This window comes from Ensifer sp. ZNC0028 (assembly GCF_000799055.1).
Lineage (GTDB): Bacteria > Pseudomonadota > Alphaproteobacteria > Rhizobiales > Rhizobiaceae > Ensifer.
Map to the genome: position 1 here is coordinate 1 of NZ_JTLA01000090.1, position 56,385 is coordinate 56,385.

52 protein-coding genes, 2 tRNA genes and 1 pseudogene (1 of these 55 only partly in view) are annotated in these 56,385 nt (G+C 61.5%); 26 read left to right on the forward strand and 29 right to left on the reverse strand.

Annotated features, from left to right (window positions below; all coding sequences use genetic code 11):
• Positions 1-245: 245 nt before the first annotated feature.
• Both L981_RS20460 and L981_RS20465 read right to left on the reverse strand, forming a co-directional pair.
• On the reverse strand, positions 246-761 hold the full coding sequence (locus tag L981_RS20460; RefSeq protein ID WP_052201905.1) for a hypothetical protein: 516 nt from the start codon (positions 759-761) through the stop codon (positions 246-248).
• 13 nt (positions 762-774) lie between these two features.
• Positions 775-1,686: a P63C domain-containing protein gene (locus L981_RS20465; protein WP_043620267.1), complete on the reverse strand. Its 912-nt coding sequence runs from the start codon at positions 1,684-1,686 to the stop codon at positions 775-777.
• 305 nt (positions 1,687-1,991) lie between these two features.
• On the opposite strand from L981_RS20465, the gene L981_RS20470 reads away from it, so the two are divergent.
• Positions 1,992-2,225, forward strand: coding sequence for a hypothetical protein (locus tag L981_RS20470; protein ID WP_043620270.1), 234 nt, complete (start codon positions 1,992-1,994; stop codon positions 2,223-2,225).
• 44 nt (positions 2,226-2,269) lie between these two features.
• On the opposite strand, the gene L981_RS34625 is transcribed toward L981_RS20470, so the two are convergent.
• The 4 genes and pseudogenes from L981_RS34625 to L981_RS33370 all read right to left on the reverse strand — a co-directional run bounded on the left by L981_RS34625 (position 2,270) and on the right by L981_RS33370 (position 4,655).
• The gene (locus L981_RS34625; RefSeq protein WP_156134173.1) at positions 2,270-2,821 is read right to left on the reverse strand and encodes a hypothetical protein; all 552 of its coding nucleotides are present in this window, start codon (positions 2,819-2,821) and stop codon (positions 2,270-2,272) included.
• Between the two features lie 68 nt (positions 2,822-2,889).
• A pseudogene (locus tag L981_RS35635) lies at positions 2,890-3,081 on the reverse strand (thermonuclease family protein); the annotation flags it as partial.
• A gap of 123 nt (positions 3,082-3,204) precedes the next feature.
• The gene (locus L981_RS20485) at positions 3,205-3,798 is read right to left on the reverse strand and encodes a hypothetical protein (protein WP_043620276.1); all 594 of its coding nucleotides are present in this window, start codon (positions 3,796-3,798) and stop codon (positions 3,205-3,207) included.
• Positions 3,795-4,655 (reverse strand): hypothetical protein, encoded by an 861-nt coding sequence (locus tag L981_RS33370; protein WP_052201906.1) that lies wholly within the window; start codon positions 4,653-4,655, stop codon positions 3,795-3,797. The genes L981_RS20485 and L981_RS33370 overlap by 4 nt, the downstream gene beginning before the upstream one ends.
• Before the next feature lie 431 nt (positions 4,656-5,086).
• Here L981_RS33370 and L981_RS20500 point away from each other — a divergent pair, with 431 nt between their 5' ends.
• Entirely contained in the window at positions 5,087-5,761 is a 675-nt protein-coding gene (locus L981_RS20500; protein ID WP_043620279.1) for a serine protease, read from the forward strand.
• Between the two features lie 55 nt (positions 5,762-5,816).
• Here the strand turns inward: L981_RS20500 and L981_RS20505 are convergent, their stop codons facing one another.
• From L981_RS20505 to L981_RS20515, 3 genes are all read right to left on the reverse strand, one after another.
• Positions 5,817-6,521, reverse strand: coding sequence for an Abi-alpha family protein (locus tag L981_RS20505; protein WP_043620282.1), 705 nt, complete (start codon positions 6,519-6,521; stop codon positions 5,817-5,819).
• 223 nt (positions 6,522-6,744) lie between these two features.
• Positions 6,745-7,257 (reverse strand): hypothetical protein, encoded by a 513-nt coding sequence (locus L981_RS20510; protein ID WP_043620285.1) that lies wholly within the window; start codon positions 7,255-7,257, stop codon positions 6,745-6,747.
• A gap of 472 nt (positions 7,258-7,729) precedes the next feature.
• Positions 7,730-7,805 (reverse strand) — tRNA-Lys (locus L981_RS20515).
• A 191-nt stretch (positions 7,806-7,996) separates the two neighbouring features.
• Here L981_RS20515 and L981_RS20520 point away from each other — a divergent pair.
• Together L981_RS20520 and L981_RS20525 are read left to right on the forward strand one after the other, a co-directional pair.
• The gene (locus L981_RS20520) at positions 7,997-8,743 is read left to right on the forward strand and encodes a cytochrome c biogenesis CcdA family protein (protein WP_043620288.1); all 747 of its coding nucleotides are present in this window, start codon (positions 7,997-7,999) and stop codon (positions 8,741-8,743) included.
• 116 nt (positions 8,744-8,859) lie between these two features.
• The gene (locus tag L981_RS20525) at positions 8,860-9,822 is read left to right on the forward strand and encodes an AEC family transporter (protein WP_043620290.1); all 963 of its coding nucleotides are present in this window, start codon (positions 8,860-8,862) and stop codon (positions 9,820-9,822) included.
• Here L981_RS20525 and L981_RS20530 read toward each other — a convergent pair.
• On the reverse strand, positions 9,790-11,001 hold the full coding sequence (locus L981_RS20530; RefSeq protein ID WP_043620292.1) for a UbiH/UbiF family hydroxylase: 1,212 nt from the start codon (positions 10,999-11,001) through the stop codon (positions 9,790-9,792). The two genes, L981_RS20525 and L981_RS20530, sit on opposite strands and share 33 nt — an antisense overlap.
• A 273-nt stretch (positions 11,002-11,274) precedes the next feature.
• Here L981_RS20530 and pcsA point away from each other — a divergent pair, with 273 nt between their 5' ends.
• The 8 genes from pcsA (at position 11,275) to L981_RS20570 (ending at position 20,186) form a co-directional block, all read left to right on the forward strand.
• The gene (gene pcsA / locus L981_RS20535) at positions 11,275-12,000 is read left to right on the forward strand and encodes a phosphatidylcholine synthase (protein ID WP_034790952.1); all 726 of its coding nucleotides are present in this window, start codon (positions 11,275-11,277) and stop codon (positions 11,998-12,000) included.
• Positions 12,001-12,009: 9 nt separating this feature from the next.
• Positions 12,010-12,981, forward strand: a complete 972-nt coding sequence (locus L981_RS20540; protein WP_043620295.1) for a quinone oxidoreductase — start codon at positions 12,010-12,012, stop codon at positions 12,979-12,981.
• A 48-nt stretch (positions 12,982-13,029) separates the two neighbouring features.
• A complete protein-coding gene (locus L981_RS20545; RefSeq protein ID WP_043620298.1) occupies positions 13,030-14,604 on the forward strand; it encodes an ABC transporter ATP-binding protein in 1,575 nt (524 codons plus the stop codon).
• Positions 14,594-15,688: an ABC transporter permease gene (locus L981_RS20550; protein ID WP_043620301.1), complete on the forward strand. Its 1,095-nt coding sequence runs from the start codon at positions 14,594-14,596 to the stop codon at positions 15,686-15,688. The genes L981_RS20545 and L981_RS20550 overlap by 11 nt, the downstream gene beginning before the upstream one ends.
• Entirely contained in the window at positions 15,688-16,608 is a 921-nt protein-coding gene (locus tag L981_RS20555; protein ID WP_043620304.1) for an ABC transporter permease, read from the forward strand. The genes L981_RS20550 and L981_RS20555 overlap by 1 nt, the downstream gene beginning before the upstream one ends.
• A gap of 49 nt (positions 16,609-16,657) precedes the next feature.
• Positions 16,658-17,728, forward strand: a complete 1,071-nt coding sequence (locus L981_RS20560) for a BMP family ABC transporter substrate-binding protein (protein WP_043620503.1) — start codon at positions 16,658-16,660, stop codon at positions 17,726-17,728.
• 219 nt (positions 17,729-17,947) lie between these two features.
• A complete protein-coding gene (locus L981_RS20565) occupies positions 17,948-18,727 on the forward strand; it encodes a FadR/GntR family transcriptional regulator (RefSeq protein ID WP_052201907.1) in 780 nt (259 codons plus the stop codon).
• Positions 18,728-18,893: 166 nt separating this feature from the next.
• On the forward strand, positions 18,894-20,186 hold the full coding sequence (locus L981_RS20570) for a hemolysin family protein (protein WP_043620310.1): 1,293 nt from the start codon (positions 18,894-18,896) through the stop codon (positions 20,184-20,186).
• 164 nt (positions 20,187-20,350) lie between these two features.
• Here the strand turns inward: L981_RS20570 and glp are convergent, their stop codons facing one another.
• The 5 genes from glp to L981_RS20595 are packed head-to-tail and all read right to left on the reverse strand — an operon-like array spanning position 20,351 to position 25,805.
• Positions 20,351-21,562, reverse strand: a complete 1,212-nt coding sequence (glp, locus tag L981_RS20575; RefSeq protein ID WP_043620312.1) for a gephyrin-like molybdotransferase Glp — start codon at positions 21,560-21,562, stop codon at positions 20,351-20,353.
• 4 nt (positions 21,563-21,566) lie between these two features.
• Complete coding sequence (gene moaC, locus L981_RS20580; protein ID WP_043620313.1) at positions 21,567-22,055, reverse strand: cyclic pyranopterin monophosphate synthase MoaC; 489 nt, start codon at positions 22,053-22,055, stop codon at positions 21,567-21,569.
• Positions 22,055-22,870 carry an indole-3-glycerol phosphate synthase TrpC gene (gene trpC, locus L981_RS20585; protein ID WP_043620315.1) on the reverse strand — a complete coding sequence of 272 codons (816 nt, stop codon included), beginning with the start codon at positions 22,868-22,870 and terminating at the stop codon, positions 22,055-22,057. The genes moaC and trpC overlap by 1 nt, the downstream gene beginning before the upstream one ends.
• A gap of 14 nt (positions 22,871-22,884) precedes the next feature.
• A complete protein-coding gene (trpD, locus tag L981_RS20590) occupies positions 22,885-23,898 on the reverse strand; it encodes an anthranilate phosphoribosyltransferase (protein ID WP_043620318.1) in 1,014 nt (337 codons plus the stop codon).
• 17 nt (positions 23,899-23,915) lie between these two features.
• Positions 23,916-25,805: a peptidylprolyl isomerase gene (locus L981_RS20595; protein ID WP_043620320.1), complete on the reverse strand. Its 1,890-nt coding sequence runs from the start codon at positions 25,803-25,805 to the stop codon at positions 23,916-23,918.
• 349 nt (positions 25,806-26,154) lie between these two features.
• On the opposite strand from L981_RS20595, the gene L981_RS20600 reads away from it, so the two are divergent.
• Positions 26,155-27,801, forward strand: a complete 1,647-nt coding sequence (locus L981_RS20600; RefSeq protein WP_043620323.1) for a Na/Pi cotransporter family protein — start codon at positions 26,155-26,157, stop codon at positions 27,799-27,801.
• Between the two features lie 13 nt (positions 27,802-27,814).
• On the opposite strand, the gene L981_RS20605 is transcribed toward L981_RS20600, so the two are convergent.
• A complete protein-coding gene (locus L981_RS20605; protein ID WP_043620327.1) occupies positions 27,815-29,575 on the reverse strand; it encodes a hypothetical protein in 1,761 nt (586 codons plus the stop codon).
• Positions 29,576-29,817: 242 nt separating this feature from the next.
• Between L981_RS20605 and glmU the strand changes: the two genes are divergently transcribed.
• The 4 genes from glmU to L981_RS20625 all read left to right on the forward strand — a co-directional run bounded on the left by glmU (position 29,818) and on the right by L981_RS20625 (position 34,462).
• Positions 29,818-31,188, forward strand: coding sequence for a bifunctional UDP-N-acetylglucosamine diphosphorylase/glucosamine-1-phosphate N-acetyltransferase GlmU (glmU, locus tag L981_RS20610; protein WP_043620329.1), 1,371 nt, complete (start codon positions 29,818-29,820; stop codon positions 31,186-31,188).
• Between the two features lie 242 nt (positions 31,189-31,430).
• Entirely contained in the window at positions 31,431-33,257 is a 1,827-nt protein-coding gene (gene glmS / locus L981_RS20615) for a glutamine--fructose-6-phosphate transaminase (isomerizing) (protein ID WP_043620331.1), read from the forward strand.
• Positions 33,257-33,754 (forward strand): GNAT family N-acetyltransferase, encoded by a 498-nt coding sequence (locus L981_RS20620; RefSeq protein WP_043620505.1) that lies wholly within the window; start codon positions 33,257-33,259, stop codon positions 33,752-33,754. The genes glmS and L981_RS20620 overlap by 1 nt, the downstream gene beginning before the upstream one ends.
• 18 nt (positions 33,755-33,772) lie before the next feature.
• Positions 33,773-34,462, forward strand: coding sequence for a DUF502 domain-containing protein (locus L981_RS20625; protein ID WP_043620334.1), 690 nt, complete (start codon positions 33,773-33,775; stop codon positions 34,460-34,462).
• A 43-nt stretch (positions 34,463-34,505) separates the two neighbouring features.
• Here the strand turns inward: L981_RS20625 and recG are convergent, their stop codons facing one another.
• Positions 34,506-36,611 (reverse strand): ATP-dependent DNA helicase RecG, encoded by a 2,106-nt coding sequence (gene recG, locus L981_RS20630; protein ID WP_043620337.1) that lies wholly within the window; start codon positions 36,609-36,611, stop codon positions 34,506-34,508.
• 154 nt (positions 36,612-36,765) lie between these two features.
• On the opposite strand from recG, the gene L981_RS20635 reads away from it, so the two are divergent.
• The gene (locus L981_RS20635) at positions 36,766-37,071 is read left to right on the forward strand and encodes a succinate dehydrogenase assembly factor 2 (protein WP_043620340.1); all 306 of its coding nucleotides are present in this window, start codon (positions 36,766-36,768) and stop codon (positions 37,069-37,071) included.
• A gap of 7 nt (positions 37,072-37,078) precedes the next feature.
• The gene (gene mfd, locus L981_RS20640; RefSeq protein WP_043620507.1) at positions 37,079-40,582 is read left to right on the forward strand and encodes a transcription-repair coupling factor; all 3,504 of its coding nucleotides are present in this window, start codon (positions 37,079-37,081) and stop codon (positions 40,580-40,582) included.
• A gap of 78 nt (positions 40,583-40,660) precedes the next feature.
• Here mfd and L981_RS20645 read toward each other — a convergent pair whose 3' ends face one another.
• Positions 40,661-41,323, reverse strand: a complete 663-nt coding sequence (locus L981_RS20645) for a DsbA family oxidoreductase (protein WP_043620343.1) — start codon at positions 41,321-41,323, stop codon at positions 40,661-40,663.
• A 90-nt stretch (positions 41,324-41,413) separates the two neighbouring features.
• Positions 41,414-43,228: an extracellular solute-binding protein gene (locus tag L981_RS20650; protein WP_082006102.1), complete on the reverse strand. Its 1,815-nt coding sequence runs from the start codon at positions 43,226-43,228 to the stop codon at positions 41,414-41,416.
• A 272-nt stretch (positions 43,229-43,500) separates the two neighbouring features.
• On the opposite strand from L981_RS20650, the gene L981_RS20655 reads away from it, so the two are divergent.
• Positions 43,501-44,130, forward strand: a complete 630-nt coding sequence (locus L981_RS20655; protein ID WP_043620346.1) for an invasion associated locus B family protein — start codon at positions 43,501-43,503, stop codon at positions 44,128-44,130.
• 79 nt (positions 44,131-44,209) lie between these two features.
• Here the strand turns inward: L981_RS20655 and hspQ are convergent, their stop codons facing one another.
• From hspQ to L981_RS20670, 3 genes are all read right to left on the reverse strand, one after another.
• Entirely contained in the window at positions 44,210-44,539 is a 330-nt protein-coding gene (gene hspQ / locus L981_RS20660) for a heat shock protein HspQ (RefSeq protein ID WP_034791060.1), read from the reverse strand.
• A gap of 284 nt (positions 44,540-44,823) precedes the next feature.
• Positions 44,824-46,233 (reverse strand): type I glutamate--ammonia ligase, encoded by a 1,410-nt coding sequence (gene glnA, locus L981_RS20665; RefSeq protein ID WP_034791062.1) that lies wholly within the window; start codon positions 46,231-46,233, stop codon positions 44,824-44,826.
• Between the two features lie 65 nt (positions 46,234-46,298).
• Positions 46,299-46,637: a P-II family nitrogen regulator gene (locus L981_RS20670; protein ID WP_003528058.1), complete on the reverse strand. Its 339-nt coding sequence runs from the start codon at positions 46,635-46,637 to the stop codon at positions 46,299-46,301.
• Positions 46,638-46,981: 344 nt separating this feature from the next.
• On the opposite strand from L981_RS20670, the gene L981_RS20675 reads away from it, so the two are divergent.
• On the forward strand, positions 46,982-48,457 hold the full coding sequence (locus L981_RS20675) for a bifunctional ADP-dependent NAD(P)H-hydrate dehydratase/NAD(P)H-hydrate epimerase (RefSeq protein WP_043620353.1): 1,476 nt from the start codon (positions 46,982-46,984) through the stop codon (positions 48,455-48,457).
• A 69-nt stretch (positions 48,458-48,526) separates the two neighbouring features.
• Here L981_RS20675 and gpt read toward each other — a convergent pair whose 3' ends face one another.
• Both gpt and L981_RS20685 read right to left on the reverse strand, forming a co-directional pair.
• Positions 48,527-49,024 (reverse strand): xanthine phosphoribosyltransferase, encoded by a 498-nt coding sequence (gene gpt, locus L981_RS20680; protein ID WP_043620356.1) that lies wholly within the window; start codon positions 49,022-49,024, stop codon positions 48,527-48,529.
• 129 nt (positions 49,025-49,153) lie between these two features.
• The gene (locus tag L981_RS20685) at positions 49,154-49,909 is read right to left on the reverse strand and encodes a competence/damage-inducible protein A (protein WP_043620358.1); all 756 of its coding nucleotides are present in this window, start codon (positions 49,907-49,909) and stop codon (positions 49,154-49,156) included.
• Between the two features lie 164 nt (positions 49,910-50,073).
• Between L981_RS20685 and wrbA the strand changes: the two genes are divergently transcribed.
• The 3 genes from wrbA (at position 50,074) to L981_RS20700 (ending at position 51,445) form a co-directional block, all read left to right on the forward strand.
• The gene (gene wrbA, locus L981_RS20690; protein ID WP_043620361.1) at positions 50,074-50,673 is read left to right on the forward strand and encodes an NAD(P)H:quinone oxidoreductase; all 600 of its coding nucleotides are present in this window, start codon (positions 50,074-50,076) and stop codon (positions 50,671-50,673) included.
• A 229-nt stretch (positions 50,674-50,902) separates the two neighbouring features.
• A complete protein-coding gene (locus L981_RS20695; protein WP_043620362.1) occupies positions 50,903-51,145 on the forward strand; it encodes a DUF2188 domain-containing protein in 243 nt (80 codons plus the stop codon).
• Positions 51,146-51,226: 81 nt separating this feature from the next.
• Positions 51,227-51,445 carry a hypothetical protein gene (locus L981_RS20700; RefSeq protein WP_034791089.1) on the forward strand — a complete coding sequence of 73 codons (219 nt, stop codon included), beginning with the start codon at positions 51,227-51,229 and terminating at the stop codon, positions 51,443-51,445.
• Between the two features lie 84 nt (positions 51,446-51,529).
• On the opposite strand, the gene L981_RS20705 is transcribed toward L981_RS20700, so the two are convergent.
• From L981_RS20705 to L981_RS20725, 5 genes are all read right to left on the reverse strand, one after another.
• Positions 51,530-51,614: transfer RNA gene (locus L981_RS20705), tRNA-Leu, on the reverse strand.
• A 71-nt stretch (positions 51,615-51,685) separates the two neighbouring features.
• Complete coding sequence (locus L981_RS20710) at positions 51,686-51,946, reverse strand: hypothetical protein (protein WP_043620365.1); 261 nt, start codon at positions 51,944-51,946, stop codon at positions 51,686-51,688.
• 104 nt (positions 51,947-52,050) lie between these two features.
• Entirely contained in the window at positions 52,051-52,761 is a 711-nt protein-coding gene (locus tag L981_RS20715) for an HAD family hydrolase (RefSeq protein ID WP_043620368.1), read from the reverse strand.
• A gap of 4 nt (positions 52,762-52,765) precedes the next feature.
• A complete protein-coding gene (locus L981_RS20720) occupies positions 52,766-53,314 on the reverse strand; it encodes a hypothetical protein (RefSeq protein ID WP_371258901.1) in 549 nt (182 codons plus the stop codon).
• Positions 53,315-53,437: 123 nt separating this feature from the next.
• Positions 53,438-54,892 (reverse strand): TrkH family potassium uptake protein, encoded by a 1,455-nt coding sequence (locus L981_RS20725; RefSeq protein WP_043620375.1) that lies wholly within the window; start codon positions 54,890-54,892, stop codon positions 53,438-53,440.
• 155 nt (positions 54,893-55,047) lie between these two features.
• On the opposite strand from L981_RS20725, the gene ilvA reads away from it, so the two are divergent.
• Positions 55,048-56,295: a threonine ammonia-lyase gene (ilvA, locus tag L981_RS20730; RefSeq protein ID WP_043620378.1), complete on the forward strand. Its 1,248-nt coding sequence runs from the start codon at positions 55,048-55,050 to the stop codon at positions 56,293-56,295.
• A gap of 76 nt (positions 56,296-56,371) precedes the next feature.
• Positions 56,372-56,385, forward strand: the beginning of a protein-coding gene (locus tag L981_RS20735; protein WP_043620382.1) for an HlyU family transcriptional regulator. Its footprint extends 307 nt past the window's final position; the window shows 14 of its 321 coding nt (coding positions 1-14); its start codon is at positions 56,372-56,374; its stop codon lies off the right edge, out of view.

Consider the following 56,385-nt stretch of genomic DNA (forward strand, 5'->3'; position numbering starts at 1 on the left):
CAGCCTTCAGCCTAACTCAGCAAGGCGGCCGTCACCGGAGGGGTACGCATGGCCGTGGGCTGGGCGAGGCAGCACCGGGGGGGGTGTCAAAATGTTGAAAAAGGTGCGGTTGCGAGGGACCGGCGGGGTCCCGTTCTGCGCGCATCTGCAAAATGAAATATTAGGTCGGAAAGAGACTGATACGAAACGACAACCGCTCTGCGGCTATTGGCGCTAGGCGTGCAGGTTAGAAGGGGCGCCTTGCCCTACTTCTGTGAAAGCAACGACTTCACCGCTGCCGCCTGGGTGGCGGCGGCCCGTAACGCTGCATTCAAAGTTACTACCAAGGTCACGAACTGTTCTATCGGAGTGGCATCTCGAAGCTTTGCGCTGGGTGTTCGATCCTCGGATGCCATGCGCTTCCAAGAACGTTGAATTATATCTTTGTCGACCTGATCGAACGATGCGTAGAAGTTGTTGACGTCCTGATCCGACAGCTTTGCGTCCAGTTGGTGGGCGAACCGGTTCCGTAACGTGGCGAGAGTCCGTAGTGGCTTCTTGATGCGCGGTTGAAAACCCAGGGCCACCGCAAGGGAAACCTTCTGCACATAGCTAAGCCCAATGTCGGCAAGTGCGTCTGAATCCTGCATAGCATGGCGGAAAAGATCGTCTAGCGCAGCCTCAATTACAATGCCCGCGTTGATGACGACGCGGAGCTCGTCATCGCCCAGAAGTGCTGCGTAGACTTCAGAGTCCGTTAGGGCCTGGTGAGCTTTGGTCATTTGAATGCACGGCTCAAAGATCGAGGTCGAACTGGGTTCCCCGTTGCGGGAAAGCCATGTTCAAGTTTCGCTCGAAAGCGTCCCACGTGCGCGATACCTTCATAATCGCAATGAGTTGCAGTAAATGATCTCTCAAGTCGGGTTGCCCGATATCCTCAGATAGAAACTGGTGATGCTTCCACTGTCGATATCCGGCCCCTGGCTTTGTCGGGTTCCTTGTCTTCAGTTCCTCAAGCACCCCTGCCGGAAGCAATTCATACACGATGCTGTTTGTTATCTTGCCGATATAGGGCGTCCTGGCCTTGCTAGATGACCACTTCCATCCTTTAAGGCGGTAAATCTGCTTATAGAACTCATCTGGGAACCGCTTCGCCCAAGCAAGCCTCTCTTCGGATAGGTAGGCCTCCAACAACCGATGAAGTGCGTCACGTTCGCGTTCCGCTTGGAACCCAGTAGCTTCATCGACGAGAGCCACGATGCCGACGTGCGCCAAGCCACGCATCAAGATTTCAGCTTGCTGGGCCCTGATCAGCTGCTGAGTTTGCAGAGCGCCGGCCTCTCGGGCCTTGAGCCAAACGTCGCAGACAAGCGGCAACACCGTTGCATCGTACGCCTGTACCGTCTTGCGGCCATCCTTGTACTGAATTGGTAAAAGGGGGCCATTCATCAACTCATTGGAAATGAACGGTTTTAGCTGGGATGGGGCAATAAATATCGGGAGAGGGGCCCCATGACCTTCCGCGGCCTTTTTCAATCTCTTGGACGCGCCGCTTCGCGAACCTAAGGCCTGGGTAATGCCGTGTTCTGAAATGACGCGCTTGCCGTCCGGAAGGACCGCGCAAGGGATTTCCGCGTCACCAATCTTCAGAATGCCTTTGTGTGTCGCTTTAGGCAGCTTCGGTGCCTCATCACTGGATTTCAGCATTTTCGAACTACGACCCCTTCGAAACTTGGGAACGATTCAAGGTTGCGAATCGCCGGAAGTCTCTATTTAGCCGTTAACTAGAGGATCGGCGCAAGCGAGATCAGCGAACGCGCGAGAATCAGTCACCCAAAAGGAACTACACGCACCTAATCAAGGCCTCCTCCGTAATTGGGGAGGGCTTTTTTTGATTGTGCCGATTGCTCGTTCTACTTTTTTGGACGCGAACGAAGGGGCTTCGCAGCAACTTCCCGGCGTCAAGCCTTTCTGGTACCCGTGCGTTATCGATACGAGGAACGAACGATATCATGTGGATCTCTAAGCTCGCCAGAATCGTCTCGGTGATTATTCTGATCCTTAGCCTCTTCCAAGTTGCGATGGGGTTTATGATCGCCACGGAAGTCATCGGACCATATGAGGTCGCCCTAGCTCAGTTTTTGCCGGGGAGGGCGTCAACGGGGGAAGCTATCAATGCTGGCACCTACGGATTATTGGTGGCTCTCGGGCTCGGGACTCTTGCCGAGATAGCGCTGAAGAAGTGATGCCAGTTACTCAGTGCGTCACCACCTCATGCAGGTTTTTCGCATCATTCTTGGACGATGGTATTGGCGAGCTTGCCGGTTATAGTGGAAAGCACCATCGTGAATGATTGCATCTTAAACGCCCCATCGTACCGTCCATTTGAGAGACCAGCCAGGAGCTGATAGTGCGCAACACCTGTATTTGAGTAGCATTGGGTTGATTTCAACCAAAGGTATAGCTCGATGTCCTTGGTGCCACCTATAGCAATCAGCAATTTTTCAAAGATTCCTATACAATTTGTCGACAACTCGGCGAGTTGCTTTTGAGCATATGCAGGGGAGTTGATGGCCCGGCCGATCCGAGTTGTGTCCGTCGTATCTAGTTCTCGGAGTAGCCATTCAGTTTCAGCAGGAGAATTGCGGGGAATGCGACTGTCGAAACTCTTCCAATATGCCAATGAAGCTTGAGCTAGTTGCTTGCGTTGTTCTGCAGGCATTCTCTGAAATTCTGAGAGGTGAAGAGCGGCAAAAACTGCCTTCTCAAATTCATCGGTGCTTGCCGCCACCGGTTGCGACATGCTCACAGTTAGAACGAACGCAAGCGCAAATCGAGACATTCTCCCCCCTGTAAGTCGTAGAGACTCTGCCGAGCTCTTCTGTGCGCCAGTTTGACAACACTTTTTCATCAGCATAACGCTCCGCTTTTCGCACGCTCAGCACGCGCCATACAAGGTAGCTGGAACTTGCCACGCCAGATGCCGATGCCTAACGCCCGAGCGCTGTCCTGCTCAGCAGCATAGGCGCCCTTGCTGTACCGCGCCCAATCGACGGCGAACCCGTTCGCAACCAGCCAGCGATTGACCTCCATGCCATCGGCACTAGGGGCTGGGCGGCGGGCATGGCTTTTCCTTCTCCGCTTGCGCGAAGCGTATGCGCGTTTTATCAGAATGTCGGCCGCAACGCTGTGAATGTTCTTATTATGTTCCAGATTCGTGGGGTGTTAAGGTGATGCGGAGCTAGTTTCCCAAATGACCTTGCCAGGTCCGTTCGAGCCTGGAAACTGAAACCCCATCTGTGCGACGCTATCGATTACGTCGCAAATCATATGTGCGGTGGCTTTGCGAGTTTGGGCGAGAAACGAAACGTCAACCCACTCCTCGAATGTTTCCAGCTTATTGGAAACGAACTTGGGCTTTGACGCACCATCGCTGTTGGGTGCTCCCCAAGATCCATGGCAAAGGACATTTCTAAGACGCGCGGCCTCTTTGAGGTTTGCGATAAGCGACTCGCTACGGGAAGGTGTGCCGTTCTGGTGCGCTCGAAGAGCTGCTTCGTAGGAAGTGATAAGCCCACCCAATGGGTCACTAATGGCTCGCTCAAGTACCTTTAGCCATTTTTCATAGGCCTTTTGGATCTCGTCCTCTGGATACTCTCTGGTGGCGGTCAGCGCGAAGATTGCCTTTCCCAAGGTTTCTTCCAGAAAGCCAAACGTCGCGACGGTTCTTCCAAGCTCTTCCCAGAATTCGGAGGCATGTAGATGGGTTGGGAAATCTGAAGGCACTTTTGCGCGGTCTGTCTGGAACCGTTGAGTCATTTCATCTCCTGCTCATTCATGCCGGTCGCAGAAACCGCACGTCCGATTAGATCGAGTTGATCTCTGATCTGCTGGAGCCATGTACGATCACTCGGGTAGTTGGCCATCGCAGACTTTATTTCAACGACTTGGCGATTGAGCTCATCAAGCTCCATTGCTTCTGCCTTTACCCGACTGGGAGTTGGGAGTGATTTACTCGCCCTCCAACATGCTTCCGCCGCCTCAACAACTCGCGCCAGATCGTAAGGGTAGACAGCGGTTAAGGGCATCGGTGTGTTTGACTGCCCGCGGCGGTTTCTGAGTGCCGTTCTTAGTGCGGAAACCGTGTCGGCTATCGAGCGCTGATCATCAGGGAAATCTCGTGGTGAGATGAGTCTAAACTGCTCGGAAGTTGAGGAAAGGAACGTGAATGCCTTCGCGTACTGCCGCAAGCGGGTCGCTAAGAGCGCGACATGTGCGTCAAAAACAGCCTCAATCTGCCGGTCAGACCGGTCTTGTTCGAGCATGCCGGTTTGCTTTTCAATGAAGCCAGCATGCTTGCGTGCTTCCGCCGCCTGAGCAGACATTACATTGCGACTTTCCTTCATCTCTTCCCGCGTCAACTCAAGTTCTTGGCGCTGCGCCCGGAGTTCAGCCGATTGCAGCAGCACCGCCAAAACAAGCCAAAGAAAAGCCAATGGCGCGGATGTTCCCGCCAGGAAGTCTCCCCATTCGTTGATGCTGGTGACTGGTTTGAGGTAGGCGACGACAGCGGTGCCTACCACCCATACTACGCTAACTAGAACGGCAACCAGGCGCACGCACTTTATAGAGGTGGGAAGTGATAGTGATGTAGAATCTCGGTCGTCGCTACTCATTTACACCCCTTCGCCTTCAGCGAAGATTCGATGGCAGTGATTTTGCCCTTTGACACAGCAACCTGGCCTTCTTTGTCGCCACCGAATGTGCTCGACATCGGAACGCCAATCAAGAACACGCCCATTGCGTCGCCGGTCGCTGAGTCGAGCTGCTGCTTGGACAGGCTTGCCAGGCGTGACGGCCAGCAAACGAACTTGCATAATTTCCCTCAGTCTTAACTAAATCAGCCCGAGTGCAGGTAAGCACGCCGGCGCCACCGAAGGGAAGGGCGCACTATGCAGGGTTGATTTTTTGGCGACGCAATCCACGGTTATTTTTGGTCGAAAAGAGGTCGCCGTGCCATTATTTCAGGTGGGTGGCACGCAGTTTTAACTACTTCTACGGGTGTTTGTGCTCTGAACGCACGAGAAGTAAAGTTGAGAGGTCTTTCGTGCAGCAATTCTACCCACCGACCAAAGAAATTATCGAGCGAGTCCTCATGATCCGATCTGGACAAGTAGGCGCAGCCTTCTTGGTTGACGTGGGACGTAGGCAATACCTTGTGACAGCAGCGCATGTGGTCGGAGCGGACTACTCCGGCCTCATAGAGGTCAAGATGGATGAGCAGTGGGTGAAGTACCCGGCTGTGCTGCTTGCCATCGACCGGAAGCACGATACGGCAATTCTCACTCTTCCAGACGCCCACAAGCGGGGACCAGTCGAACTTGGCGATGCCGGAATAATCTTTGGACAGTTCGTCTTCTTCCTAGGCTTCCCCTTCATGGACTATTCAATCATGCCTGTTGTGAATGAGGGGCGTATGCCTATGCCCTACGTCAAATGGGGCGCTATCGCCAGGATGCCCGATCCGAACACTCAATTCCTGGCCCTCGATGCGACGAACAACGTCGGATTCTCGGGCGGTCCCGTAGTGTTCAATTTGGGCAACGGCCGGCAGAGTATTTGCGGAATGACCGTAGCAATAAAGGGAGAGCTTATTCCAGTGCGAGACAAAGAGGATAACGTAGTTGGGTATTCTGAGCATAATGCCGGCATAAGCCTCGCAGTAAGCTCCGTCGTTATTCTTCGCCTGATTGAAAGCAATCCAAACGGCGCTCGCCTGTAGAGCGCATCCCCCTGCCGATATTCAAAAAGTCACTATCGGTTATGCTTATTTTAGCTCAAATAACAGGCAAGCACGCTGTCATTAGCGCGCGACCATAGTCGGTGACGCGTACTTGCCTATATGTGGTTCCGCCATCCCAAAGTGCGGCTCCATCAATGCAGCCGAGTGTCTCAAGTGACGCCAGGGCGAGCACTACAGAGGACGGTGGATCCGGAACATTCGTGTCCTGCGGGGCGGGCGCCGCCAAAAAAACGTCAGGAAGCCGAGTCGCGTACATCATCCCGGATTCGGTGAGCGCAGATGCTGGCGCATCGATCATCTTTTTCAGTATGATCGCCTCAAATGGGGACATGCGCTTCAGGACATCGATGAAGGTGCGGGGAAGGTAGTCAGCGCGATCGGCGTCGACAAAGCTGATTATGAGGTTGGCGAACATTTCGGACAGTACGGGATCTTCTTCCAACGTAGCCGCATCAATCAACGGGATCCCCTCTGCGAGGGGTAGCGGCCGGATCGATGTAATCCCGCGCTCATTTAGAAGTTGCTCGACACGGTCCCGTTGTCTGATGGCGAGTTCGATGCGACGGCCATGCAGGTAGTCACGAACCCACAGGCCTGCCTCCGTCGCTGCCGGTCCGAAAATCTTTCCGAAAAAGCCGCCGGCGTCGCCGACAAGGTCCTTATAATCGGACGCTGTCTTGGCAACTTCCTGCACCGCCTTGCTGGCTTCCTTAAGCGCCTCAGCCTCGGGATTGTCCATTTGCACGCCTCCGTTCTGAAACGCTCGATACAGGTGATATTGCGTGTTCTAGCCAGAGTTATACAGCAGTAGGTTTACCCGCAGAAACCTTGGATCGTCAAAACCTGCTCCCGATCAGCACAAGAAAGAAAAGACGCGCGTAATCGGGTGAGGGACATGGCCTTCACCAATGTTGAACCTCAACTATGGAGGTACTTGGGGGCTGAAGGCATCGGCGACTGAGTCAGCCTTTAAGCGCGGCCCAAGCCCCAATGAGGCCAAGAATGATGCAGCCATAGGATGCCAGGACGGCGCAAACACAGAGCACATGCCAGAAGATGCCCCAACGAAGCCTTCTGTCCTGGGAGGGTGGGTTATCGCAGTATGGATGCTCCCAGGTCAACTTCACGTCGTCGTGCGCGCCGCTATACAGAAACTGCGCGAAGTAGGCGAAGCCTGACGCCACGCCGGCTAGCAGGGCGCCAACTGCAAATGTAAATGCTGCAGGCAGTAGTTCGCGTGCGAGTTCAATGGCTGAACCGTCTTTGCCGTAAAGTGCGCCGAGGAACGCGAACACTGCTATCACAGCCCCACCATTCAGTATCGCGGTCGTTCGAATTGCTTCCAGCCCGAAGCTAAACACCGACTCTAGTAAAATGCCACTAGTGGCGCTATGCCGATTGTGTTGGATTAGCGCGGCCTCGTGGTTCAGTTTCCATCCGACCACATTCGCTGACTCGCCTTCGTTGTATTCCATCGTGTTTTACCTCTCGATAGAGACTTTTTACGCGATTCTTTGATTGGTGGGCAGGAGCGGACTTGGTTCTAAGCCAAGCGTCTTGAGATCGGTCACGAGCGGCCCGTGGCTAGTTGACCCCACAATCGCGGCGCGATGGTAGCCGCCTAAGCCAGCAGACGACACGGCATAACGAACGAGGGCGCTGGGCTGATCATCCGGCACCTTTTCTCGTTCAGGCTCAGAGAGGATCGGACCGCAATGAGCGAAGCGACAGACACGCGGCAGCGGGTCCAAGTGGCAACTTCGGGCGCATGCAAGGGGCTCTGGAGCCTGCGGCTCTGAAGGCGTTCCGCCCTATGTTTTCGTGAGACCATTTTGATACCGGGAAGGCCCGGAAGCTCCTGAAGAAGCCCGGAAAATAAGGGAAAGCGTGTTACTGCTTGGGCGCATGGAAAAGGGGTTAGGAATGACCCTAACCCCTTGAATTCGTTGGTGAGCGCGCAGGGATTCGAACCCTGGACCTACTGATTAAAAGTCAGTTGCTCTACCGGCTGAGCTACGCGCTCCCTGGCCGCGGCGGTGAAGCCCGGCGGAAGTGGGCGGACATATGCACGCGTGTTTCCCCCCGGTCAACCGAAAAATTGCGGGTTTTGTGAAGAAACGGTGCATGGCGCAATGATCGCCAAAAGGTGATTGGTATCATCATGATCCTGCGGCTAAGGAATGGCCCAAATGCCGCGTGCCGGAGTTCTTGCCGTTGTCGATCGCCGATATTTCCATCTGGACCGCCGTACTTGCCGGCGCCCTTTCGTTCCTTTCTCCCTGCGTTCTGCCGCTCGTACCGCCCTATCTCTGCTATATGGCCGGCGTCTCGGTCGATCAGTTCCGCAGCGGCGATGCGGCGACCATCGGTAGCACGAGACGCGCTGTCTTGCCGGCAGCGCTGTTGTTCACGCTCGGTTTTGCCACTGTCTTCGTGGCGCTCGGGGCGGGGGCCTCGTCGATCGGCATGGTGCTTCGGCAGCATATGGACCTGCTGTCGCGCATCGGCGGCGTGATCATCATCATCATGGGCCTGCATTTCCTTGGCGTGTTCAAGATCGGGCTGCTCGCGCGCGAAGCCCGTTTCCAGGGCGGCGGCAAGCCGGCGACGCTCTCGGGCGCCTACATCATGGGTCTGGCCTTTGCCTTCGGCTGGACGCCCTGCATCGGCCCGGTCCTCGGCACGATCCTTGGCGTCGCTGCCGCACGTGACACCGTGTCCGACGGTGCGATGCTGCTGGCGATCTATTCGCTGGGGCTTGCCGTGCCGTTCTGGATCGCTGCTGCGTTTTCCGGCTCCTTCATGCGCTTCCTCTTCCGCTTCCGCCGCCATCTCGGTCTGGTCGAGAAACTCATGGGCGGCCTCCTGGTGCTGGCAGGCCTTGCTTTTCTCTTCGGCTTCATCAGTTCCGTCGCCATCTGGTTCCAGACGACCTTCCCGATCCTGATGAAAATCGGCTAGGGCATACCCTCGTATTTTAGAATCACTTTACGGCCGGACCGGCCTAATCGTCAGGGCGGTTGATGCGCTAGGCGTGCGGGCGTCGGCGCGGGAAGGTGAAGAATGCGGGGGACAAGATGACGGAAATCGCGGGCCTGGTGCTGCCGTTCTTCGGCCTGATCTTCCTCGGTTATCTGACGGCGCGCTTCGTCCACCATCCGGGCGAGGCGATGGGTTGGCTGAACACCTTCATCATCTACCTCGCTCTGCCGGCGCTGTTCTTCAAGCTCGTCTCGCGCACGCCGATCGAACAGCTGGCGCGCGCCGACTTCATCCTGACCACGGTCGGCGCGACCTACATCGTCTTCTCGCTGATTTTTCTCATCGGCGTCTATGTAAGGCGCAACTCCATTGCCGAAGCGACGATCCAGGGTTTTGGCGCAGCTTACGGCAATATCGGCTATATGGGGCCCGGCCTTGCGCTTCTCGCCTTGGGCGATGCCGCTGCCGTGCCGGTTGCGCTGATCTTCAGCTTCGAGAATGCCGCGCATTTCGCGGTCGCACCGGCGATGATGGCGATATCAGGCGGCCGGCAGGAAAAGCCGCTGGTGCTTGCAGCCAGTGTTGCACGCAAGATCATCCTGCACCCATTTATTCTCGCCACACTTGCGGGCGTGGTCGCCGCCTTCTTCGCGGTACAGCCGCCGGTGCCAGTGCAAAGATTGATCGACTATCTCGCTCAGTGTGCGGCGCCCTGCGCGCTCTTTGCCATGGGCGTGACGCTGGCGCTGCGCCCAATCAAGCGCATTCCCGTCGAGATCGGCTACATCGTCCCGGCGAAGCTGCTCTTGCATCCGCTCGTCATGTTCACGGCGATGAGCCTGACGGGGAATTATGATCCGGTCTGGGTGCAGACGGCGGTACTGCTCGCGGCCCTTCCGACGGCGACGAACGTCTTCGTTATCGGCCATCAGTATGGTGTGTGGCAGGAGCGAGCCTCGGCCACCATCCTCATCACCACGACGCTGTCGGTCGCAACGGTGACTGGCCTGCTTTACCTGATCCGTTCAGGCGCTCTTCCGCCCGATCTTTTCCCTTAAGCCTTCCTTGAAGGCATTGAGCGCGCTGCCGGGGTGGACGCCTTCGCGCATCAGCAGGCTGCGCAGGGGCCCGACGGCGGAAAGCACATGCAGCCCCAGCGCGCGCAGCGCCTGCACCGGCAGGAATCCGGAAAGTAGCGAGCGGTTGAGGAGATCCACGCTCGCCGTACGGCTGATGATATCCGGCCGGCGGCGGCTGTCGAAGCGGTCACCGATATCGCCGGCAAGCGGCTCGCCGCCGGATGCACCGATGATATCGACGAGCGTCATTACATCGCGAAGGCTGAGATTGAGCCCTTGCGCGCCGATCGGCGGGAAGGCGTGCGCTGCTTCGCCAAGAAGCACGACGCGGCCCTTGCCGAAGCGCTGGGCGGTCATGCCCGAAAGCGGGAAGGATTGCGGCGCGCCTTCGACCGTTGCCTTGCCGAGGATCGATTGCATCCGGTCTTCGACGGCGCGGGAGAGCGCCGCAAGATCGAGCGTCAGCGTTTGCGCGGCATCTTCGGGCTTGCGCACCCAGACAAGGCTGGAGCGGTTGCCGGGCAGGGGCACTTGCGTGAAGGGACCACTTTCGGTGTGGAATTCGGTCGAGATGTTCTGGTGCGGCAGCTCGTGTGCGAAGTTCAACACGACCGCCGTCTGCGGATAGGACCAGGTGCTGACGGAGATCTTCGCCGCTTCGCGCACCGGCGAGCGGCGACCATCGGCGCCGACGAGCAGATGCGCGCTGCATTGGCTGCCGTTTGCAAGCTCGATCGTTGCGACCGTGTCCGAAAGTTCAAAGCCGATCGCCGACGTGGTGATGCGCGTCAGCGTCGGGCTCTCTTCGGCGCGGTGGCGGAGAATATCAATGAAAGGGGCATTCGGAATATTGTAGCCGAAGGCGTTGAGCCCGACTTCGGAAGCGCGGAAATTGACTGGCGGGGCGCGCAGCAACCGGTTGGTGCCGTCGAGGATGCGCATGGTCGAAAGCGGCGCGGTCAGCGGCTCGACCTTTTCCCAAAGATTGAGTTTCTTCAGATATTCGATCGATTGGTCCATCAGCGCCGTCGTGCGTCCGTCGGCAACCGCCGGCTCCGGTCCGATCAAGGCCACGCGGTAGCCAGCATCCGCAAGCGCGATGGCCGCGAGCGATCCGGCAAGGCCCGCACCGATAATGGCGATGTCGAAGTGGTCCATGATGCAAAAGCCCTTTCGCGCAAGCTGTGAGGCGTCTTGGCCCAGCCTCGATCATACCTCTAGTCGTCGGCGCATGCGAAATAAATGGGTAGAATCAGCGCAGAAGCAATTTGCAGGTGTCCACAGGACAATGGGGCGAGGGGAGGCCGTAATACTTGAATTTTAGTGGCGATGCGTTGCAAAGGGTGCATATTACGGGCAACGCGCCGCACAGCGGTCGAGGCGGGTCAAGGCCCGCACGGGGAAAACAGCAGGGGTGGGCGGCGTCCGCAGATGAAGTTCTTTAACTACAGACGAGTTCCCTACGCCGAGATTCGCGCCTTCTCCGTGCATATCTTGACCGCATCGGGATCGTTTCTCGCCTTCCTGGGTGTCGTGGCTGCGGCCGAGCACCGTTTCGTCGACATGTTCTGGTGGCTGGGGCTGGCGCTGCTCGTCGATGGCATCGACGGGCCGATCGCCCGCAAGGTGCGCGTCAAGGAAGTGCTGCCCAACTGGTCGGGCGACACGCTCGACAATGTCATCGACTACGTGACCTATGTGCTGTTGCCGGCCTTTGCACTCTACCAGAGCGGCATGATCGGCGAGCCCTGGTCGTTCGTCGCGGCAGGCGCGATCGTGGTTTCGAGTGCGATCTACTATGCCGACATGGGCATGAAGACGGACGAATACTTCTTCTCCGGCTTCCCCGTCGTCTGGAACATGGTCGTCTTCACGCTGTTCGTCATCCAGGCGAGCGAGTTGACGGCGTCGATCGTCGTCTTCGTGTCGGTGGTCCTGACCTTCCTGCCGATCAACTTCCTTCATCCGGTCCGCGTCCAGCGCCTGCGACCGCTGAACCTCGGCATCTTCCTTCTGTGGTCGGCGCTCGGCATCTATGCGCTGCTCCTGCATTTTGCGACACCGGCATGGGTCGTCACCGGTTTCGTCGTCACAGGCATCTATCTCTACGTGATTGGCTTCGTGCTGCAGATTTTCCCAAGTCTCGGCCGGAAATAGGAGCAGGCAATGGCACAGGCGATTGTGGTACGCGAACTCGGAGGACCGGAGGTCCTGAAGCTCGAAGGCGTGACACTCTCGCCGCCGGGGCCGGGTGAGGTGCAGATCCGCCAAGTGGCGGTCGGACTCAATTTCATCGACGTCTACTTCCGCACCGGCCTCTACAAGTCGGCCTTGCCGTTCGTGCCGGGCAAGGAAGGTGCCGGCATCGTCACTGCGGTTGGCGACGGCGTCAGCCTGTTCTCCGTCGGCGATCGCGTCGCCTATGCCTCGGCCGATGGCGCCTATGCGAGCGAACGCAATGTCGATGCCGCGCAATTGGTGAAGGTGCCTGAAGGCATCAGCCTCGAGACCGCGGCTGCGATGATGCTGAAAGGCATGACGGCGCAATATCTGCTCAATCAGACCTATCAGGTCGGGCCGGGCACGACGATCCTCTTTCATGCCGCAGCCGGTGGCGTCGGGCTCATCGCCGGCCAGTGGGCGAAGGCGCTTGGCGCGACGGTCATCGGTACCGCGGGCTCGCAGGACAAGATTGATCTGGCGCTGGCGCATGGCTACGACCACGTGATCAACTACCGCACCGACAATTTCGTCGCTCGGGTCAAGGAATTGACCGACGGCCGCGGCGTCGATGTCGTCTACGATTCCGTCGGGCGCGACACCTATCCGGCGTCGCTGGATTGCATCAAGCCGCGCGGCCTCTGGGTCAGCTTCGGCAATTCGTCCGGTCCGGTGGATGCCTTCAGCATCGGCATCCTGGCTCAAAAGGGCTCGCTTTTTGCGACGCGTCCGACACTCTTTGGTTATGTTGCCACGCGGCCTGCGCTGGAAGCGTGTGCAAATTCCCTGTTTGATATTGTGCGAAGCAACAAAGTGCGTATCAATATAAATCAGACTTATCCGCTCGCCGATGCGGGGCGAGCGCATACGGATCTCGAGACAAGAAAAACAAGTGGAACAACACTGCTGATTCCGTGATCGAAGCCTTAAGGCGGACGCGGATCAACAGAGGGGAAAGAGGGCAGCGTGCCTGTTGAGGGAGTAGCGGCGAACGGTCATCTATTGGCTGTGAGCAACCTGACGAAATTGTTTGGCAGCTTCGCGGCCTGCAATGGGATCAATCTGCAGATTGAACCGGGCGAAATCCACGCCCTTCTCGGCGAAAACGGCGCCGGAAAATCGACCCTGGTCAAGATGCTGTTCGGCGTATTGGCGCCGACGGCCGGCGAGATCCTCTGGCAGGGCCAGAGCGTGCGCATTGCCAATCCCGCGGCAGCGCGCAAGCTCGGCATCGGCATGGTTTTCCAGCACTTTTCGCTGTTCGAGGCGCTGACGGTCGCAGAGAATATCGCGCTTTCCATGGATGCGAACATCTCGCTGGCGAGGGTGGCGGAAGAGGCGTCGCGCCTGTCGCATGCCTATGGCCTGCCGCTCGACCCCAAGGCGCATGTGGCGGATCTCTCGGTCGGCGAGCGCCAGCGCATCGAGATCGTGCGCGCGCTCCTGCAGAACCCGCGCCTCATCATCCTCGACGAGCCGACCTCGGTGCTGACGCCGCAGGAAGCCGATCGCCTGTTCGAAACACTCTACAAGCTGAAGGCCGAAGGCCGTTCTGTTCTCTATATCAGCCACCGGCTGGAAGAGGTGCAGCGCATCTGCGACCGCGCAACGGTGCTGCGCCACGGCAAGGTGACCGGCGCCTGCGATCCGAAGACGGAGACCCCCTCGTCGCTGGCGCGCATGATGGTGGGCGGCGACGTCGCGGCCGTGACGGCCGAAGGCACCAGCGCCAAGGGCCAGGTGCAGCTGGAAGCGCGGCACTTGAGCGTGCCGGCGCGCACGCCTTTCGCCGTTTCGCTGAAGAACATCTGTCTCAAGGTGCATGCCGGCGAGGTGCTGGCGATCGCCGGTGTTGCCGGCAACGGCCAGGGTGAACTCTTCGACGCGCTCTCGGGCGAATATCCGGTTGCCGACGACAATGCGGTGCAGATCCGCCAGAAGCCGGTCGGCAACCGTAACATCAACGCCCGCCGGCTGATGGGCGCGGGCTTCGTTCCCGAGGAACGCCATGGTCACGCGGCGGTATCGGCGCTGCCGCTTTCCGACAATCTCGTGCTTGCCCGCAGTCGCTCGGACGCCAAGGCGTTCCTCGGCGGCGGCTTCCTCAAGATCATCCGGCGCGATGCGGTGACGAGCGCCACGAAGCGCATCTCCGAGGCGATGGACGTGCGCAAGAGTGGCGAGGACCCGCCGGCCGGCTCGCTTTCCGGCGGCAACCTGCAGAAGTTCATCGTCGGGCGTGAACTCGACCGCCAGCCGAGCGTGCTCGTCGTCAACCAGCCCACCTGGGGCGTCGATGCGGGTGCTGCCAGCCGCATCCGCCAGGCGCTCGTCGATCTCGCCAAGTCCGGATCTGCCGTGCTCGTCATCAGCCAGGATCTCGATGAGATCTTCGAAGTGGCGACGGAGATCGCCGTCATCAGCGACGGAAAGCTCTCCGATCCCTATCCGGCCAAGGAGCTTTCGCGTGAAAAGATCGGCCTGCTGATGGGCGGCATGTACGGCAAGACGGAAGGCACGGAGGCCGCACATGCGCATTGAACTGGAAAAGCGCGCCAAGGTCTCGACGCTGTTTTCGATCCTGTCGCCGTTCATCGCCTTCCTGCTGACGATCATCTTCGGCGGCATCATGTTTGCGCTGCTCGGCAAGAATCCTGTGATGGCGCTCTACAGCTTCTTCATCGAGCCGCTGAGCGAGGTTTGGTCGCTGCACGAACTGGCGATCAAGGCCGCCCCGCTGATCCTGATTGCCGTCGGGCTATCGGTCTGCTTCCGCTCCAACAACTGGAACATCGGCGCCGAGGGCCAGTTCATCATGGGCGCGATTGCCGGCTCGATCCTGCCGGTGGTCTTCTACGACTGGCAGTCGCCGCTGGTGCTGCCGCTGATGATGCTGATGGGCATGCTCGGCGGCGCGCTGTTTGCCGCCATCCCCGCCTTCCTCAAGGCGCATATGAACACCAACGAGATCCTGACGAGCCTGATGCTGGTCTATGTCGCCCAGCTCTTTCTCGACTGGCTGGTGCGAGGACCCTGGCGCAATCCGGGCGGCATGAACTTTCCGGAGACGCGCACCTTTGCCGTCGATGCGATCCTGCCGGAAATGCTTGCCTCCGGCCGTACCCACTGGGGCTTCGCCTTCGCCATCATAGCCGCGATCCTCGTCTGGTTCATGATGCGTTACACGCTGAAGGGCTTCGAGATTTCCGTGCTTGGCCAATCGGAGCGGGCAGGGCGCTTTGCCGGTTTCTCCTCGCGCAAGATGATCTGGTTCTCGATGCTGCTTTCCGGCGCCTTTGCCGGCCTGGCCGGCATTTCCGAGGTCAGCGGCGCGATCCAGCAGTTGCGCCCGGTCATCTCGCCCGGCTACGGCTTCACCGCCATCATCGTTGCGTTTCTCGGCCGCCTTAATCCGCTCGGCATCGTCGCCGCCGGCCTGGTGCTGGCGCTCACCTATCTCGGCGGTGAGGCGGCGCAGCTGTCGATCGGCGTTTCCGAAAAAGTCACGCGCGTCTTCCAGGGTCTCCTGCTCTTCTTCGTGCTCTCCTGCGACACGCTCATCCACTATCGCATCAAGCTGGTCTTCGACCGGCTGACCGCGACTAACAGCGAGGGGAGCCGCTGATGGGTATCGTCGAAGCGATCCTTTTGAGCGTCATCACGGCCGCAACGCCCCTGGTGTTGGCCGCAATCGGCGAACTGGTGACCGAACGGTCCGGCGTGCTGAACCTCGGCGTCGAGGGCATGATGATCATGGGGGCGGTCTCCGCCTTCGCAATCACCCAGATCACCGGTTCGCCCTATCTGGGCATGCTTGCAGGCATCGCCTGCGGCGCGCTGTTCTCGCAGCTCTTTGCCTTCCTCACGCTGAGCCTGGTGGCAAACCAGGTGGCGACGGGCCTGGCCTTGACCCTGCTCGGCATCGGCGTCTCCGGCATGATGGGCGAGAGTTTCCTCGGCATGCAGGGCGTCAAGCTTCAGCCGATCGCGATCCCGCTTCTCGCCGATATCCCTTACATCGGGCCGCTGCTTTTCCGGCAGGACATCATCTTCTATCTTTCGATCGCGATCGTCGCAGGCGTGCACTGGTTCCTGTTCAAGAGCCGCGCTGGCCTCAAGCTGCGTGCGGTCGGCGACAGCCACGCCTCAGCACACGCGCTCGGCGTCAACGTCATTCGCACCCGCTATCTCGCCGTGATGTTCGGCGGCGCCTGCGCCGGCCTTGCCGGCGCGCAACTGTCGCTCGTCTATACGCCGCAATGGGTGGAGAACATGTCGGCCGGTCGCGGCTGGATCGCGTTGGCGCTGGTGGTCTTTTCGTCCTGGCGTCCGTGGCGGCTGGTGGCGGGAGGCTATCTCTTCGGCGCTGTTTCGATCAGCCAGTTGCACGCGCAGGCCTTCGGTCTGGGCATTCCCTCGCAGCTCCTTTCGTCGCTGCCCTATGTCGCAACGATCGTCGTCCTCATTCTCATTTCGCATAACCGGCGCATGACCCTGATCAATACGCCGGCATCGCTCGGCAAACCGTTTGTGCCGGACCGGTGATCGCAAGCATTTCATACTGACGTTTCTCAAACCGACAGAGGTCAAGAAAATGAAAAAACTACTGCTCGTTCTCGCAAGCTCCGCGGCCGCGCTCGGCTTTGCCACCGGCGCAAGCGCCCAGGAAAAGGCCAAGGTCTGCTTCGTCTATGTCGGTGCAAAGACCGACGGCGGCTGGACCCAGGCGCACGACATCGGCCGCCAGGAGCTGGAAAAGGCGCTCGGCGACAAGATCGAGACGCAGTATCTGGAAAGCGTGCCGGAAGGTCCGGATGCCGAGCGCGCGATTGAGCGTCTCGCACGCTCGGGCTGCGGCCTGATCTTCACGACGTCCTTCGGCTTCATGGATGCGACGATCAAGATCGCCCAGAAGTTCCCGGACGTGAAGTTCGAGCATGCGACCGGCTACAAGACTGCGCCGAACGTCGCGACCTACAACAGCCGCTTCTATGAAGGCCGCTACATCCAGGGCGTGATCGCTGCCAAGATGTCGCAGAAGGGCGTCGCCGGCTACATCGCTTCCTTCCCAATCCCGGAAGTGGTGATGGGCATCAACTCCTTCGTCATCGGCGCGCGCTCGGTCAACCCGGACTTCAAGATCAAGGTCGTATGGGCCAACACCTGGTTCGATCCAGGCAAGGAAGCCGATGCTGCCAAGGCATTGGTCGACCAGGGCGTTGATATCCTGACGCAGCACACTGATACGACGGCTCCGATGCAGGTTGCCGCCGAGCGTGGCATCAAGGCCTTCGGTCAGGCGTCCGACATGATCAAGGCCGGCCCGGAAACGCAGCTGACGGCGATCGTCGATACCTGGGGCGCCTACTACATCAAGCGCACCCAGGCCTTCCTCGACGGCAAGTGGGAAACGACCTCGAGCTGGGACGGCCTGAAGGACGGCATTCTGACGATGGCGCCCTACACCAACATGCCTGACGACGTGAAGAAGCTCGCCGAGGACACCCAAGCCAAGATCGAGTCGGGCGAGCTGAAGCCCTTCACCGGCCCGCTGAAGAAGCAGGACGGTAGCGAGTGGCTGGCAGCCGGCGCATCGTCGGACGACGGCACGCTGCTCGGCATGAACTTCTACGTCGAAGGTGTCGACGACCAGCTGCCGAAGTAAGCAAGCGCCTACGAAACACAATGCAAACCCCGCCATTTCGGCGGGGTTTGTCGTTTGGAGATCGCGCAAGGGTTGCTTGTCCGTTCGGCGGTGCGCGGTTTACGGTTTTGCGCCCGCCCTGGGGCTTTCCGGAATCGACCGTTCAAACTACATTCATTTGCACAGGTTTAGGGGTGACCTCCGTGCTTCGCACGAAGGCGTTGTGGCGCAGCGCGCCGTATGAAGTCAGGCAGGGGAGTGCCTGGAGGAGATGGATTGAACAGGAGTGTGCTGGAAACCGTTGTGTCCGGCTCGCGCAAGCGAACCAGCCACGCACATGTTGTCGATCAACTCGGCAAGGCTATCATATCCGGCGAATTTCCTGTCGGCTCCATTCTTCCGGGTGACCCGGAACTCGCGGCCCGTTTCAAGGTGTCGCGAACCGTTCTGCGCGAAGCGATGAAGACGCTCGCCGCCAAGGGGCTCGTCGTGCCGCGGGCGCGAATCGGCACCCGCGTGACGCCGCGCAACGACTGGAACCTGTTCGACAACGATATCCTGACTTGGCATTTCGAGTGCGGTGTCGACGAAGAGTTCCTCTATCATCTCAGCGAAGTGCGCCTGGCCTTCGAGCCGCATGCCGCCGCGCTCGCGGCGCGAAACGCGTCGGAGGCCGAAATCAGCCGCATGATGCGGCTCGCGGTTGCGATGGGCGAGGAGGGCCATAGCGCCGAGAGCCTCGCCGGCGCTGACCTGAAATTCCACCTTGCTGTCGCCGAGGCATCCGGCAACCCATTCATGCGCACGGTCGGCGGGCTGATCGAGGCGGCGCTGGTCGGCGTCTTCAAGCTGAGCTCCCCGGTCGCCGAAAAGGGCGGCATAGACGAAGTTGCCCGCAACCATATCCGGATCGTCGAAGAGATCGGCAGGCGTGACGAGCTCGGCGCGCGCCTTGCGATGGAAAACGTGATCAAGATCGGACGCGAGCGCGTTCGCAGCGCCCTGCACAGCCGCAGTTGATGCTGCCACCGGTCGAGATTGTTCAACAAAACAGCGCTCGACCCTTCCAATGTTCAGAAGATTGCAGCGATTTCATTGCTTGTGCTTGCTCGGATCGCGCGCTGGCCTTATTTGGTGAGGGCTCGCTCCTTGCGGAGCGACTTTCGTCAACGGTGACCTGGAGACCATGTCCGAGTTTTTTGTCATTTTCGTCCTGCTTTTGATCAATGCATTTTTTGCTCTCTCGGAAATGGCAATCGTCTCGGCAAGCAAGCCCATGCTTCGCCAGATGGCAAAACAGGGAAATGCCCGCGCCGAGGTGGCGCTGCGCCTTGCTGAAGACCCCGGCAAGTTTCTTTCCACGGTTCAGGTCGGCATCACGCTCGTCGGCACCTTGGCCGGCGCCTACGGCGGCGCGACCATCGCTGCGAAGTTTGCGCCGCTGCTCGATGAGATCGCCTGGATCAATCCTTACGGCAACACGGTCGCCCTGGTGCTCGTCGTTACCCTCATCACCTTCCTGTCGGTGGTTATCGGCGAACTTATCCCGAAGCAGCTGGCGCTGAAAAATTCCGAGGCGCTAGCCATGTTCGTCGCGCGCCCGATGCACCTGTTGTCACGGATCGCAGCGCCGGTCGTCTACCTCTTCGAGACGGCGGCATCGCTCGCCATGCGTCTTCTCGGCATCCGTCCCGACGATCCGGATCATGTGACGGAAGAGGAAGTGCACGCGATCATGGCCGAAGGCGTCGAAAGCGGCGCCATCGAAAAGTCGGAGCATGAGATGCTTCGGCGAATCATCCGCCTCGGCGACCGCAACGTGAAGTCGATCATGACCCACCGCACTGAGGTGAGCTTCATCGACGTCAACGACAGCCTCGAAACGGTTGGCCGCAAGATCGATCAGTTCGGCCATTCCCGCTACCCGGTGGTTGACGGTCCAAGCGGCGACGTTCTCGGCGCGGTTCTGGCAAAGGAAATTCTAAACGCTCCCACCTCCGGGCCGTTCGATGTCCGCAGGTACATCAAGGAAATCCACACATTGCCGGAGACGGCGTCGTGCCTGAAGGCACTGGAAGCCTTTAAGTCGTCGAGCATCAACATGGCAATGATCGTCGACGAGTACGGAAGCACCGAGGGCATCATCACCATCGCCGATATTCTCGAAGCGATCGTTGGCGTCTTGCCGTCGAACTACGACGACATCGAGCATGCTCTGATCCGCCAGCGCGAAGACGGAAGCTACCTTGTCGACGGCCGCACGCCGATCGACGAAATCCACCTGACGATCGGCATCGAAGGCATTGACGCCGACGGTAATTTCGAGACCATTGCCGGCTTCCTCGTCCAGCAACTGCGCAAGACGCCGGAGGAGGGCGACGTCGCGATTGCCCATGGCTACCGCTTTGAAGTGGTCGACATGGACGCACGCCGAATCGACAAGATCCTGGTCAGCCGCTCGGATGAGACGGTCAATTGATTCGCACCCCGGCCTGATGATGTAAAAGCAGTGACAGCGCCACGCGCTGACATGGCGCTCTATGACGAAGCCATGTGATCATCGCCGAGATCGAACGGAAACAAAGGTCGGGTTCTGCCCGGCCTTTTGCTTTTGCGCGCCCAGGTGGCTCGCGCCTGGTTTGTTCAGCGAAGCTTGAGGATGTCGCAGGGCGTGCCCGCGGGCGCCTCGGCCGCGTGCGGCGGCCGCACGATCAGGCAATCCGACTGCGCGAAAACCTTCATCATCGACGAATCCTGCCGCGAGAAGGGATGGGCGACCAACGTGCCGTCGCTGTCCCTTGTAAGGCGCGCGCGCACATAGTCCTGCCTGACGTCGTTGCCCGGAAGCGGGCCTGCAAGCCGCGCGGTCGTTATGCGGTCGCGCAATGGCAAGCGGGCGAGCTTACGGGTCAGCGGCTCTAGAAAGAGCAGGGCACAGACGAGGCTGGAGACAGGATTGCCCGGCAGGCCGAGCACCGTGGCCTTTCCGAGCTGTCCCACCATGAGCGGCTTTCCCGGCCGCATGGCGATGCGCCAGAAGTCGAGTGTCATGCCGCAGGCAATCAGCGTCGACTGCACCAGGTCATGGTCGCCGACCGAAGCGCCGCCGAGCGTGACGATCACGTCGACATCGGCGTCCTGCGCGCGGCCGATCTCCGCACTGATCGCGTCCCGATCGTCGCGGACGATGCCGAGATCGATGACCTCAGCGCCGTTATCGCGGGCAATCGCCGCGACTCCGAAGCTGTTGGAGGCGATGATCTGATCGTCGCCCGGCTTGCTGCCCGGAGCCACCAGCTCGTCGCCCGTGGCGAGGATCGCGATCCGTGGGCGTTTGAAGACCGGCAGGCTCGCATGGTTCATCCCGGCAGCGAGCGTCAAGCGCCCGGCATCGAGCACGTCGCCCGCCGAAAGTCCCGCTTCGCCGGCGATAAAGTCCTGGCCTGCGGTTCGGATGTGTCGCCCCTTGCCGGGCACGAATGTGGTGCGGATTCGGTTGCCCGGCAACCGCTCGGTATCTTCCTGGATGATCACCGTATCGGCGCCCGATGGCACTGGCGCTCCGGTGAAGATGCGCACGGCTTCGCCCGCTTTCATCTCGCCCTTGAAGCCGTGGCCTGCCGCCGATTGGCCGATAACGGTCAGTTCGGAGCCGATGGTCTCGATGTCCCGGTGGCGCACGGCGTAGCCGTCCATCGCCGAATTGTCGAAGGCCGGGTGGGTGACGCGCGCCGGAATATCTTGAGACAGCACGCGGGCAAGCCCGTCATGAAGGCTGACGAGTTCTGTCAATTGCGGTGGCGTGGCGCCGTGGAGGATTCGCTCGAGCGCGTCTTCGACGGACAGCAACGCCATGGCCTCAGTTTCCTTCGCGTCGGTAGTCGCCGGATCGTCCGCCGGACTTGCTGACCAGCTGAATGCCGCCGATTTCCATCTCGCGATCCGCGGCTTTCGCCATGTCGTAGATGGTGAGGCAGGCGACGCTGACAGCCGTCAGCGCTTCCATTTCGACGCCGGTGCGTCCCGTCAGCTTGGCAAGCGCCTCGACCCGAAGGCCAGGAAGAGTCGGATCCGGTGTGACGTCGACGGTGACCTTGGTCAGCATCAGCGGATGGCAGAGCGGAATGAGGTTGGCGGTCTGCTTGGCGGCCATGATGCCCGCCAGCCGCGCCGTGCCGATGACGTCGCCCTTCTTGGCGTCGCCTTCGAGAATGAGCGTCAGCGTTTCCGCCTTCATCCGCACATGGCCCTCGGCGACGGCGATGCGCACCGTCTCGGTCTTGTCGCCGACATCCACCATGTTCGCTTCGCCGCTGCCACCGATATGCGTGAGCGTCGGCTTGCTCATCACTCGGCCGCCAGCGTGGTCGCAGCGCCCGTCAGAAGTGCGCGTGTTGCTGATTCGACGTCACTCTTGCGCATCAGGCTCTCGCCGACGAGGAATGTCGTGATGCCGCTCTTTTCCAGCCGCTGGCAATCCGCATGCGTAAAGATGCCGCTTTCGCCGACGAGCAGACGGTCGGCTGGCACCATGCCCGCAAGCTGCTCGGAAACAGCGAGATCGACCTCGAAGGTCCTGAGGTTGCGGTTGTTGATGCCAACGAGCGGCGAGGCGAGCTTCAGCGCCCGTTCCATCTCCTCGGCATCATGCACTTCGATCAGCACGTCCATGCCGAGTTCGAAGGAAGCTTCTTCAAGGCGGCGGGCGTCGTCGTCGCTGAGCGAAGCCATGATCAGAAGGATGCAGTCGGCGCCCCAGGCGCGCGCCTCGAACACCTGGTAGGTGTCGAACATGAAGTCCTTGCGCAGCGCCGGCAGGGCGCAGGCCGTGCGCGCCGCTTCGAGAAAGGCAGGCGCGCCCTGAAAACTCGGGGCGTCCGTCAGCACCGACAGGCAGGCCGCGCCACCGGCCTCATAGGCCTTGGCGAGCGCAGGCGGATCGAAATCCGGGCGGATCAACCCCTTCGACGGGCTTGCCTTCTTGATTTCGGCGATCAGCCCAAACGTGCCGGCGGCTTTGCGCGCGGCGAGCGCCGCATGGAAGCCGCGCGGGGCGGACTGGTCAGCGATGCGCGCCTTGAGCTCGCCGAGCGCGACATGCGACTTGGCGGCCGCGATCTCGTCGCGCTTATAGGCTTCGATCTTGCGCAGGATATCCGTCATGTGCCGATCCTTCCTCAGGCCGCGTTCGAAACGCTGATCAGGCGCTGCAGCGCGGTCTTCGCGCCGCCGCTTGAAAGCGACTGGCGCGCGAGCGCCATGCCTTCGGTGAGGTCCTTTGCCCGTCCGGCTATCATCAGCGATGCGGCCGCATTGGCAAGGGAAATGTCCCGATAGGGGTTCTCGGCACCGTCGAGCACCGCCTGGAGCGCGACTGCATTGTGCGCACCGTCGCCGCCCTTGAGCGCATCGATCGTCACCGTCTGAAGCCCAAAATCCGCCGGCGTCAGCGTGAAGGTCGAAATCTTGCCGTCCTTGAGTTCGGCGACCTCGGTCGTGCCTGTCGTGGTGATCTCGTCGAGGCCGTCGCCGTGAACGACCCAGACATTGTCCGAGCCGAGATCGCGCAGCACTTCGGCGAGCGGCTGCACCCACTGCGGCGCGTAGACGCCGACGAGCTGGCGCTTGACGCCTGCGGGGTTGGAGAGCGGACCGAGCAGGTTGAAGATCGTGCGCGTTCCAAGCTCCACCCGCGTCGGGCCGACATGGCGCATGGCGGAATGGTGCTGCTGGGCGAACATGAAGCCGACACCGGCCTCTCGGATGCATTTCGAGATCGCTTCCGGGCCGATGTCGAGCTTGACGCCGAGGCAGGAGAGCGCGTCGGCCGTGCCCGACTTCGAGCTCAGCGCGCGGTTGCCGTGCTTGGCGACCGGTACGCCCGCGCCGGCGACGATCAGCGAGGCAAGCGTCGAGATGTTGTAGGTGCCGGCGCCGTCGCCGCCGGTGCCAACGATATCGACTGCGTCCGCCGGGGCATCGACCGGCAGCATGCGGGCACGCATCGCGCCCACCGCGCCGACGATTTCATCGACGGTTTCGCCGCGCACCCGCAATGCCATCAGGAAACCGCCGATCTGCGACGGCGTTGCGGCACCCGACATGATGATTTCGAAGGCGGCACGTGCGTCTTCGCGGTTCAACGCCTCGCGGGCGGCGACCTTGGCGACGAATGGCTTCAGATCACTCATCGATGGTTTCCTTGGGCCTATCGTTGCGCAATGGCGGTTTCAGCGAGCGTCTGGTTGATCGAAACGCCGTAGGCGGCCTGCAGCGTGGCGACCATCTGGTCCAGGATGTCCTCGCCGCTAACGCGGGCGAGGGCCTCGATCTGGCGGCTGTCGTCCTGCAGCACGTCTGCCGGGCCGGCTGTGTCGACCGAGGTGACCTGCAGAAGGATCTGACCTTCGCCGCCGATGCCGGGAGCATTGGTGACAAAGCCATTCGCGCCGGAGAAGGCGGCGGCGACGGCAGCCGGGCTGAGAGCGACGTCCGCGGTTGCGCGCGTCAGGCCTGCCTTGGTTTCGACGACGAGGCCGAGTTCGGTCGCGACGTCGGCGAGCTTTGCGCCCTGTTCGACGCGCTGCTTCAGTTCACCGGCCTTCTTGGCCAGGGCTGCACGCTGCTGCTCGGCCATCCAGTCGGCGCCGATTTCGTCGCGGGCTTCGTCCATCGTGCGATCGCGCGCCGGGATAACTTCATCGAGGTCGAACCAGACGTAACCTTCGCGACCGACATTCACCGGCAGGGTTTCGGCGCCGACGTCGGCCTTGAACACTTCCTGGAGAAGAGCTGCCTGTTCCGGCAGGCCGACGACGTCATCGCCGTTCTTGTCCTTGCCGGTCGCGTCCACCGCATCGACGGTTACGAACTTTAGCTTGAGCTGGTCGGCGACTTCCTTGATCGGCGCGCCGGAAGCGCGCTCGTCTTCGATCTTGTCATGCAGGCGCATGACTTCTTCGCCCGCCGTGGACAGGGCGATGTCCTTGCGCAATTCTTCCTTCACTTCGTCGAGGCTGCGGACGGTTTCCGGGCGAATGTTCGTTACGCGCAGGATGACGGGACCGAAGGCACCGTCGACAACCGGGGTCACGCCGTCGGCCTGCAGCGCGAAAGCGGCTTCGCCGATCTTGGCGTCGGGAACGCGATCCTTGGTGAATTCGCCGAGAAGCACGTCGGCGGAGGACTTGCCTTCGGCCTTCACGAGATCGTCGAAGCTGGTGCCGGCGGCAAGCTTTGCCGACGCAGCGTCAGCGGCTTCACGCGAGGTGAAGGAGAGCTGTTCGATGGTCCGCGCGGCAGCGCTGCGGAAGCTTTCCTTGCGGCGTTCGTATTCGGCGCGGATCTCGTCGTCGGTCACAACGGTCGGGTCGGCGACGTCGGTCGGCTCGAGCTTCACGTAGGTGATCTTGCGATATTCCGGCGCACGGTAGTTCGCCTTGCGGCTGTCGTACCAGGGAGAAAGCACGTCGTCGCCGGGCACCTTGACCGGGTCGATGTTGGCATTCGAGAGCAGCAGGTAATCGATCGTGCGCTTCTCGTGCCGGTAGGCGCCGATTGCGTCGGTGAGAACCTTCGGAGCGACATAGCCATCCGACAGCGCATCGACGATCTGCGAGCGGATCGCGGTCTGGCTCTGGCTGTTGATGTAATCCTGTTCGCGCAGGCCCGCATTGCGCAGCACGCTCGTGAACGTCATTCGGTCGAACTGGCCGTTGACGCTGTGGAATGCCGGATCGTCGGCGATCAGTTTTGCGAGCCGATCCTGCGACAGGCCGAGATTCATGTCGTTGGCGAGCTGGTCGAGAGCCGCGCCGGCGACGATCTGCGAGTAGACCCGCTGCTCGATACCGAAAGCGCGCGCCTGCTGCGGCGTCAGCCGCGTGCCGAGCTGGCGGGATGCCTGTGCCAGCATGGTCTCGTAGGCGAGCCGGAATTCCGGCGGCTTGACCTTGACGTCACCGACGACGACCACCGCGTCCGACTGGTTGGTCATCGTCAGCGACGAGCCGCCCCACACCATGAACGACAGAACGAGAACGATTAGCAGGCCTTTGACGACCCAGGTCTGGGCGGCGCTTCTCAGAAATTCGAGCATGGGGGCAGAAACCTCGTTGCAATGCGGTGGCCATCGGCCAAACGAAATCGTTCCTTAAAACAAACGAAACATGAAATGAAGGGTTGTTTGCCGCAAATTGCGCGCGCTCACGGGATCGTTGATCCCGGTGGTGCACCTGTTTTTCCGGCGCCTGCCGCGACACGATCATGGGAAGCGAAGATCCTGCGAAACGCGTGCGCCGTACGGGCCGGCGCGAACGTTGAAGTTGATGTCGGATTCATTAGCCGGCAACCGAAAAATATCTGTCACATTGGCTCGAACATGCCGCTGTTCTGTGGTTCTGTTGCAGGGGCGGAGCGATTCTTTCGAGCTTCCGCGGGAAGATTCCATGCAGTCGACAATCGTGATGGTAAACCTGTTTGGGGCAGTGGCGCTGCTTCTCTTCGGCCTGTCCCTGGTCAAGGACGGGGTGACCCGTGCCTTCGGGGCGCGGTTGCGCGCCGGCCTCGCTCAGGGAACCGACGGCTCTCTCCGTTCCTTCGTGACCGGACTTGTCGCAACGCTTGCGCTGCAAAGTTCCACGGCGACGGCACTGATGACGGCATCCTTCGTGGAGAAGGGGCTTATCCGTTCGCGCATGGCGCAGATCGTCTTGCTCGGCGCCAATCTTGGCACCGCCATGACCGCCTGGATCGTGGCGACCGGCATCGAGTGGCTGTCGCCGCTCGTCATTCTCATCGGCGTGGTCTTGCACCGCGCCAGCCGGTCGAACGCCCGCCAGGGTCTGGGTGCTGCCTTCGTCGGCATCGGCCTCATGCTTCTGTCGCTGCATCTCTTGGGCGCGGCGACGGAGCCGATGCGCGACAGTCCGGCCCTTGGGGCCTTCCTTTCGATGCTCGACAGCGCCTGGCCGGTGGCGCTGCTCATTTCCGCGGGACTTGCCTTTGCGTCGTCGTCCAGCCTCGCTGTGGTGATGCTGGTGCTGTCGCTCTCGACGACAGGCATCCTCAGCGTCGGGCTGACCGTGGCGCTCGTGCTTGGCGCCAACCTTGGTGGCGCCGTTCCGCCTGTCATGGCGACGCTCGGTTCCGCGCCGTCGGCGCGCCGCGTCACCATCGCCAACCTCGTCGTTCGCGCCATTGGCTGCCTGATCGCGCTGCCGCTGACAGGCATGAGCGTGGAGTTTCTGCAGAGCCTGCCGCTGCCGCGCCAGAACCTGCCGGTCGACATTCATTTGGCCTTCAACCTTGCGGTCGCCATTCTTGCCTGGCCCTTCGCCGGATTGCTGTCGCAGCTGATGGCGCGGTTCATTCCGGACGGAGAGGCTGAGGAGACCGGCCCGCGCTATCTCGACGAGGGCACGCTGAATACGCCTGTCATGGCGCTTTCGGGTGCCACTCGCGAGGTCTTGCGTGTCGGCGATCTGGTCGAGGCGATGCTGATGCGCGCCGCGAACGCCTTCAACAACAACGATCTTTCGGACATCCGCGATATCGGCAAGTTCGAAAAACAGGTCGATCAGCTGCAGCAGGAGGTGAAGATCTTCCTGTCGCGATTGGGCCGCGATGGCCTCAGCGCCGACGACGGCCGCCGCTCGATCGTCATCATCGACTACGCCATCAATCTCGAACACATGGGCGACATCATCGAGAAGGGGCTGTGCGAGCAGATCGCGAAGAAGGTCAGCAACGGCCTGAAGTTCTCGGAGGAGGGCTATCAGGAGCTGAAGAGCCTCTTCAATCTGACCATCGACAATCTGCGTGTCGCGCAGACCATATTCGTCACCCGCAACGCCGATCTCGCCAAGCAGCTCATCGAGGTGAAGGTCAACGTGCGCCACATGGAAAAACGATCCGCCGAGCGCCATATCGAGCGGCTGCGCGACGGGCTGGTCCAGAGCCTGCAGACGAGCTCCCTGCATCTCGACATGCTCAGGGATCTGAAGCGCGTCAACGCGCATATCGCTTCCGTCGCCTATCCCATCCTTGAGGAAAACGGACTGCTGAGCGAGAGTCGCTTGCGGCCGGGCGCTTAGTTATCGGCGTCCGTCAGCCGCCGGCGTTGGCCGTAGGCTTCAGGCCGTTGCGGACAAAGGCGTCGTAGCAGCGGGTCAGCGTGATCCGGCTGTGTCCCGTCTGGAGGCTCGGCAGGTAGAGCGACAGCAGCGTCTGGTTGACGTTGGTCACCGGGCAGGTCGGTACCAGCGCTATGTCGGCAGCAGCGATGGCGGCGCGAACATCTTCATCCGGCGGCGGAATGGCGCGGAAGGGATCTGCGCCGATCGCGACATGCCGGGGCGCGCTGCGGTCCATCAGCCACGGAAAGGGATTGGTGAAGTCGATGTTGAAGATCGTTTCGAAGCGCAGGCCGTTCGAAACCTCGTAGGCCCTCAGCGCGTCGATCGCGTCGTCGACATTCATCAGCCATCCCGCCTGAAAATCGAAGTCGCTGTAGAGCAGGAACGACGGCAACTCGCCGGCCTTGGCGAAGGCGTCGAAAGCGGAGCGCTCGGTCGCGTAGATGGTGCGCAGGCGCTCGGCGCGCAGTGCCAGGATGGGCCGCACATTGACGGCGCCCAAGGTTTTGAGGTTGCGGCTTTCCAGCGGCACGTTGTTGACGGCCCCGATCCAGGCGCGAGCGCTCTTTTGCGCGACGGCCGTGACCGGCGGCAAGGCTGCCGCCAAGGCGAGAATGGCGACGGCGATTGCGGCGGGCCTTGTTTTGGCGGTCGCGACCTCGTCGATCGCGAGCTTGAGGAGCAGCGGCAACAGGAAAATGAACGCCTGACTGCCGGTGTTCTGGCTCTCAAAGATGATGCCGGCAACAACGAAGGCCGTCAGCCAGAAAACCGGCTGGTTGAACGTCCTGCCGATCGCCGCCATTGACGGGCTTTTTCCAAGTTGGCGCAGCGACTGGGTGAAGAACGAAAGGTGGCTTCCGAAAAGCACTAGGCAAAGCAGTCCGGCCGGGATCAAAAGGCCGGCATTGAGGGAGGCGGCCTGCAGCAGGCGCGGCAGCAAGCTGCCGTCATTGACGGAAAGCAGCGCCAGGATATCGGCAAGATAGGCGGAGACGCCGCCGAAGGCGACTTCGACGATGGCGAGGACAGCAATGACAGCAAGCCCGGCTGCAATAGCCGAGCGGAACGGCAGGCGTCCCGCAGCAAAGGCCATGAGGCACATGAGCGTGCCGGCAACCGCGCCGGTGATCTTGACGAAGAAGAGTGCCGCCATGGCGCCGGCGACCGTTGCGACGAGCAGCCGGCGATCGCGCACATGGACGAGTGCGGCAGCGAGCACATAGAGAAGCTGGCAGACCTGACGGTTGTAGATGCCGAAGCCGTCGGAGCCGGGGTAGGGGTAGAAGTCGCCGGTGTTGAACGGCAGCACCGAAAACACCAGGAACGGCAGCAGGATCGCATAGGCAAGTGCCGTCGAACGCTTCTGGACATCGACGACCACCAGCGCGATCAGCGGTCCCGTGGCGAGAAGCAGACACCAGCTTGCCAGGAGCAGCGGCTGGCCGTGCGGAAAGATGCCCTGCAGGCCGGTGAAGAGATAGTAGCCGAGGGCGCCGACTGGGGTGAAGAAATCGACCGACGGGATCTGGCCGTCGCGGATGCGGTTGGCAGCATCGAGATAGAGATAGTGGTCCCAGAACATCGGGCCGATCGGCTGCGGGATCGTGAAGCTCAACAGAACCGCGAGTACGCCAAGCACAAGGGCCAGCAGCAGAAGCGGAGATCGGGCGAGAAGGACAACCGCGCCGGTAGGCTTTGCCGGTGTGTCGATGTCAGTGCGGCTGTGCATTGCGGCTTGATCCCCCGAAGGAGCGATGCACCCGCACGGTTTTGCTGACACAGGCTCCGCGCCTTCTTATGCCATCATCCGGTTTTAAGCCGGTTAATGCGACGTGATTGTGAGAATTATGCTTCTCGCAATATGTTGCTGCTAGCACCGCGCCGAATCGAACGGCGATTTTGTACTTGAGCCGATTCCGATCTAGGAATTGTGCAGAGGGCGTTAGCCTGGAAGAGACCAAGGAGAGATATATGGAACGGACGTGCCTGGCCATCGTTTTGGCTGCGGGTGAAAGCACGCGGATGAAATCGTCCATGTCGAAGGTGCTGCATCCGGTGGCCGGCCGGCCGATGATCGCCCACGTCGTCGAGGCGCTCGCAAGTGCTTCCATCTCCGATATCGCTCTCGTCGTCGGCCGCGACGCCGACGCGGTCTCGGCCGCCGCCGACATCGGCGGCGTGTCGGTTTCCTCCTATCTGCAGAAGGAACGGCTCGGCACCGGTCACGCGGTGCTTGCGGCCCGCGACGCCATCGCAAAGGGTTACGACGACATTCTCGTCGTCTTCGGCGATACACCGCTGATCAAGCCGGAGCCGCTTAGGGCCGCCCGCGAGGGACTTGCAGCCGGCAACGAGGTCGTGGTGATCGGCTTCGAGGCGGCAGATCCGTCGGGCTACGGCCGCCTGATCGTCAAGGACGGCGCACTGCTCGCCATTCGCGAGCACAAGGACGCAACGGAAGAAGAGCGCCGCATCACCTATTGCAACGGCGGCCTGATGGCGATCGACGGTCGCAAGGCGCTCGACCTTCTCGGCCGTATCGGCAACGCCAACGTCAAGGGCGAGTACTACCTGACCGACCTCGTGGAGATCGTTCGCGAGATCGGCGGGCAGGCGATTGCCGTCGAGGCCCCCGAAGAGGAGCTGACCGGCTGCAACACCCGCGCCGAACTCGCCTTCATCGAGCGTCTGTGGCAGCAGCGTCGTCGTCACGAGCTGATGCTGTCGGGCGTCTCTATGATCGCGCCGGAAACCGTGTTTCTCGCCTGGGATACCGTGCTGGAGCAGGATGTCCTGGTCGAGCCGAATGTCGTCTTCGGTCCGGGCGTGCGCGTCGAAAGCGGCGCGATCATTCACGCCTTTTCGCATGTCGAGGGTGCGACGGTGCGCGCCGGTGCGACGGTCGGCCCTTATGCACGCCTGCGCCCGGGGGCAGATCTCGGCGAAAAATCCAAGGTCGGCAATTTCTGCGAGGTCAAGAAGGCGGAGATCGGCGCCGGCGCCAAGGTCAATCACCTGACCTATATCGGCGATGCCTTCGTCGGCGCGGGCACCAACATTGGCGCTGGCACGATCACCTGCAACTACGACGGCGTGAACAAGCACGAGACGCGGATCGGCGAAAATGCCTTCATTGGCTCGAATTCGTCGCTGGTTGCGCCGGTGACGATCGGTGACGGCGCGCTGGTTGCTTCCGGCAGTGTGATCACCGAAGACGTGCCGGCCGACGCCGTCGCCTTCGGCCGCGCGCGCCAGGAAATCAAGCCCGGCCGGGCACGGCTGCTGCGTGAGCGCTACCAGGCGGTGAAGGCGGCCAAGAAGGCGGCGAAGGCTGGCGGCTAGGCCTATGATGCCCGTGCGCTGACGCGTGCGGGCGCCGAGCACTTCGGATTGTCGCACGCCCCTTGGATCGGGTTGGATTCGCGGGAACATGCGGCGGCGTTAAACATTGAAATCGAAAGTGAAATCGGGGCGGATTGCCTCGATCCGCAAATGCTTTACCAAGGCAGCGCGCCGGGCGGCATTTTTCGCCCTCGTTGAACAGGGGCGCCGATCACGGCGCGGGGACGAATTCGGAGACGACTATGTGCGGTATTGTAGGCATCGTTGGCAACCAGCCGGTATCGGAACGACTGGTCGATGCGCTGAAGCGCTTGGAGTACCGCGGCTATGATTCCGCCGGTGTCGCCACCGTCATTGGCGGCAAGCTGGAGCGCCGGCGCGCCGAAGGCAAGCTCGTCAATCTGGAGATCAGGCTGCGCGAAGAGCCGCTTGCCGGCACGATCGGCATTGCCCACACCCGCTGGGCAACCCATGGCGCGCCGACCGAACGCAACGCGCATCCGCACTTCACCGACGGCGTCGCCGTCGTGCACAACGGCATTATCGAAAACTTTGCCGCGCTGAAGGACGAGCTGATCGCCGGCGGTGCCAAGTTCGAGACGGATACCGACACCGAGGTCGTCGCGCATCTGCTCTCCAAGTTCCGGCGCGACGGGCTTGGCCGGCGCGAGGCCATGCACGCGATGCTGAAGCGCGTCACCGGCGCCTATGCGCTGGCGGTGCTTTTCCAGGACGATCCTTCGACGATCATGGCGGCGCGCAACGGCCCGCCGCTTGCGATCGGTCACGGCCGCGGCGAGATGTTCCTCGGCTCCGACGCGATCGCGCTTGCGCCCTTTACCAACGAGATCACCTATCTGATCGACGGCGACTGGGCGGTGATCGGCGCGAATGGCGTGCATATCTTCGATCTCGACGGCAACGTCGTCGACCGGCCGAAGCAGCTCTCGACAGCGGCCGCCTACATGATCGACAAGGGCAACCACCGGCACTTCATGGAGAAGGAGATCTATGAGCAGCCGGAGGTGATCGCGCACGCGCTCAGCCACTACATCGACTTTGCCGGCAACCGCATCAAGGCGCTGCCGGGCACGATCGATTTCGCCAAGGTTCCGAGCCTTGCGATTTCCGCCTGCGGCACTGCCTATCTCGCCGGTCTCGTCGGCAAGTACTGGTTCGAGCGTTATGCCCGCTTGCCGGTGGAAATCGACGTTGCGTCCGAGTTCCGCTACCGCGAGATACCGTTGTCTTCGCAGGCGGCCGCGCTGTTCATCTCGCAATCCGGCGAAACCGCCGATACACTGGCGTCGCTGCGCTATTGTAAGGAACTCGGCCTGAAGATTGGCGCCGTGGTCAACACCCGCGAATCAACGATCGCCCGTGAATCCGACGCGGTCTTCCCGATCCTTGCCGGCCCGGAAATCGGCGTCGCCTCGACCAAGGCCTTCACCTGCCAGCTCGCCGTGCTGGCTTCGCTCGCGATCGGCGCCGGTCGCGCCCGCGGCACGGTGAGTGCCGAGGAAGAGCAGGTCCTGGTTCGTTTTCTCGCCGAAATGCCGCGCATCATGGGCCAGGTGCTGAACGCCGTTCAGCCGAAGATCGAGCTTCTGTCGCGCGAGCTGTCGAAGTGCCGCGACGTCCTCTACCTCGGCCGCGGCACCAGCTTCCCGCTGGCGATGGAAGGGGCGCTCAAGCTCAAGGAGATCTCCTATATCCACGCGGAAGGTTATGCCGCCGGCGAACTGAAGCATGGACCGATCGCGCTGATCGACGAGAATATGCCGGTCATCGTCATCGCCCCGCACGACCGCTTCTACGAAAAGACCGTTTCCAACATGCAGGAAGTGGCGGCCCGCGGCGGCCGGATCATTCTCATCACCGACGAGAAGGGTGCTGCCGCTTCCAAGCTCGAGACCATGGCAACGATCGTGCTGCCTGATGTCGACGAGGTCATCGCGCCGATGATCTTCTCGCTGCCGATCCAGCTGCTTGCCTATCACACCGCGGTGTTCATGGGCACCGACGTCGACCAGCCCCGCAACCTCGCCAAATCGGTGACCGTCGAATGATCTATGTCCGGCATGAGCGCCCGGGAGATGAGAAGGCGATCCGCGACGTCACCGCGGCCGCCTTTGAGGGGCATCCGCACAGCGACCAGAGCGAGCCCCTCATCATCGAGCGGCTGCGCGAGGCCGGCGCGCTGACCGTCTCGCTTGTCGCCGAGATGAACGAGGAAATCGTCGGGCACATCGCCTTTTCGCCGGTAACGCTCGACCCGGCGGAAAGCGGCTGGTTCGGGCTCGGTCCGGTCTCGGTCAAGCCGGACGTTCAGGCCCAGGGCATCGGCAGGCAACTTATCCTCGAGGGCCTCGAATGGCTGCGGGCGGAAGGCGCCTCGGGCTGCGTCGTCGTCGGGGATCCGGCCCTCTATCAAAAGTTCGGCTTCCGCAACGAATCGGCTCTTGTATTCCCCGGTTGTGCGCCGCAATATTTCATGGCGCTGGCTCTTTCCGGCGCGATGGCGGCCGGCACGGTCGCCTATCATCCGGCCTTCGGCGTCGAGTGAGGTTGAGACGGAAGAAGCATGACGGAACATTCCAAACGCGGCTATATCGCGACGCGGCTGCGCAATTACTTTCTGACCGGCTTGATCATCTGTGCGCCGGTGGCGATCACCGTCTGGCTCGTGCGCACCTTCATCGATTGGGCCGACGGCTGGGTTAAGCCCTATCTGCCGAACTTCTACAATCCGGATACCTATTCGCCGGTTGCCATTCCCGGCTTCGGCCTGCTCGTCGCCATTTTCGTGATCACCTTCGTCGGCTTCATGACCGCAAACCTCGTCGGTCGGTCGATCGTCAATCTCGCCGAGTCGCTCGTCAATCGCACCCCGCTGGTCCGCACGATCTACAAGTCCACCAAGCAGATCTTCCAGACGGTGCTGCAGGAGCAGTCGTCCTCTTTCAAGAAGGCCGGGCTGATCGAGTATCCGAGCCCGGGCATCTGGTCGCTGGTGTTCATCGCAACGGATGTGAAGGGCGAGATCGCCTCGAAATTCAAGGAACGCGGCATGGACATGGTGGCCGTCTTCCTGCCGCCGACCCCGATCCCGACGGCGGGTTTCCTGCTCTTCATCCCGCGCGACAAGATCATCCCGCTCGACATGAGCGCGGAGGACGCGGCCAAGCTCCTGATCTCGGGTGGCCTCGTGACCCCCGACCAGAAGCCGCTCGCCAACGCCCCCTTGAAAATCACCCAGCAAGAGACTGCCTGACGCCTAGAGCGCCGTGCGTTCCGACGAACGCACAAAGGATGCTTTAGCCGGCGCGCAGGAAACGGATGGCCTCGTCACGGCGGTAGAGATAGAGCAGCGTGCGGAGCGCTTCGCCGCGCTCCGAGGTGAGGTCAGGATCCCGCTCGATCACGTAGGCGGCGTCCTTGCGCGCGATTTCGAGCAGATCGCCGTGCGCTTCGAGGCTGGCGATGCGGAAGCCGGGCGTGCCTGATTGGCGCGTGCCGAGCAACTCGCCTTCGCCGCGCAGCTTCAGGTCCTCCTCGGCGATGAGGAAGCCGTCCTCGCTGTCGCGCAGGATCGAGAGCCGGGCACGGCCGGTTTCGCCGAGCGGACCCTTGTAGAGCAGGATGCAGGTGGATGCCTCGTCGCCACGGCCGACGCGGCCGCGCAGCTGGTGAAGCTGGGCAAGGCCGAAGCGTTCGGCATGCTCGATCACCATGATCGTCGCGTCCGGCACGTCCACGCCGACTTCGACGACGGTGGTCGCAACCAGCAGGCGGATCTCGCCGTTCTTGAAGGCGAGCATGACGGCGTCTTTTTCCGCGCCGTTCATGCGGCCGTGCACCAGGCCGACATTGTTGCCGAAGCGTTTGGCAAGGCTCTCGTATCGTTCTTCGGCCGACATGACATCGACGGCTTCGGACTCTTCCACGAGCGGGCAGATCCAGTAGGCCTTCTTGCCCTCGCGTAATGCGGCGTCGAGCCGATCGACGATGTCGCCCACACGTTCAGTCGGGATCGTCACGGTCTGGATCGGCTTTCGTCCGGCGGGCTTTTCGGTGAGCTTCGACACATCCATGTCGCCGAAGGCGGCAAGCACGAGGGTGCGCGGGATCGGTGTTGCGGTCATGACCAGCATATGCGGCGAGATGCCCTTGGCGGTCAGGCGCAGGCGCTGGTGAACGCCGAAGCGATGCTGTTCGTCGACGACGGCAAGCGTCAGCTCCTTGTAGCTCACCGTATCCTGGAAAAGCGCATGCGTGCCGATCACCATCCGGGTCTCGCCGGAGGCGATCCGTTCGACAATGGCGTCGCGTTCCTTGCCTTTCGTGCGGCCGGTTAGAACGTCGATGGCGATGCCGGCAGGGGCGGCCATTCTGGCAAGCGTCGCATGGTGCTGGCGTGCGAGGATTTCGGTCGGCGCCATCAGCACTGCCTGTCCGCCGGATTCGACGGCTGCCAGCATGGCCATCAGCGCCACCATCGTCTTGCCGGAGCCGACATCGCCTTGCAGCAGCCGGAGCATGCGGTCAGTCCCGGCCATGTCCTTCAGGATGTCGGCGATTGCCGTCGACTGGCTGTTCGTCAAGGAAAAAGGAAGGGCGTCGATGACCGGACGAGAAAGCGCGCCGGTCGCGTGAACCGGTACTCCCGCGACTTTGCGCAGGCGCTGGCGAACGAGAGCCAGGGACAATTGCCCGGCGAGAAACTCGTCATAGGCAAGGCGGCGGCGGGCGGGGGCCTGCGGATCGAGGTCGGTCGCGTCGCGCGGATCGTGCAGCGCGCGAAAACTCTCGGCCGCGGTGCCGAAACCCTGCTTCGTCAGCAGCGCATCGTCCATCCATTCCGGCATTTCCGGGACGCGGGCGACGGCTGCCTCGATCGACTTACGCAATATCCTTGGTGAAAGTCCTGCCGTCAGCCCGTAGACCGGCTCGACCAGCGGCAGGTTTTCCGCCTCGCTGGCCCGAACCGCATAATCCGGGTGAACCATGGACGGGCGGCCGTTGAACCAATCGACCTTGCCGCTGACGATGACCGTCTCGTCGACCGGCAGCGATTTTTCCAACCAGTTGCCCTTGACGCGGAAATAGGTGAGCGCCAGTTCCCCGCTCTCGTCATGCAGGAAGACGCGATAGGGCAGGTTGGGCTTGCCGCGCGGCGGCGGCTGGTGGCGATCGACCCGACCGGTGATGGTGACGATCACTCCTTGCGGCGCGTGGGCGATGCCCGGCTGCTGGCGCCGGTCGATCAGCGAATGCGGCGCGTGAAAAACGAGGTCGACCACCCGGCAGTCCTCGATCGTCTCGCGACCGAGCAAACGGGCATAGAGTTCGCCGATCTTCGGGCCGATGCCTGGAAGCGTGTCGAGCGGAGAGAAGAGCGGATCGAGCAGGGTGGGGCGCATGGCGATGAAATTGCGACGATAATTCGGGCTTTGGCAAGGCTGACAATCGGCTATTCAGAGTTTATAGAGCCGTTGACGACAAACCGTACCCCAAAGCCTTGCGCGTTCGTCCGAGTGTGCGGGCGTCATCGCGGGCGGCAGGAAGGAATTTCCCATGACCGGAATCTCTCGCACCAGCGCCGATCTCGATCCGCGTCGACGGCGGATCCTGTTTCGCGCCTGGCATCGCGGCATTCGCGAGATGGATCTGATCCTCGGGCAGTTTGCCGAAGCCGAGCTCTCGACGCTTTCTGAAGCACAACTCGATGAACTCGAGACGATCATGGGCGAGGAAGACAACGATCTCGTCAAGTGGATCATCGGCGAACAGCCGGTGCCGGCTCGCTATCAGACGCAGATGTTTCAGCGCATCGCTGCCTATCGTCCGGATTTCGACAAGCTTCCCGAAGAGATGAAATAGACCGATGATGCTGGCTGGCCTTGATCCGAAGAAGATTGTCGAAGCACAGCGAGAGATCACGATCGGGCCGGTCCCTTCCGGTGCCGAGGCGCTGATCCTTGCCGAGTTGGCCCGTGCCGGCCAGCCGGTCGCCTACATTCTTTCGGACGGCCAGCGGATCGCCGATCTGGAACAGGTCCTCTCATTCGTCGCGCCCGACATTCCGGTGCTGACGCTTCCCGGTTGGGACTGCCTTCCCTATGACCGTGTCTCGCCGAGCGCCGACACCTCGGCACGGCGGCTGGCGGCGCTGAGCGCCTTGATTGCGCACAAGAAGAAGCCGCATGCGGCGATCGTGCTGGTGACGGTCAACGCGGCCCTCCAGAAGATCTCGCCGCAGGACGTGATCCAGAGCCTGGCGTTCTCGGCTCGTCCGGGCAATCAGGTGCGCATGGACGACATCGCGCTGCGGCTGGAGCGCAACGGCTTCGAGCGCGTTGCGACCGTGCGCGAGGTTGGAGAATACGCGGTGCGCGGCGGCATCCTCGACGTCTTCGTGCCCGGAAGCGGCGAGCCGCTGCGCCTCGATTTCTTCGGCGATACGCTCGAAACCATCCGCTCCTTCGATCCGGCAAGCCAGCGTACCACCGGTCAGGTCCGCTCCCTCGATCTCAATCCGATGAGCGAGGTGTCGCTGACGCCCGAGACGATCAGCCACTTCCGCAAGCACTACTTATCGCTGTTCGGCGCGACGACCCGCGACGACGCGCTTTACCAGGCTGTCTCCGAAGGCCGGCGTTATGCCGGCATGGAGCATTGGCTGCCGCTGTTCTATGACGGGCTGGAGACGGTCTTCGACTATCTCGACGGCTTCCGTATCGTCACCGATCATCTGGCGCGCGAGGCCGCGGCCGAGCGCTCGAAGCTCATTCTCGACTATTACGACGCCCGTCTGGCCTCGGCGTCTCCGGGCAAGTCGCAGGCCACCCAGGGCACGCCCTACAAGCCCGTTCCGCCGGAACTGCTTTATCTGAGCGCGCAGGGCTTCAACGCCGGCCTGAGCTCACGCGATGCCATTCGTCTGTCGCCTTTCAACGAGCACGAGGGCGAGGCCCGCCAGGTGGTCTCGGTCGATGCGCGCCAAGGCATGCGCTGGGCGAAGTCGGCGGGCGAGGGCGAAGCCGAAAGCGAACGCGTCAACGTCTTCGATCAGGCGGTCAAATACATCGCCGAGCGGCGCTCGAAGGGCGCCAAGGTGGTGATCTCAGGCTGGAGCGAAGGCTCGCTCGACCGCCTGCTCCAGGTGCTTGCCGAACACGGTCTCGGCAACGTCAAGCCGATCAAGGCGCTGGCCGAGGTCAAGTCGCTGAAGCCGGGTGAAGCGGCCGCGGCCGTGCTCAGTATCGAGGCCGGATTCGAGACAGGTGATCTCGTCATCATCGGCGAACAGGACATTCTCGGCGACCGCATGGTCCGCCGCTCGAAGCGGCGCAAGCGCGGTGCCGACTTCATCGCCGAGGTCGCCGGCCTCGACGAGGGCAGCTATGTGGTGCACGCCGAACACGGCATCGGCCGTTTCGTCGGCCTGCGCACCATCGAGGCAGTCGGCGCGCCGCATGATTGCCTCGAGCTCGTCTATGCCGACGATGCAAAACTGTTCCTGCCGGTCGAAAACATCGAGCTTCTGTCGCGCTACGGCTCGGAGGGTACCGATGCGATCCTCGACAAGCTCGGCGGCGTTGCCTGGCAGGCGCGCAAGGCCAAGCTCAAGAAGCGGCTGCTCGATATGGCTGGCGGCCTCATCCGCATCGCTGCCGAACGCCATACGCGCCGCGCGCCGGTACTGGCCGCGCAGGACGGCGTCTATGACGAGTTTGCCGCCCGCTTCCCCTATGAAGAGACCGAAGACCAGTTGAACTCGATCGAGGCAGTGCGCGAAGACCTCGGCAGCGGCCGTCCGATGGACCGCCTGGTCTGCGGCGACGTCGGCTTCGGCAAGACCGAAGTGGCGCTTCGTGCCGCCTTCATTGCCGCCATGAACGGCGTGCAGGTCGCGGTCGTCGTGCCGACGACGCTGCTTGCCCGTCAGCATTTCAAGACCTTTTCCGAACGCTTCCGCGGCCTGCCGATCCGCATCCAACAGGCATCCCGTCTCGTCGGCTCCAAGGAACTGGCGCTGACGAAGAAGGAAGTGGCCGATGGCAAGACCGATGTCGTCGTCGGCACCCACGCCCTGCTCGGCACGTCGGTCAACTTTGCCAATCTCGGCCTCTTGATCATCGACGAAGAGCAGCACTTCGGCGTCAAGCACAAGGAGCGGCTGAAGGAACTGAAGTCGGACGTCCACGTCTTGACGCTTTCGGCAACGCCGATCCCGCGCACGCTGCAACTGGCGCTGACGGGTGTCCGCGAACTGTCTTTGATCACGACGCCGCCGGTCGACCGCATGGCGGTGCGTACCTTCATCTCGCCCTTCGACGCGCTGGTGATCCGCGAAACGCTGATGCGCGAGCATTATCGCGGTGGCCAGAGCTTCTATGTCTGCCCGCGGCTGAGTGATCTCTCGGAGATCCATGATTTCCTGAAGTCCGACGTTCCGGAACTTAAGGTGGCGGTTGCCCACGGCCAGATGCCGGCGACCGAGCTCGAAGACATCATGAACGCCTTCTATGACGGGCGTTACGATGTGCTTCTGTCGACCACGATCGTCGAATCCGGTCTCGACGTGCCGACGGCCAACACGCTGATCGTACACCGCGCCGACATGTTCGGTCTTGCCCAGCTCTACCAGCTTCGCGGCCGCGTCGGTCGCTCGAAGGTGCGCGCCTTCGCGCTGTTCACGCTGCCGGTCAACAAGACGCTGACGGGCATGGCAGAGCGCCGGCTGAAGGTGTTGCAATCGCTGGATACGCTTGGCGCCGGCTTCCAACTGGCGAGCCACGACCTCGATATCCGCGGCGCCGGAAACCTGCTGGGCGAAGAACAGTCGGGCCATATCAAGGAAGTCGGCTTCGAACTTTACCAGCAGATGCTCGAGGAAGCGGTCGCCGAACTCAAGGGTGAGGAAGAGATCCACGACACCGGCTGGTCGCCGCAGATTTCGGTCGGAACGCCGGTCATGATCCCGGAACACTACGTGCCGGACCTGCATCTGAGGCTCGGTCTCTATCGCCGGCTCGGCGAACTGACGGACCTCAAGGAGATCGACGGCTTCGGCGCCGAGATGATTGATCGCTTCGGCCCGCTGCCGATCGAGGTCCAGCACCTCTTGAAGATCGTCTACATCAAGTCGCTCTGCCGCACGGCAAATGTCGAAAAGCTCGATGCCGGGCCGAAGGGCGTCGTCGTGCAGTTCCGCAACAAGGAATTCCCGAACCCGGCGGCACTCGTCGGCTACATCGCCAAGCAGGGCACGCTTTCGAAGATCCGGCCCGACCAGAGCATCTTCTTCCAGCGCGAACTGGCGACACCGGAAAAGCGCCTGTCGGGTGCAGCAATGGTGATGACCCAGCTCGCCGGCCTGGCGAAGTAACAAAAAACCGTACTGCCGCGTGGTGCGGCAGTACGGTCAAGGTCTGTCGAAGCAGATCTGTTTCGGATCGTCGCGCGATCAGTTTGGCTCGCCGCTCGCCTTCATCTCGGCGATTTCACGCACCGCATTGGTCAAGACGTCGACCGATTGCGCGCCCATCACCGCATATTGTCCTTCGAGGATGAAGCACGGAACACCGGTCACGCCCATTTCGCGGGCCATGCCGACTTCCTCCTTGACCGCGTCCTTGTCGGCATCGGAACCAAGCAGTGCTGCAATGACGGGGCGGTCGAGGCCGGCCTGCTCGGCGATATCGAGAAGCACGGCGTGGTCGCCGATATTGCGGCCTTCTTCGAAATTGGCCTTGAACAGCAGGCCGACGACCGCCGACTGCGCTTTCTCGCCGTTGGTTGCGGCCCAGCGGACTAGCCGATGAGCGTCAAGCGTGTTCGGGCTGATCTTCACCGCATCGAAATCGAACGCGATGCCGTCGGCATTGCCGAGTTCGCGCAGCGTGTCGTGAGCGCGGTCGACGGCCGCCTGGCCGCCGAGCTTCTCGGCAAGATGCCGCTTGTGATCGATCCCCTCGGGCGGCAGGTCGGGATTGAGCTGGTAGGGGCGCCAGTTGACCGTGACAAGCACGTCCGGAACGTTGGCAATCGCCTGGTCGAGCCGGGCCTTGCCGAGATAACACCAGGGACAAACGACGTCCGAGACGATATCGATGCTGACGGTTTGCATGGTGTGGGTGCCTTTCCTTTTTCCGGTATGACGGCGAGATAAGCCGGTTTGACCCGGCTTTCAATGCGTTACCAAAAGGGAACCGACCCTCTATTGCGCGTCTTGATCCCACCAGGTCGGAAGCTGGTAGCCGTAGAGCGGCATCACGTCCGGCCGGCCGATATGCTTGCGCCGCGCCACCCACTGGGCGTCGAGGTGGTAGAGCGGCACCAGGTAGGAGTTGTTGACGAGCAACCGGTCATGCGCGCGCACGGCCGCGGTGAAATCTTCGCTCGTGCGGGCCTGCAGGATGTTGTTGACCATCCGATCGACGTCCTTGTCGGCGACGCCGGCGAAGTTGTCGCTGCCTTGCCGGTCGCGGGCCTGCGAGGTCCAGCGCCCGGCCTGCTCGATGCCGGGTGACAGCGTTGAGGGGAAGGATTTGATGATCACGTCGTAGTCGAAGGACTGGCTGCGCTGCTGGTACTGCGAATCGTCGACAGTGCGCACGGTCGCCTGGATGCCGAGAGGGGCGAGAAACCGCTGGTAGGCGAGCGCAATTTTTTCCTGGCCGGCATTCTGACTCATGATCTCGAAGGCAAGCGGCTTGCCCTGCGGATCGACCATCTTGCCGTCCTTGATCTGATAGCCTGCCTCGCGCATCAATGAGACGGCGACACGCAGCACGTTACGATCGCGGCCGGACGCGTCGGTCACCGGCAGACGGTAGGTGCCGTCGAGGATCGCCGGGTTGATTCGATCGCGGGCGTCGCCGATCAGGCCGAGTTCTCGGTCGTCGGCCGGTGCGCCGAGAAAGCTCAGCGTCGAGTTCTGCCAGTAGCTCTGGGTGCGCGTGTAGGCGCTGTCGAAGAGGTTCTTGTTGACCCACTCGAAGTCGAACACCAGCGCCAGACCCTGACGGAGCTTCAGGTTGTCGAACATCGGCCGGCGGGTATTGAAGACAATCCCGAGCATGCCCGACGGCGTCTTTGGCGTGAAGGTTTCCTTGACGACGTCGCCGGAGCGTACGGCCGGGAAATCGTAGCCGCGCGCCCATTTGGTGGCGCTGCCTTCGGGATAGATGTCGATCTCGCCCTTCTTGAAGGCTTCGAACAGCGAGTTCTCCTGGAGGAAATACTCAACAGAGATCTCGTCGTAATTGTCCTGGCCGACCTTCGAGGGCAGGTCCTTCGCCCAATAGTCCGGGTTTCGCTTGTAGACGATGCGCTCGCCCGGCTTCACTTCGGCCACGCGATAAGGGCCGGAGCCGAGCGGCGGATTCAGCGTTGTCTGGTCGAAGGTTGCGAGGTCGATGGCATGTTTCGGCAGCACCGGCGACAGGCCGAGCAGCAGCGGCAGCTCACGGTCGGCATCCTCGGTGAAGGTGAAGCGCACGCTGCGCTCGCCGATTTTCTCGAGTTTCGCCACCTTGGCCATGCGGTTGCTGAAGGGGACACGTCCCTTGTCGCGCAGCAGCTCGAAGCTGAAGATCACGTCCTCGGCGGTCACCGGCTGCCCGTCGGCCCAGCGAGCCTTCGGGTTGAGATTGAACTGGATGAAGGTCCGGTCGTCGTCCCACTCCACGGTTTCGGCGAGCAGGCCGTACATGGTGAAGGCCTCGTCGCGCGAGCGCTGCATCAGCGATTCGTAGACGAGGTTGCCGTATTCCGGATCCCACATGCCGCGCGCGGTCGTGCGCATGCTCTTCAGGATGAAGGGATTCAGGCTGTCGAAGCTGCCGACGACGCCGTAGGAGATCTTTCCACCCTTTTTTACGTCCGGATTGACGTAGGGAAAGTTCTTGAAATCGGCAGGCAGCGCCGGCTCTCCGTGCATGGCAATCGCATGCACAGGAGCGGCTGCCGCAGCAGTGCCGAATGAAGTGGTGGTCAGGATCAGCGCCAGACCAGAAAGAATTGCACGCAAGGTCACCTCCCGTGAGGGGTATCAACAGGCCGATTCCCCGAACGTTACCAATGCCGACGGATGAATCCAACCGATCCGCGGTCCAAATTCCGCCCAGTATGAAGTCAAAAAATGACAGGAAACACTGGATAATCGAAGCGAGCCAATGTAACAGGTGTTTCCGGAAACGGGGTCATGCATTTGCCTTATTTGGCCAACAGGACAACGGCGGCTGACGATACTCACCTGCGGAACAACTGTTCCGTTACCGGATTTCAGGAGACGGAATCACAATGATGTTCAAGTCGAATATTGCAAAACGTTCGGGCATGGCAGCGCTGGCGCTCACTGTAGCTGCTGCGGGCGTTCCGAGCGTTGCGTCTGCACAGCAGGCTGGCGGCAAGCCGCCGCAGGGCTGGTTCAAGGTTTGCACCAAGCAGGAAGACAACGATGTCTGCATCGTTCAGAACCTGCTGACCGCCAACAACGGCCAGCTCGTGACCGCTGTCGGCCTCATCACCGTTTCCGGCAAGGTCAACCGCAAGATCATGCAGGTTTCGGTACCGTCGGCGCGCCTCATCCCGACCGGCGTTCAGATGCAGATCGACGGCGGCAAGCCGGTCAAGCTCGACTACGCCATCTGCATGCCCGACAAGTGCGTTGCCGAAGCGCCGCTTTCCGACCAGCTGATCGCCAGCCTGAAGAAGGGCAATGAGGTCGTCTTCACCTCGGTCAACTTCCAGCGCGCTCCGAACCCGATCAAGATGGCCCTCACTGGCTTCACCGGTGTCTACGACGGCGAGCCGATCGAGCAGTCGCAGCTCGAAGAGCGTCAGCGCCTGCTGCAGGAAGAAATGCAGAAGAAGGCCGAGGACGCACGCAAGAAGCTTGAAGAAGCCCAGAAGGCTGCCAAGCAGAACTAAGCGGTCCTCCGCAAACGCATAAAGAAACGCCCGGACCTCGCGGTCCGGGCGTTTTCATTTGTTCGAGAGCGAAGCGGCCTCAGTGGCGGAACGTCGCCTTGGGCCTGTAGTGACCGACGCCATCCTTGTCGAACAGGGCATCGACTTGCGCGTGGCGCATCGGCCGGTCGCTGTCGTCGAATTCCAGGTTCTGCTCGGAGACGTAGGCGACATACTCGCTGTCGTCGTTCTCGGCGAACAGGTGATAGAAGGGCTGATCCTTGCTTGGGCGGATCTCCTGCGGAATGGCGTTCCACCACTCCTCGGTGTTGGCGTATTCCGGGTCGACGTCGAAAATGACGCCGCGGAACGGGAAAACCCGATGGCGAACCACCTGTCCGATCTCGAATTTGGCGTTTCTCTGTTTCATGACGCAACACATCCTTTCAGGAGATTATCTGGGTTGGCGAACCCAAAACATCAATAGGGACTTCCCTTCTGCCCTCCGTCGATCGATCTCGCCATGCGTGTCCCGCGAACGCGCAAAAGTTGTTGGCAACATAATATCACACAATTCGACGGTTTCGTGCCGCTCCCTGCGCGGTAGCGCTTGCAATCCGTGCGCTCCAACGAAAAGGCCGGCGGCTCCTTCTAGGGAGCCGCCGGCCCAAAGCACGGCTTGAACCGGTGGTCGATGCCGCCGGTCGCACGGTCTTAGACCGAGTAGTACATGTCGTACTCGACCGGATGCGGGGTCATTTCGAAGCGCATGACTTCCTGCATCTTCAGTTCGATGAAGGAATCGATCTGGTCGTCGTCGAACACGCCGCCAGCCGTCAGGTACTTGCGGTCCTTGTCGAGGCTTTCCAGCGCTTCGCGCAGCGAGCCGCAGACGGTCGGGATCTTCTTCAGTTCCTTCGGCGGCAGATCATAGAGATCCTTGTCCATCGCCTTGCCCGGGTGCAGCTTGTTCTTGATGCCGTCGAGGCCGGCCATCAGCATGGCTGCGAAGGCGAGGTAGGGGTTGGCGGTCGGATCCGGGAAGCGGACTTCGACGCGCTTGGCCTTCGGGTTGGTGCCGAACGGAATGCGGCACGAAGCGGAGCGGTTGCGCGCCGAGTAGGCGAGGAGAACCGGAGCCTCATAGCCCGGGACGAGACGCTTGTAGGAGTTCGTCGACGGGTTGGTGAAGGCGTTCAGCGACTTGGCATGCTTGATGATGCCGCCGATGAAGTAGAGGCAGCTTTCCGACAGGCCGGCATATTCGTCGCCTGCGAAGGTCGGCTTGCCGTCCTTCCAGATCGACAGGTGCACGTGCATGCCCGAGCCGTTGTCGCCGAAGATCGGCTTCGGCATGAAGGTTGCCGTCTTGCCATAGGCATTGGCGACCTGGTGCACGACGTACTTGTAGATCTGCATCTTGTCGGCGTTGCGAACGAGCGCGTCGAACTTGACGCCGAGCTCGTGCTGGGCGGCCGCCACTTCGTGGTGGTGCTTCTCAACCGTCACGCCCATCTCGGACAGGACCGTCAGCATTTCGGAGCGCATGTCCTGGCAGCTGTCGATCGGCGGAACCGGGAAATAGCCGCCCTTGACGCGCGGGCGGTGGCCGAGGTTGCCGGTCTCATAATCGGTGTCGTCGTTCGACGGCAGTTCCGAGGAGTCGAGCTTGAAGCCGGTGTTGTACGGGTCGGCCTTGTACTTGACGTCGTCGAAGACGAAGAATTCGGCTTCCGGGCCAACGAAGACGGTGTCGCCGATGCCGGATGCCTTGAGGTAGGCTTCGGCCTTCTTGGCCGTGCCGCGCGGGTCGCGGTTGTAGGATTCGCCCGAAACCGGATCGAGAATGTCGCAAATGATGACCATCGTCGACTGCGCGAAGAACGGGTCCATATGCGCTGTTTCCGGATCGGGCATCAGCACCATGTCGGACTCGTTGATGGCCTTCCAGCCGCCAATCGAGGAGCCGTCGAACATGACGCCATCGGCGAACATGTCTTCGTCGACGCAGACCACATCCATCGTTACGTGCTGCAGCTTACCCTTGGGATCGGTAAAGCGCAGGTCGACGAACTTGACGTCGTTGTCCTTGATTTGCTTCAGAATATCGCTTGCAGTCGTCATTTGCCGTTATTCCCTGTGTGAGATGACGAGGATTTGAAAAGAACCGGGCCGAACGGCCCGTGATGTCAGATGGCGTCGAGGCCGGTTTCGCCCGTGCGAATACGGATGACTTCTTCCACATTGGAAACGAAAATCTTTCCGTCACCAATGCGGCCGGTTTGCGCGGCGTTGCGGATCGCCTCGATGACGGCCTCCGCGTTTTCATCCGCCAGCACCACTTCGACCTTTACCTTCGGCAGGAAGTCCACCACGTATTCGGCGCCGCGATACAGCTCCGTGTGACCCTTCTGCCGCCCGAAGCCCTTGGCTTCCGTGACGGTGATACCCTGCAGGCCGACTTCCTGAAGGGCTTCCTTCACTTCGTCGAGCTTGAAGGGCTTAATGATCGCTTCGATCTTTTTCATGAGAAAATGTCTCTCCGCTTCTCCCTTGATAGCAGGATCATGCCCGCTCGCCCTGAATATGCACGTTGCATGCCAGTTTTTCTGCGAAAATCTGTCAGAACGACAAAAAATCTGCTGCCGGCGCGCCGATTACAGGATTTCCATGCCTTACGCGGGGTGCGATCTGCCTATTTTTTATGATTTCCGATCGAAAGATGCCCGCTTCTTGCAGAGTCCCCACATCATGGCAGACGTGAAGCTTGTTATTTGAGCAACAATTATGTGCAAATGCATTATTTTAAGGCAATCATGGTGTTAAGGCTGAGGCCTTGCTTCACGCGCGCGGGCATGGATAAGTCTGGGGCATGCGCTCCGACCTTCAGCACCTGTTGATCACGCCCGCCGAAATGACGGCAATCGACCAGGCGGCGGCCCAATCCGGCATCGATAGCTTCACGCTGATGCGCAACGCCGGACTGGCGGTAAGCGCTGCGGCCCTGCGGTATTTTCCGGAAGCGCACCGCTTCGTCGTGCTCTGCGGCCCCGGCAACAATGGTGGCGATGGTTACGTTGCCGCCCGCGGCCTTGCCGAAAGCGGGGCGGATGTCGCGGTGTTCGTGCTGGGCGATCCCGCCAAGCTTCAAGGCGATGCTGCGCGCGCCCGGGCAAACTGGAGCGATCCCGTCGCACCACTTTCTGCCTACGAACCGCAGGCCGGCGATGTCGTCATCGATGCGCTCTTCGGGGCGGGCTTGTCTCGCGACCTCCCGGACGACGTCATTCACCTTATCGAACGGGTCAATGCCAGTGGCGTTCCGGTCGTTGCGGTCGATCTGCCGAGCGGCATCGACGGCCGCACGGGCGAGGTCCGGGGCGCCGCCTTTGCCGCCCGCCACACCGTCACGTTCATGGCGCCAAAGCCCGGTCACTGGCTTTTGCCCGGGCGGTCCCTCTGCGGCACGCTCGAGGTGTTCGACATCGGCATTCCCGCGCGCATCCTGCGCGCCGGTGCAGGTTCGCTGCACCTCAATGCGCCGTTCCTCTGGGCGGGCTGGGGCGGCGACCTGGCAGCCTCGACGCATAAGTTCAAGCGCGGGCATCTGGTGGTTTTCTCAGGCGACCGCCAGGCGACGGGCGCGGCGCGTCTGTCGGCTGCGGCGGGCCTTGCGGCCGGCGCCGGCCTTGTCACCGTCGCCTCTGGCAACGCTGCACTCGACATCAATGCGTCGCATCTGACGGCGGTTATGGTCAAGGAGATCGACGGCAAGCGGGAGCTTACCAAATGGTTGCAGGACCAGCGCCTGGGCAGCTTCGTCCTTGGGCCGGGCTTCGGCATCGGCAAGAAGGCGAGGGACTTTGCGCTTGCACTCTGCGATCGCGCGCTGGTGCTTGACGCCGATGGCATCACCTCGTTCCAGGCAAATCCCGGCCAACTTTTCGCGGCACTGGCGAAAGGCGGGGGCCAGATGGTCATGACGCCGCACGACGGCGAGTTCGCCCGTCTCTTTCCTGATATTGCCGGTGACGACGGGCTTTCGAAGATCGAGAAGGCGCAGGCTGCGGCGCGGGCGAGCCACGCGGTGATCGTCTACAAGGGTGCCGACACCGTCGTTGCCGCGCCGGACGGACGGGCGGTCGTCAACAACAATGCGCCACCGTGGCTGGCAACCGCCGGATCGGGGGACGTTCTTGCCGGCATCGTCGGCGCGCATCTGGCGAAGGGAATGCCGGCTTTCGAGGCGGCCGCAGCTGCAGTCTGGCGCCATGGCGCAGCCGGCGCCAAGGCAGGGCCTGGCTTGACTGCCGAAACGCTGATCGGCGCAATACCGCCGATCAGCTGATCGAAAACTCACGGACCGAAAGTCGCCTCCCGAGAAGGGGCACCGGGTCCGGAAGGAAGATACGGGCTATTAGCCGCGCGTGCCCTTGGCGATCGGCTCCTGATAGGTGAAGCCCATGTCCCAGGGGAAATAGATCCAGGTGTCCTGGCTGACCTCGGTAACGAAGGTATCAACCAGCGGCCGGCCCTTCGGCTTGGCGTAGACGGCGGCGAAATGCGCCTTCGGCAGCATGGCGCGGACTTCCGCGGCAGTCTTGCCGGTGTCGGTCAGGTCGTCGACGATCAGTACGCCTTCACCGCCGCCCTCGGCGATTTCGGGGGCGATGCCCTTCAGCACCTTCATCTGTCCTTGAGAATCGTAGTCGTGATAGGAGGCCACACAGACAGTCTCGATCATGCGGATGTTGAGCTCGCGGCAGATGATCGCCGCCGGAACCAGGCCGCCGCGCGTGATGCAGACCATGGCGCGCCATTCCTGGCCATTGTCGGCGAGCCGCCACGCAAGCGCGCGGCAATCGCGGTGGAACTGGTCCCAGGAAACGGGAAAGGCTTTATCGGGCAGCGACATGGGTGGGCTCCGGCTTGTCTAAACGAGGGTAAGGCGAAGCGTCCGGCAGATCGGGCAGGCGGGAACGCGTCATCCTGATTTGCCGACATGCAATAACGGCATTGAGGCCTTGAGTGCAAGGGCTTCGCGCTATCCCTTTGCCCGCGCGTCGGCGATTGCCTGGATCATCGCCTGCACATCCGCTTCCGCTGCCGCAAGGGCTTCCGGATCGCGGGCGCGCACGACGATATCCGTCGAGAAGGTCTTGCCGTCGAATTTCGGGTAGGAGCCGATGCTCGTTTCCGGATGGTTCTTCTGCACTTCGGTCAGCGGGCTGCCGATGTCGCCTTCGCCGAAGGGCGAGCGCACGGTGCGCGAGAGGAGGGGCGAACCGACGTTGAGACCGGGCAGCAGAGCATCGAGCATAGCCTGGAAGACCTGTGGCACGCCGGCCATCACATGCACGTTGCCAATGGCGAAACCCGGCGCCGTCGATACCGGGTTCGGGATATGACGTGCGCCGAGCGGCATGCGCGCCATGCGTTTGCGCGCGTCGGTAAACTCCATGTTGCGGCGCTCGTACATGGCGCCGAGCAGCGCCATCGCCTCCGGCTCGTAGATGCATTCGACGCCGAAGGCGCGCGACACGGCGTCGGCGGTGATGTCATCATGAGTCGGGCCGATGCCGCCGGACGTAAAGACGTAATCGTAGCGGCTGCGCACTGCATTGATCGCCTCGACGATCGCCACCTCGTCGTCGGCGACGATCCGCACTTCCTTGAGGTCGATACCGACCATGGTCATCATGTCGGCGAGGTGGCCGATGTTCTTGTCCTTGGTACGCCCCGAGAGAAGTTCGTCGCCGATGGCGACCATGGCGGCAGTGACGACTTTTATGCTGCTCATCGGGTGATCCTGTTTGTTTAGTTAGTTATTTAACAGTGATTTATTATTGTTCACATTGCGAGAACAGTCTGTTTCCCGGACGGCTCCTGGCATGCGGCTGCATTTTGATAAATCTTCCGCGCAGCAGTGATCAAGTGGGATCGCTTGTATCCAAAGGAGCAATTATGGCCAAGGTTCTCGTTCTCTATTATTCGGCATACGGACATATCGAAACCATGGCGTACGCCGTGGCCGAAGGTGCCAAGTCTGCGGGTGCCGAAGTCGACGTCAAGCGCGTTCCGGAACTGGTGCCGGCCGAGGTCGCCAAGGCCTCTCACTTCAAGCTCGACCAGGCCGCGCCGGTCGCCCATGTCGAAGAGCTTGCCCAATACGACGCGATCATCTTCGGCGCCGGCACGCGCTTTGGCACGGTTGCCTCGCAGATGCGCAACTTCATCGATCAGACCGGCAGCCTGTGGGCGTCTGGCAGGCTGGTCGGCAAGGTCGGTTCGGTCTTCACGTCCTCGGCCACCCAGCATGGCGGTCAGGAATCCACCATCCTCGGCTTCATCCCGACGCTGATGCACCACGGGATGGTCGTCGCTGGTCTTCCCTATGCCTTCCAGGGCCAGATGGGCCTCGACGAGATCAAGGGCGGCTCGCCCTATGGCGCCTCGACGATCACCGATGCCGACGGCTCGCGTCAGCCGTCCGAGGTCGAGCTCCAGGCTGCCCGCTTCCAGGGCGCACACGTCGCCAAGATCGCCGCCAAGCTTTCGGCCTGATCATCTCGACGCAATTGTTTCAAGAGTTTAGGCGGCGCCGCAAGGGGCCGCCTTTCTGTTTGGCGGCTAGCCTTTCCGGGTGATTCGCGAATGTGGCAATTCGTACCACACTTGTGCTAATATCCGCGGCGTTCAGCATTGAGTATGCCTTTGACGAGGAGGAATGCGGGGCTGTGCGGCAACGGCCCGCCGAAGACGGGAGCGTCTTTCGGATTATTGGGAGGGAAGCATGGCGCGGATTACTTACACCATCGTTCCTCATGACGGCGGATGGGCCTACAAGGCCGCCGACGCCTATTCGGAACCCTTTCCCAGCCGCGAAACGGCGCTTGCCGCCGCCAAGGCCGCCGCCGCCGAACAGCAGGTCGGCGGCGACGACGAGGAGATCAGCTTCCAGGACGAAGAGGGCCACTGGCACTTCGAACACACGGATGGCGGCGATCGGCCTGAAGCGACCGTCGAAGACGGCTGAAACGGTCAAGGCGACCGGCTCATTGCGAACACATAGCGTTTAGTATTGCGTGCACACCATCTCTCCCACGGAGGATATTCGATGCACTACAGCGTTCAGATCTTCACCTGGACCCCGCGGCAGGGTGTCCACCAGGTCGGATCGGCAATCGAGGTGGACGCCCCCAATTCCAAGGCGGCAGCGGTCTCGCTTCTCGGCCTCAGGCTGGAAAACCAGGGATGCGCAACGAAACTCGCCGTCCGCGTATGGCACGACGACGCCTACCAGGCGGAATGCGATTGTTACTACTACAACAACTGAGCGGTCGCTCTTTGCGGCGTAAACCTGTCACTGCAGAGTGACAGTCTGACGTCCGCTACCTATTGATCCTGAAATCCGGTTGTCTGGTGCGGGCGGCGGGGATCGAACCCGCACAGCCAAGGCCGAGAGATTTTAAGTCTCTTGCGTCTACCAGTTTCGCCACGCCCGCATGATCCCTAGATCAAACACTCAGGTCAAACAGTCAAGGGTGATCGGGGGGTTACGGGGTGGACAACGCGCTTAGGCGCGCTGTTCTCTCGTCTTCATGAAGTAGAATACGCCCGCGGCAATCATTGCCCCAAGGCCGTAGACGATAAACGAGTCGACAAACGGCCAGCCCGAATTGAACGAGTAGATGGCGGGTGCGACAAACAACAGAACCGCCAAACCCGCGAGGCGCGAGGAAAAGACGCTCAAAGCCGAAACCTTCCGCAGCAGCCATCCAATGAGCCTGCCCACCATCACCATCGCAATCGCTGCACCGAAAACAAGCGCCAACATTGGTTCCCCTCATCTAAGCCACCATGTGGACGATAAGCTGATTCGTGTATCATCGATACGCATCAACTTATAATTGCGATCGACTTGGCGCTTGCGGACGACAGTCAAGCCTTCGGTATCAAGCGCTCAAGGACCGAGCCCAACCCGCCGAGATCCGCAATCTCGCGAAAACGCGGATGAGTCTCCGGCTTGTCGTGGTGTTCGAACGACCAGGTGAGCGCGTGCGGGACATAGACCCCCCAGCTTCCGGCACCGAGTGCAGGCACGATATCCGACTTCAGCGAATTGCCGACCATCATGCTTTTCAGCGCCCCGTCGCCGTGACGCTTGAAGATGCGCTCGTAGGTGGCGACGGTCTTGTCGCTGACGATCTCGACGGCGTCGAAATGGTCGCCAAGGCCGGAGGCGGCGAGCTTGCGCTCCTGGTCGAAGAGATCGCCCTTTGTGATCATGACAAGGCGAAAGTGGCCGTGAAGTGCTTCGAGCGTTTCCTTGACATGCGGCAGCGGCTCAACCGGGTGCACGAGCATGTCGCGCCCGGCGGCGAGGATCTCGGCGATGACCGAGGAGGGCACCTTGCCATCGGTGACGTCGACGGCGGTTTCGACCATGGAGAGCACGAAGCCCTTGATGCCGAAGCCGTAGAGGCCGAGGTTGCGCTTCTCCGCCGCAAGCAGCCGCTCCGACAGGTGTTCGGTGTCCGTGTGGGCGCTCAGAAGATCGGCGAAGCGCGCTTCCGTCAGCCGGAAGAACTGCTCGTTCTGCCAGAGTGTATCGTCGGCATCGAAGCCGACGGTCGTTACTGCGTGGGGCATGGTATTACGGTCCGGCAATCTTGAAGGGTTGGTCGACGCTGGCGCTTTTGCCGCTGTTGACGTCATTGAAATGGAAGCGCAGCACATAGTCGCCGGCAGGAGCACCGGAGACGTCGATGGTCAGCGTCGAATAGATTTCCTGGTTTCTGAGGTGGCCGGTGAAGGTGAAATCACCGAACGCTTTCTGGCCCGCGAGCACGTCGCCCTTCGGGTTGAGAATATCGAAGTCGACGGTGAAGTGGCTTTCGAGTTGGCCCTTCGCTGCCGAATCCTTCCAGGTGAGGCCGATCGGCTCGATATAGGAGATCAGCGACTCTCCCTCCTTGAAGACCGCGCCCTCGCGCGGGTCGTACATGGCGTAGCCGGTGGGCGCCTTGGTCACGAAAACCGCCTTGCCGATCGCCAGTGGCAGCGTTTGCGAGAAATCGCTCATCGCCTGGCGGAGCAGCTCATGGGCCTTCGCCGCGTCGCCGGATGCCGCGAGCTTTTCGGCCTGCACCGCCGCGTCGGCAAGCGGGCCGGCATGGGCGGCGAGCCCCGCCGAAAGCGCCATGGCGGTGGTCAGCACCGCCAGACGACGTATATGTTTCACCATGACGTTCCCCCATCGCCGGTTTCGACCGACATTCGGCATCTGCTGCACCGAGTCAAGACGATAGGGCCGCGAGGCGAATGGTCAATGCTTCCAGAAGACCGGCGTCAGGATTACCAACACGGTCAGCACTTCGAGACGACCGAGCAGCATCATCAGCGACAGCAGGTAGAGTTCGGGATCGCCGAGTGTCGAGAAGTTTCCGGCCGGGCCGATGATCGGACCAAGGCCCGGGCCGACATTGGAAAGGCAGGTAATGACCGCCGAGGTCGCGGTGACCAGATCGTAGCCGAGCGCGCCCATGGCGAGACTGCCGAGCACCCACAGCAGGATATAGGTGATGAAGAACAGGAAGATGGAGCGCTGCGTGTCAGCGTCGACGGTGTTGCCGCCATAGCGCACCGCATAGATCGCGTTGGGGTAGACGATCTTGTTCAGCCCCGACCGGATCGCATTGAAGAGCACGATGAAGCGATAGGCCTTGATCCCGCCGGCGGTCGAGCCGGAGCAACCGCCCATGAAGGTGGCGATGAAGGCTGCGATGACGACGAAGGGCCCCCAGAGGCTGTAGTCCTGGCTGGCATAGCCGCTGGTCGAGAGGATCGAAGTGATGTTGAAGAACGAATGCGCCAGCGCCAGATGGAATTCGACGCCATTGGCCAGCCGGTGGTAGATGGCGACGGCAATCGAGAAGGCCGAGAGATAGCCGAGGAACACGATGATTTGCGGGTCGCGCAACGCATCGAGCCTGCCGCGGGCGACCAGCACGATCAGGATCGAGAAGGGCAGGCTGCAAAGCGCCATGAAGAAGGTGGCGGTCCAGAGCAACGGAATGCTGCCGAAATAGGCGAAGGATGCGTCATGGGTGGAAAAACCGCCCGTCGCCACCGTCGACATCGCGTGGTTGATCGCATCGAAGCGGTTCATGCCCGTCAGGAAGTAGCCGATCGTGCAGAGAAGCGTGATGACAACGTAGATCGCCAGGAAGGCGCGGCTGAAGCTCGCGAGCCGGGCAAAGGGTTTGTCGCCGGTGTCGGAGGACTCCATCTTGAAGAACGACATGCCGCCGACCCTGAGATAGGGGATGATGAACAGGCCAAGCACGACGATGCCGATGCCGCCGAGCCAGCACAAAAGCGAACGCCAGAGCAGGAGCCCCGGCGGCGCATCGTCGAGGCCGACGATCACGGTCGCGCCGGTCGTGGTGATGGCAGAGACGGATTCGAACAGCGCCTGGGCAAAGTCGAGCTTCATGGACGACAGCCAGAGCGGGATTGCGCCGACCACCGAAAACACCGCCCACAGCATGTTGACGAGGACGAAGCCGAACTTCTTTGAAAACGGCGGCGGGCCCATGCGCGTGGCCATGAAGGTCGCAAGCGAAAGGCCGCCGACCATGAAGGAGGACGCGGCAAAAATGCGCCAATCCGGATGGCCGTAATAAAGATCGACCATCGCCGGCACCAGCATGGCGCAGGCAAGGTATATGCCGAGGATCGCCGAAATGTGCACGGCATGCCGGATCAGGGTTGCGTTCAAGCGTTCATTTCCCGGAAGAACAGTGTGGGCGTGCCGGTGGATTGGGCGGTGCGCCATTTTCAACGTCGGCCCGATTCGAGTCAAAGCCATGGCTTCGGGCGTTGCGATGTGCAATAGCGACCGCCAGCGACCAACTCAACGGAAGACCGCACGTGATGAAGCAGGATGTCGAAACCGCAACCGAAGCCTTGCGGGAGATCTTCCCGCCGACGCCGCTGCAGCTCAACGAGCACCTGAGCGCGCGCTACGGCGCCAACATTTACCTCAAGCGCGAGGATCTTTCGCCGGTTCGCTCCTATAAGATCAGGGGGGCCTTCAACTTCTTCCGCAAGGCGATCGGTGCCGGTGCCTCGGGGAAGACATTCGTCTGCGCCTCGGCCGGCAACCACGCCCAGGGCTTCGCCTTCGTCTGCCGCCATTTCGGCGTTCCGGGTGTCGTGTTCATGCCGGTGACGACGCCGCAGCAGAAGATCGACAAGACCAGGATGTTCGGCGGCGAGTTCATCACCATCAAGCTGGTCGGCGATATCTTCGACCAATGCTACAAGGCTGCCCGCGACCACGTGGAAGCGATCGGCGGCGTCATGGTGCCGCCTTTCGATCACGCCGACATCATCGAGGGGCAGGCGAGCGTCGCGGCGGAAATTGCCTGGCAGCTGCCGGAAGGTGTCATCCCTGATCTCGTCGTGCTGCCGGTCGGCGGTGGCGGCCTTGCCGCCGGCGTCACCGGCTACCTCAAGGACAAGGTCGCGGCCGATCATTTCATCTTCTGCGAGCCGTCGGGTGCGCCGAGCCTGCGGGAAAGCCTGGAAACCGGCAGCGTCGTGACCCTCGACCAGGTCGACAACTTCGTCGACGGTGCCGCCGTCGGGCGGATCGGCGATCTGAACTTTGCAGCGTTGCGGCGCTTCTCGCCTGACCAGGTTATGCTGCTGGCCGAAAATGCCATCTGCCGGACGATCGTCGACATGCTGAATGTCGAAGGCGTCGTGCTCGAGCCGGCCGGAGCCCTTTCGATTTCGGCGCTCGAAGCGCTGGGCCCCGAGGCGCTTGCGGGCAAGACGGTGGTCGCGGTCGTTTCCGGCGGCAACTTCGACTTCGAACGCCTTCCCGACGTCAAGGAGCGGGCGATGCGCCATGCTGGCCTCAAGAAGTATTTCATCCTGCGTATGGCGCAGCGGCCGGGCGCGCTTCGCGACTTCCTCAACCTGCTTGGCGACGAAGACGACATCTCGCGCTTCGAGTATCTGAAGAAGTCAGCCCGCAATTTCGGTTCCATCCTGATTGGCATCGAAACGAAACAGGCGGAGAACTTCCCCGTGCTGAAGGCTCGCTTCGACGCTGCGGGGCTGCGCTATCAGGACATTACCGAGAACGAGATCCTCTCCAACCTCATCATCTGATCGGCGTGAGGGCGTCGCGGTCGAATATCGGCACTTAAGCTTTGACAGTGTCGGCCGCGGCGTCTAAGTCTTGGGCATGGCATCGTTTTT

Excerpts from the sequence above, each read along its gene's own strand:
- L981_RS20605 (WP_043620327.1), bottom strand. The coding sequence starts at position 29,575 with ATGCACAGCCGCACTGACATCGACACACCGGCAAAGCCTACCGGCGCG.
- L981_RS20540 (WP_043620295.1), top strand. The coding sequence starts at position 12,010 with ATGGCACAGGCGATTGTGGTACGCGAACTCGGAGGACCGGAGGTCCTG.
- L981_RS20460 (WP_052201905.1), bottom strand. The coding sequence starts at position 761 with ATGACCAAAGCTCACCAGGCCCTAACGGACTCTGAAGTCTACGCAGCA.
- L981_RS20555 (WP_043620304.1), top strand. The coding sequence starts at position 15,688 with ATGGGTATCGTCGAAGCGATCCTTTTGAGCGTCATCACGGCCGCAACG.
- L981_RS20715 (WP_043620368.1), bottom strand. The coding sequence starts at position 52,761 with ATGCCCCACGCAGTAACGACCGTCGGCTTCGATGCCGACGATACACTC.
- L981_RS20530 (WP_043620292.1), bottom strand. The coding sequence starts at position 11,001 with ATGGACCACTTCGACATCGCCATTATCGGTGCGGGCCTTGCCGGATCG.
- pcsA (WP_034790952.1), top strand. The coding sequence starts at position 11,275 with ATGAAGTTCTTTAACTACAGACGAGTTCCCTACGCCGAGATTCGCGCC.
- L981_RS20720 (WP_371258901.1), bottom strand. The coding sequence starts at position 53,314 with ATGGCGCTTTCGGCGGGGCTCGCCGCCCATGCCGGCCCGCTTGCCGAC.
- mfd (WP_043620507.1), top strand. The coding sequence starts at position 37,079 with ATGCTGGCTGGCCTTGATCCGAAGAAGATTGTCGAAGCACAGCGAGAG.
- L981_RS20645 (WP_043620343.1), bottom strand. The coding sequence starts at position 41,323 with ATGCAAACCGTCAGCATCGATATCGTCTCGGACGTCGTTTGTCCCTGG.
- L981_RS34625 (WP_156134173.1), bottom strand. The coding sequence starts at position 2,821 with ATGTCTCGATTTGCGCTTGCGTTCGTTCTAACTGTGAGCATGTCGCAA.
- L981_RS20695 (WP_043620362.1), top strand. The coding sequence starts at position 50,903 with ATGGCGCGGATTACTTACACCATCGTTCCTCATGACGGCGGATGGGCC.
- L981_RS20525 (WP_043620290.1), top strand. The coding sequence starts at position 8,860 with ATGACGGAAATCGCGGGCCTGGTGCTGCCGTTCTTCGGCCTGATCTTC.
- glmU (WP_043620329.1), top strand. The coding sequence starts at position 29,818 with ATGGAACGGACGTGCCTGGCCATCGTTTTGGCTGCGGGTGAAAGCACG.
- L981_RS20670 (WP_003528058.1), bottom strand. The coding sequence starts at position 46,637 with ATGAAAAAGATCGAAGCGATCATTAAGCCCTTCAAGCTCGACGAAGTG.
- glp (WP_043620312.1), bottom strand. The coding sequence starts at position 21,562 with ATGGCGTTGCTGTCCGTCGAAGACGCGCTCGAGCGAATCCTCCACGGC.
- trpD (WP_043620318.1), bottom strand. The coding sequence starts at position 23,898 with ATGAGTGATCTGAAGCCATTCGTCGCCAAGGTCGCCGCCCGCGAGGCG.
- L981_RS20685 (WP_043620358.1), bottom strand. The coding sequence starts at position 49,909 with ATGAGCAGCATAAAAGTCGTCACTGCCGCCATGGTCGCCATCGGCGAC.
- L981_RS20595 (WP_043620320.1), bottom strand. The coding sequence starts at position 25,805 with ATGCTCGAATTTCTGAGAAGCGCCGCCCAGACCTGGGTCGTCAAAGGC.
- gpt (WP_043620356.1), bottom strand. The coding sequence starts at position 49,024 with ATGTCGCTGCCCGATAAAGCCTTTCCCGTTTCCTGGGACCAGTTCCAC.
- L981_RS20710 (WP_043620365.1), bottom strand. The coding sequence starts at position 51,946 with ATGTTGGCGCTTGTTTTCGGTGCAGCGATTGCGATGGTGATGGTGGGC.
- L981_RS20565 (WP_052201907.1), top strand. The coding sequence starts at position 17,948 with ATGAAGTCAGGCAGGGGAGTGCCTGGAGGAGATGGATTGAACAGGAGT.
- moaC (WP_043620313.1), bottom strand. The coding sequence starts at position 22,055 with ATGAGCAAGCCGACGCTCACGCATATCGGTGGCAGCGGCGAAGCGAAC.
- L981_RS20470 (WP_043620270.1), top strand. The coding sequence starts at position 1,992 with ATGTGGATCTCTAAGCTCGCCAGAATCGTCTCGGTGATTATTCTGATC.
- L981_RS20550 (WP_043620301.1), top strand. The coding sequence starts at position 14,594 with ATGCGCATTGAACTGGAAAAGCGCGCCAAGGTCTCGACGCTGTTTTCG.
- hspQ (WP_034791060.1), bottom strand. The coding sequence starts at position 44,539 with ATGAAACAGAGAAACGCCAAATTCGAGATCGGACAGGTGGTTCGCCAT.
- L981_RS20600 (WP_043620323.1), top strand. The coding sequence starts at position 26,155 with ATGCAGTCGACAATCGTGATGGTAAACCTGTTTGGGGCAGTGGCGCTG.
- L981_RS20570 (WP_043620310.1), top strand. The coding sequence starts at position 18,894 with ATGTCCGAGTTTTTTGTCATTTTCGTCCTGCTTTTGATCAATGCATTT.
- L981_RS20465 (WP_043620267.1), bottom strand. The coding sequence starts at position 1,686 with ATGCTGAAATCCAGTGATGAGGCACCGAAGCTGCCTAAAGCGACACAC.
- L981_RS33370 (WP_052201906.1), bottom strand. The coding sequence starts at position 4,655 with ATGAGTAGCGACGACCGAGATTCTACATCACTATCACTTCCCACCTCT.
- glnA (WP_034791062.1), bottom strand. The coding sequence starts at position 46,233 with ATGACGACTGCAAGCGATATTCTGAAGCAAATCAAGGACAACGACGTC.
- L981_RS20635 (WP_043620340.1), top strand. The coding sequence starts at position 36,766 with ATGACCGGAATCTCTCGCACCAGCGCCGATCTCGATCCGCGTCGACGG.
- L981_RS20560 (WP_043620503.1), top strand. The coding sequence starts at position 16,658 with ATGAAAAAACTACTGCTCGTTCTCGCAAGCTCCGCGGCCGCGCTCGGC.
- L981_RS20505 (WP_043620282.1), bottom strand. The coding sequence starts at position 6,521 with ATGGACAATCCCGAGGCTGAGGCGCTTAAGGAAGCCAGCAAGGCGGTG.
- ilvA (WP_043620378.1), top strand. The coding sequence starts at position 55,048 with ATGAAGCAGGATGTCGAAACCGCAACCGAAGCCTTGCGGGAGATCTTC.
- trpC (WP_043620315.1), bottom strand. The coding sequence starts at position 22,870 with ATGACGGATATCCTGCGCAAGATCGAAGCCTATAAGCGCGACGAGATC.
- glmS (WP_043620331.1), top strand. The coding sequence starts at position 31,431 with ATGTGCGGTATTGTAGGCATCGTTGGCAACCAGCCGGTATCGGAACGA.
- L981_RS20625 (WP_043620334.1), top strand. The coding sequence starts at position 33,773 with ATGACGGAACATTCCAAACGCGGCTATATCGCGACGCGGCTGCGCAAT.
- L981_RS20655 (WP_043620346.1), top strand. The coding sequence starts at position 43,501 with ATGATGTTCAAGTCGAATATTGCAAAACGTTCGGGCATGGCAGCGCTG.
- L981_RS20675 (WP_043620353.1), top strand. The coding sequence starts at position 46,982 with ATGCGCTCCGACCTTCAGCACCTGTTGATCACGCCCGCCGAAATGACG.
- L981_RS20700 (WP_034791089.1), top strand. The coding sequence starts at position 51,227 with ATGCACTACAGCGTTCAGATCTTCACCTGGACCCCGCGGCAGGGTGTC.
- wrbA (WP_043620361.1), top strand. The coding sequence starts at position 50,074 with ATGGCCAAGGTTCTCGTTCTCTATTATTCGGCATACGGACATATCGAA.
- recG (WP_043620337.1), bottom strand. The coding sequence starts at position 36,611 with ATGCGCCCCACCCTGCTCGATCCGCTCTTCTCTCCGCTCGACACGCTT.
- L981_RS20485 (WP_043620276.1), bottom strand. The coding sequence starts at position 3,798 with ATGACTCAACGGTTCCAGACAGACCGCGCAAAAGTGCCTTCAGATTTC.
- L981_RS20510 (WP_043620285.1), bottom strand. The coding sequence starts at position 7,257 with ATGGAATACAACGAAGGCGAGTCAGCGAATGTGGTCGGATGGAAACTG.